The 55104-nt window shown below is 53.2% G+C and carries 55 protein-coding genes and 21 pseudogenes (1 of these 76 only partly in view); 22 read left to right on the top strand and 54 right to left on the bottom strand.

The features are described from left to right. From traB to traM, 8 genes are all read right to left on the bottom strand, one after another. On the bottom strand, positions 1-1334 hold the 5' portion of the coding sequence (gene traB, locus ACLHV9_RS27160) for an F-type conjugal transfer pilus assembly protein TraB (RefSeq protein ID WP_000146675.1). 118 nt of this gene lie to the left of the window's left edge; only the first 1334 of its 1452 coding nucleotides appear in the window; the start codon lies at positions 1332-1334; its stop codon lies beyond the left edge, outside the window. Beyond that, on the bottom strand, positions 1334-2062 hold the full coding sequence (gene traK / locus ACLHV9_RS27155; protein WP_001230772.1) for a type-F conjugative transfer system secretin TraK: 729 nt from the start codon (positions 2060-2062) through the stop codon (positions 1334-1336). The genes traB and traK overlap by 1 nt, the downstream gene beginning before the upstream one ends. Next, positions 2049-2615, bottom strand: a complete 567-nt coding sequence (traE, locus tag ACLHV9_RS27150; RefSeq protein WP_000399780.1) for a type IV conjugative transfer system protein TraE — start codon at positions 2613-2615, stop codon at positions 2049-2051. The genes traK and traE overlap by 14 nt, the downstream gene beginning before the upstream one ends. 21 nt (positions 2616-2636) lie before the next feature. After that, positions 2637-2948: a type IV conjugative transfer system protein TraL gene (gene traL, locus ACLHV9_RS27145; RefSeq protein WP_000012113.1), complete on the bottom strand. Its 312-nt coding sequence runs from the start codon at positions 2946-2948 to the stop codon at positions 2637-2639. A 14-nt stretch (positions 2949-2962) separates the two neighbouring features. Next, entirely contained in the window at positions 2963-3322 is a 360-nt protein-coding gene (gene traA, locus ACLHV9_RS27140; protein ID WP_001098992.1) for a type IV conjugative transfer system pilin TraA, read from the bottom strand. Positions 3323-3354: 32 nt separating this feature from the next. Further along, a complete protein-coding gene (gene traY / locus ACLHV9_RS27135; RefSeq protein WP_000089263.1) occupies positions 3355-3582 on the bottom strand; it encodes a conjugal transfer relaxosome protein TraY in 228 nt (75 codons plus the stop codon). A 136-nt stretch (positions 3583-3718) separates the two neighbouring features. Further along, positions 3719-4390 (bottom strand): conjugal transfer transcriptional regulator TraJ, encoded by a 672-nt coding sequence (traJ, locus tag ACLHV9_RS27130; protein ID WP_000283561.1) that lies wholly within the window; start codon positions 4388-4390, stop codon positions 3719-3721. Positions 4391-4583: 193 nt separating this feature from the next. Further along, a complete protein-coding gene (traM, locus tag ACLHV9_RS27125; protein WP_001354030.1) occupies positions 4584-4967 on the bottom strand; it encodes a conjugal transfer relaxosome DNA-binding protein TraM in 384 nt (127 codons plus the stop codon). A 322-nt stretch (positions 4968-5289) separates the two neighbouring features. Here traM and ACLHV9_RS27120 point away from each other — a divergent pair, with 322 nt between their 5' ends. Further along, a complete protein-coding gene (locus tag ACLHV9_RS27120; protein ID WP_000243713.1) occupies positions 5290-5892 on the top strand; it encodes a transglycosylase SLT domain-containing protein in 603 nt (200 codons plus the stop codon). A 296-nt stretch (positions 5893-6188) separates the two neighbouring features. Here ACLHV9_RS27120 and ACLHV9_RS27115 read toward each other — a convergent pair whose 3' ends face one another. The 3 genes and pseudogenes from ACLHV9_RS27115 to ACLHV9_RS27105 all read right to left on the bottom strand — a co-directional run bounded on the left by ACLHV9_RS27115 (position 6189) and on the right by ACLHV9_RS27105 (position 7646). Next, positions 6189-7010: a DUF932 domain-containing protein gene (locus ACLHV9_RS27115; RefSeq protein WP_001234445.1), complete on the bottom strand. Its 822-nt coding sequence runs from the start codon at positions 7008-7010 to the stop codon at positions 6189-6191. Between the two features lie 110 nt (positions 7011-7120). Next, entirely contained in the window at positions 7121-7417 is a 297-nt protein-coding gene (locus ACLHV9_RS27110; protein ID WP_001272251.1) for a hypothetical protein, read from the bottom strand. 23 nt (positions 7418-7440) lie between these two features. Continuing rightward, positions 7441-7646, bottom strand: a pseudogene (locus ACLHV9_RS27105) (single-stranded DNA-binding protein). Between the two features lie 70 nt (positions 7647-7716). On the opposite strand from ACLHV9_RS27105, the pseudogene ACLHV9_RS27100 reads away from it, so the two are divergent. Beyond that, positions 7717-8055, top strand: a pseudogene (locus ACLHV9_RS27100) (hypothetical protein); the annotation flags it as partial. Between the two features lie 42 nt (positions 8056-8097). Here the strand turns inward: ACLHV9_RS27100 and ACLHV9_RS27095 are convergent. The 11 genes and pseudogenes from ACLHV9_RS27095 to ACLHV9_RS27045 all read right to left on the bottom strand — a co-directional run bounded on the left by ACLHV9_RS27095 (position 8098) and on the right by ACLHV9_RS27045 (position 15662). After that, entirely contained in the window at positions 8098-9711 is a 1614-nt protein-coding gene (locus ACLHV9_RS27095; RefSeq protein ID WP_000080200.1) for an IS66-like element ISEc23 family transposase, read from the bottom strand. A gap of 30 nt (positions 9712-9741) precedes the next feature. After that, the gene (gene tnpB, locus ACLHV9_RS27090; protein ID WP_000624722.1) at positions 9742-10092 is read right to left on the bottom strand and encodes an IS66 family insertion sequence element accessory protein TnpB; all 351 of its coding nucleotides are present in this window, start codon (positions 10090-10092) and stop codon (positions 9742-9744) included. Further along, positions 10089-10514, bottom strand: coding sequence for an IS66-like element accessory protein TnpA (gene tnpA, locus ACLHV9_RS27085; RefSeq protein ID WP_000422741.1), 426 nt, complete (start codon positions 10512-10514; stop codon positions 10089-10091). Before tnpA ends, tnpB begins: the two co-directional genes overlap by 4 nt. Positions 10515-10871: 357 nt before the next feature. Continuing rightward, complete coding sequence (locus tag ACLHV9_RS27080) at positions 10872-10997, bottom strand: type I toxin-antitoxin system Hok family toxin (RefSeq protein WP_001372321.1); 126 nt, start codon at positions 10995-10997, stop codon at positions 10872-10874. Further along, a pseudogene (mok, locus tag ACLHV9_RS27075) lies at positions 10939-11088 on the bottom strand (plasmid maintenance protein Mok); the annotation flags it as partial. The gene ACLHV9_RS27080 and the pseudogene mok, both read right to left, overlap by 59 nt. Positions 11089-11309: 221 nt before the next feature. Continuing rightward, positions 11310-12029 carry a plasmid SOS inhibition protein A gene (locus ACLHV9_RS27070; RefSeq protein WP_001276217.1) on the bottom strand — a complete coding sequence of 240 codons (720 nt, stop codon included), beginning with the start codon at positions 12027-12029 and terminating at the stop codon, positions 11310-11312. Continuing rightward, entirely contained in the window at positions 12026-12460 is a 435-nt protein-coding gene (gene psiB / locus ACLHV9_RS27065; protein WP_000845953.1) for a conjugation system SOS inhibitor PsiB, read from the bottom strand. The genes ACLHV9_RS27070 and psiB overlap by 4 nt, the downstream gene beginning before the upstream one ends. Before the next feature lie 68 nt (positions 12461-12528). After that, positions 12529-14552 (bottom strand): annotated as a pseudogene (locus ACLHV9_RS27060) (ParB/RepB/Spo0J family partition protein). A 60-nt stretch (positions 14553-14612) separates the two neighbouring features. Continuing rightward, positions 14613-14846 carry a DUF905 family protein gene (locus ACLHV9_RS27055; RefSeq protein ID WP_000006003.1) on the bottom strand — a complete coding sequence of 78 codons (234 nt, stop codon included), beginning with the start codon at positions 14844-14846 and terminating at the stop codon, positions 14613-14615. 57 nt (positions 14847-14903) lie between these two features. After that, positions 14904-15431, bottom strand: coding sequence for a single-stranded DNA-binding protein (locus ACLHV9_RS27050; protein ID WP_000290834.1), 528 nt, complete (start codon positions 15429-15431; stop codon positions 14904-14906). 25 nt (positions 15432-15456) lie between these two features. Beyond that, positions 15457-15662 (bottom strand): annotated as a pseudogene (locus tag ACLHV9_RS27045) (single-stranded DNA-binding protein). Between the two features lie 70 nt (positions 15663-15732). Here ACLHV9_RS27045 and ACLHV9_RS27040 point away from each other — a divergent pair. Next, positions 15733-16194: pseudogene (locus tag ACLHV9_RS27040) on the top strand (hypothetical protein). Positions 16195-16279: 85 nt separating this feature from the next. On the opposite strand, the gene ACLHV9_RS27035 reads toward ACLHV9_RS27040, so the two are convergent. The 11 genes from ACLHV9_RS27035 to ACLHV9_RS26985 form a co-directional block, all read right to left on the bottom strand. Then, entirely contained in the window at positions 16280-16843 is a 564-nt protein-coding gene (locus tag ACLHV9_RS27035) for a class I SAM-dependent methyltransferase (RefSeq protein WP_001298559.1), read from the bottom strand. A 46-nt stretch (positions 16844-16889) separates the two neighbouring features. Continuing rightward, positions 16890-18251, bottom strand: a complete 1362-nt coding sequence (locus ACLHV9_RS27030; protein WP_000170695.1) for a DUF3560 domain-containing protein — start codon at positions 18249-18251, stop codon at positions 16890-16892. Between the two features lie 51 nt (positions 18252-18302). Then, positions 18303-18533: a hypothetical protein gene (locus ACLHV9_RS27025; protein ID WP_000218642.1), complete on the bottom strand. Its 231-nt coding sequence runs from the start codon at positions 18531-18533 to the stop codon at positions 18303-18305. Positions 18534-19570: 1037 nt separating this feature from the next. Beyond that, on the bottom strand, positions 19571-19762 hold the full coding sequence (locus ACLHV9_RS27020; protein ID WP_001027493.1) for a hypothetical protein: 192 nt from the start codon (positions 19760-19762) through the stop codon (positions 19571-19573). Next, positions 19759-20181, bottom strand: a complete 423-nt coding sequence (locus ACLHV9_RS27015) for a DUF1380 family protein (RefSeq protein WP_001763816.1) — start codon at positions 20179-20181, stop codon at positions 19759-19761. Before ACLHV9_RS27015 ends, ACLHV9_RS27020 begins: the two co-directional genes overlap by 4 nt. Before the next feature lie 46 nt (positions 20182-20227). After that, positions 20228-20653 (bottom strand): antirestriction protein, encoded by a 426-nt coding sequence (locus ACLHV9_RS27010; RefSeq protein WP_001198928.1) that lies wholly within the window; start codon positions 20651-20653, stop codon positions 20228-20230. 417 nt (positions 20654-21070) lie between these two features. After that, the gene (locus ACLHV9_RS27005) at positions 21071-21847 is read right to left on the bottom strand and encodes a hypothetical protein (RefSeq protein WP_001383963.1); all 777 of its coding nucleotides are present in this window, start codon (positions 21845-21847) and stop codon (positions 21071-21073) included. 50 nt (positions 21848-21897) lie between these two features. Beyond that, complete coding sequence (locus ACLHV9_RS27000; protein ID WP_000274503.1) at positions 21898-22332, bottom strand: DUF1380 family protein; 435 nt, start codon at positions 22330-22332, stop codon at positions 21898-21900. A 13-nt stretch (positions 22333-22345) separates the two neighbouring features. Beyond that, positions 22346-22567: a hypothetical protein gene (locus ACLHV9_RS26995; RefSeq protein WP_001104881.1), complete on the bottom strand. Its 222-nt coding sequence runs from the start codon at positions 22565-22567 to the stop codon at positions 22346-22348. Beyond that, complete coding sequence (locus ACLHV9_RS26990) at positions 22568-23251, bottom strand: DNA methylase (protein WP_000085883.1); 684 nt, start codon at positions 23249-23251, stop codon at positions 22568-22570. Positions 23252-23327: 76 nt separating this feature from the next. After that, entirely contained in the window at positions 23328-23555 is a 228-nt protein-coding gene (locus tag ACLHV9_RS26985) for a hypothetical protein (RefSeq protein ID WP_170942586.1), read from the bottom strand. Between ACLHV9_RS26985 and ACLHV9_RS26980 the strand changes: the two genes are divergently transcribed. The 3 genes and pseudogenes from ACLHV9_RS26980 (at position 23456) to ACLHV9_RS26970 (ending at position 25079) form a co-directional block, all read left to right on the top strand. Further along, a complete protein-coding gene (locus ACLHV9_RS26980; RefSeq protein ID WP_306173356.1) occupies positions 23456-23662 on the top strand; it encodes a hypothetical protein in 207 nt (68 codons plus the stop codon). The genes ACLHV9_RS26985 and ACLHV9_RS26980 overlap by 100 nt on opposite strands. A 105-nt stretch (positions 23663-23767) precedes the next feature. Then, positions 23768-24727: pseudogene (gene parM, locus ACLHV9_RS26975) on the top strand (plasmid segregation protein ParM). Positions 24728-24729: 2 nt separating this feature from the next. Further along, positions 24730-25079 (top strand): annotated as a pseudogene (locus tag ACLHV9_RS26970) (plasmid partitioning/stability family protein). A gap of 122 nt (positions 25080-25201) precedes the next feature. On the opposite strand, the gene ACLHV9_RS26965 reads toward ACLHV9_RS26970, so the two are convergent. The 4 genes and pseudogenes from ACLHV9_RS26965 to ACLHV9_RS26950 form a co-directional block, all read right to left on the bottom strand. Continuing rightward, positions 25202-25483 carry a hypothetical protein gene (locus tag ACLHV9_RS26965; protein WP_001333089.1) on the bottom strand — a complete coding sequence of 94 codons (282 nt, stop codon included), beginning with the start codon at positions 25481-25483 and terminating at the stop codon, positions 25202-25204. Between the two features lie 127 nt (positions 25484-25610). Beyond that, positions 25611-25845, bottom strand: a pseudogene (locus ACLHV9_RS26960) (type II toxin-antitoxin system RelE/ParE family toxin). 935 nt (positions 25846-26780) lie between these two features. Next, positions 26781-27224 (bottom strand): hypothetical protein, encoded by a 444-nt coding sequence (locus ACLHV9_RS26955; protein ID WP_370726574.1) that lies wholly within the window; start codon positions 27222-27224, stop codon positions 26781-26783. A 69-nt stretch (positions 27225-27293) separates the two neighbouring features. Continuing rightward, positions 27294-27359, bottom strand: a pseudogene (locus ACLHV9_RS26950) (IS1 family transposase); the annotation flags it as partial. Between the two features lie 65 nt (positions 27360-27424). On the opposite strand from ACLHV9_RS26950, the pseudogene ACLHV9_RS26945 reads away from it, so the two are divergent. After that, a pseudogene (locus ACLHV9_RS26945) lies at positions 27425-28127 on the top strand (IS6-like element IS26 family transposase). Positions 28128-28436: 309 nt separating this feature from the next. Further along, entirely contained in the window at positions 28437-29312 is an 876-nt protein-coding gene (locus ACLHV9_RS26940) for an extended-spectrum class A beta-lactamase CTX-M-15 (RefSeq protein WP_000239590.1), read from the top strand. A gap of 46 nt (positions 29313-29358) precedes the next feature. Here ACLHV9_RS26940 and ACLHV9_RS26935 read toward each other — a convergent pair. After that, positions 29359-29703 (bottom strand): annotated as a pseudogene (locus ACLHV9_RS26935) (WbuC family cupin fold metalloprotein); the annotation flags it as partial. 1 nt (position 29704) lies between these two features. Between ACLHV9_RS26935 and ACLHV9_RS26930 the strand changes: the two are divergent. From ACLHV9_RS26930 to ACLHV9_RS26920, 3 pseudogenes are all read left to right on the top strand, one after another. Next, a pseudogene (locus tag ACLHV9_RS26930) lies at positions 29705-30656 on the top strand (DUF4158 domain-containing protein); the annotation flags it as partial. A gap of 50 nt (positions 30657-30706) precedes the next feature. Then, a pseudogene (locus tag ACLHV9_RS26925) lies at positions 30707-31415 on the top strand (IS6-like element IS26 family transposase). A gap of 36 nt (positions 31416-31451) precedes the next feature. Further along, positions 31452-31886 (top strand): annotated as a pseudogene (locus ACLHV9_RS26920) (recombinase family protein); the annotation flags it as partial. A 318-nt stretch (positions 31887-32204) separates the two neighbouring features. Here ACLHV9_RS26920 and ACLHV9_RS26915 read toward each other — a convergent pair. Beyond that, positions 32205-32861 (bottom strand): quinolone resistance pentapeptide repeat protein QnrS1, encoded by a 657-nt coding sequence (locus ACLHV9_RS26915; RefSeq protein ID WP_001516695.1) that lies wholly within the window; start codon positions 32859-32861, stop codon positions 32205-32207. A 394-nt stretch (positions 32862-33255) separates the two neighbouring features. Here ACLHV9_RS26915 and ACLHV9_RS26910 point away from each other — a divergent pair. Then, a pseudogene (locus tag ACLHV9_RS26910) lies at positions 33256-33414 on the top strand (transposase); the annotation flags it as partial. Positions 33415-33466: 52 nt separating this feature from the next. On the opposite strand, the gene ACLHV9_RS26905 reads toward ACLHV9_RS26910, so the two are convergent. Continuing rightward, complete coding sequence (locus ACLHV9_RS26905; RefSeq protein WP_001067855.1) at positions 33467-34171, bottom strand: IS6-like element IS26 family transposase; 705 nt, start codon at positions 34169-34171, stop codon at positions 33467-33469. Positions 34172-34253: 82 nt separating this feature from the next. Here ACLHV9_RS26905 and ACLHV9_RS26900 point away from each other — a divergent pair. Further along, positions 34254-34982, top strand: a pseudogene (locus ACLHV9_RS26900) (Tn3 family transposase); the annotation flags it as partial. A gap of 67 nt (positions 34983-35049) precedes the next feature. Further along, complete coding sequence (locus tag ACLHV9_RS26895) at positions 35050-35754, top strand: IS6-like element IS26 family transposase (RefSeq protein WP_001067855.1); 705 nt, start codon at positions 35050-35052, stop codon at positions 35752-35754. A 53-nt stretch (positions 35755-35807) separates the two neighbouring features. On the opposite strand, the pseudogene ACLHV9_RS26890 reads toward ACLHV9_RS26895, so the two are convergent. From ACLHV9_RS26890 to ACLHV9_RS26875, 4 genes and pseudogenes are all read right to left on the bottom strand, one after another. After that, positions 35808-36248: pseudogene (locus ACLHV9_RS26890) on the bottom strand (CatB-related O-acetyltransferase); the annotation flags it as partial. Between the two features lie 137 nt (positions 36249-36385). Next, the gene (locus ACLHV9_RS26885) at positions 36386-37216 is read right to left on the bottom strand and encodes an oxacillin-hydrolyzing class D beta-lactamase OXA-1 (protein ID WP_001334766.1); all 831 of its coding nucleotides are present in this window, start codon (positions 37214-37216) and stop codon (positions 36386-36388) included. Positions 37217-37346: 130 nt separating this feature from the next. Next, positions 37347-37901: a fluoroquinolone-acetylating aminoglycoside 6'-N-acetyltransferase AAC(6')-Ib-cr5 gene (locus ACLHV9_RS26880; RefSeq protein ID WP_063840321.1), complete on the bottom strand. Its 555-nt coding sequence runs from the start codon at positions 37899-37901 to the stop codon at positions 37347-37349. 143 nt (positions 37902-38044) lie between these two features. Then, the gene (locus tag ACLHV9_RS26875; RefSeq protein ID WP_001067855.1) at positions 38045-38749 is read right to left on the bottom strand and encodes an IS6-like element IS26 family transposase; all 705 of its coding nucleotides are present in this window, start codon (positions 38747-38749) and stop codon (positions 38045-38047) included. 106 nt (positions 38750-38855) lie between these two features. Here ACLHV9_RS26875 and aac(3)-IIe point away from each other — a divergent pair, with 106 nt between their 5' ends. From aac(3)-IIe to ACLHV9_RS26860, 3 genes are all read left to right on the top strand, one after another. Next, on the top strand, positions 38856-39716 hold the full coding sequence (gene aac(3)-IIe, locus ACLHV9_RS26870) for an aminoglycoside N-acetyltransferase AAC(3)-IIe (protein WP_000557452.1): 861 nt from the start codon (positions 38856-38858) through the stop codon (positions 39714-39716). Between the two features lie 12 nt (positions 39717-39728). Further along, positions 39729-40271, top strand: a complete 543-nt coding sequence (locus ACLHV9_RS26865) for an AAA family ATPase (protein ID WP_002063889.1) — start codon at positions 39729-39731, stop codon at positions 40269-40271. 91 nt (positions 40272-40362) lie between these two features. After that, positions 40363-41519 (top strand): IS3 family transposase gene (locus ACLHV9_RS26860; protein ID WP_369700724.1). Its coding sequence is split into 2 segments (ribosomal slippage): positions 40363-40630 and positions 40630-41519, totalling 1158 coding nucleotides; the frame shifts between segments, so codons are not numbered across the junction. Here ACLHV9_RS26860 and ACLHV9_RS26855 read toward each other — a convergent pair. Continuing rightward, the gene (locus tag ACLHV9_RS26855) at positions 41465-42169 is read right to left on the bottom strand and encodes an IS6-like element IS26 family transposase (protein ID WP_001067855.1); all 705 of its coding nucleotides are present in this window, start codon (positions 42167-42169) and stop codon (positions 41465-41467) included. The two genes, ACLHV9_RS26860 and ACLHV9_RS26855, sit on opposite strands and share 55 nt — an antisense overlap. 65 nt (positions 42170-42234) lie before the next feature. Between ACLHV9_RS26855 and ACLHV9_RS26850 the strand changes: the two are divergent. Then, a pseudogene (locus tag ACLHV9_RS26850) lies at positions 42235-43749 on the top strand (Tn3-like element TnAs1 family transposase); the annotation flags it as partial. Positions 43750-43790: 41 nt separating this feature from the next. Further along, a complete protein-coding gene (locus tag ACLHV9_RS26845; protein ID WP_032140899.1) occupies positions 43791-44033 on the top strand; it encodes a hypothetical protein in 243 nt (80 codons plus the stop codon). Positions 44034-44064: 31 nt separating this feature from the next. Here the strand turns inward: ACLHV9_RS26845 and tetR(A) are convergent, their stop codons facing one another. Next, positions 44065-44715, bottom strand: a complete 651-nt coding sequence (gene tetR(A), locus ACLHV9_RS26840; RefSeq protein WP_000164043.1) for a tetracycline resistance transcriptional repressor TetR(A) — start codon at positions 44713-44715, stop codon at positions 44065-44067. Positions 44716-44818: 103 nt separating this feature from the next. Here tetR(A) and tet(A) point away from each other — a divergent pair, with 103 nt between their 5' ends. After that, the gene (gene tet(A) / locus ACLHV9_RS26835) at positions 44819-46018 is read left to right on the top strand and encodes a tetracycline efflux MFS transporter Tet(A) (protein ID WP_000804064.1); all 1200 of its coding nucleotides are present in this window, start codon (positions 44819-44821) and stop codon (positions 46016-46018) included. A gap of 31 nt (positions 46019-46049) precedes the next feature. Here tet(A) and ACLHV9_RS26830 read toward each other — a convergent pair. Both ACLHV9_RS26830 and ACLHV9_RS26825 read right to left on the bottom strand, forming a co-directional pair. Continuing rightward, positions 46050-46932, bottom strand: a pseudogene (locus ACLHV9_RS26830) (EamA family transporter). Positions 46933-47069: 137 nt separating this feature from the next. Continuing rightward, positions 47070-47462: a cysteine hydrolase family protein gene (locus ACLHV9_RS26825; RefSeq protein WP_001351729.1), complete on the bottom strand. Its 393-nt coding sequence runs from the start codon at positions 47460-47462 to the stop codon at positions 47070-47072. Positions 47463-47465: 3 nt separating this feature from the next. On the opposite strand from ACLHV9_RS26825, the pseudogene ACLHV9_RS26820 reads away from it, so the two are divergent. Next, positions 47466-48206 (top strand): annotated as a pseudogene (locus ACLHV9_RS26820) (Tn3 family transposase); the annotation flags it as partial. A gap of 32 nt (positions 48207-48238) precedes the next feature. On the opposite strand, the gene ACLHV9_RS26815 reads toward ACLHV9_RS26820, so the two are convergent. Next, complete coding sequence (locus ACLHV9_RS26815; RefSeq protein ID WP_000509965.1) at positions 48239-48844, bottom strand: recombinase family protein; 606 nt, start codon at positions 48842-48844, stop codon at positions 48239-48241. A gap of 94 nt (positions 48845-48938) precedes the next feature. Between ACLHV9_RS26815 and ACLHV9_RS26810 the strand changes: the two genes are divergently transcribed. Beyond that, positions 48939-51836 (top strand): Tn3-like element Tn5403 family transposase, encoded by a 2898-nt coding sequence (locus ACLHV9_RS26810; RefSeq protein ID WP_001553819.1) that lies wholly within the window; start codon positions 48939-48941, stop codon positions 51834-51836. A gap of 136 nt (positions 51837-51972) precedes the next feature. Here the strand turns inward: ACLHV9_RS26810 and pemK-mt are convergent, their stop codons facing one another. The 5 genes from pemK-mt to repA form a co-directional block, all read right to left on the bottom strand. Then, on the bottom strand, positions 51973-52305 hold the full coding sequence (gene pemK-mt, locus ACLHV9_RS26805) for a type II toxin-antitoxin system toxin endoribonuclease PemK-mt (RefSeq protein ID WP_000439434.1): 333 nt from the start codon (positions 52303-52305) through the stop codon (positions 51973-51975). Between the two features lies 1 nt (position 52306). Beyond that, positions 52307-52564, bottom strand: coding sequence for a type II toxin-antitoxin system antitoxin PemI (gene pemI, locus ACLHV9_RS26800; protein WP_000557619.1), 258 nt, complete (start codon positions 52562-52564; stop codon positions 52307-52309). 92 nt (positions 52565-52656) lie between these two features. Beyond that, positions 52657-53310 carry a CPBP family intramembrane glutamic endopeptidase gene (locus ACLHV9_RS26795; RefSeq protein WP_000616807.1) on the bottom strand — a complete coding sequence of 218 codons (654 nt, stop codon included), beginning with the start codon at positions 53308-53310 and terminating at the stop codon, positions 52657-52659. A 97-nt stretch (positions 53311-53407) separates the two neighbouring features. Next, on the bottom strand, positions 53408-53548 hold the full coding sequence (locus tag ACLHV9_RS26790; protein ID WP_001333237.1) for a hypothetical protein: 141 nt from the start codon (positions 53546-53548) through the stop codon (positions 53408-53410). A gap of 698 nt (positions 53549-54246) precedes the next feature. Then, positions 54247-55104 (bottom strand): incFII family plasmid replication initiator RepA (repA, locus tag ACLHV9_RS26785; protein ID WP_206766603.1); only part of this gene is annotated, 858 nt, incomplete at its 5' end.

Below are 55104 nucleotides of genomic sequence, written 5' to 3'. Positions count from 1 at the left end.
CCGTTCAGGTGGCTTTCTGCCGAGGGAGGATTCGGCACCGGGCTTTCCGGGTTACCCTCTTCCGCTGTACTCTGTGACTGCTCCAGTGCCATTTCCTCCACGGTTTTCAGCTGGAAGCCGTCCTGGAACACCACGGTCACTTCGTTGCCCGCACCAATCGGTATCACCGGGTGATACTGTTCGGCACGTTTGATGTAGTAGTCACTGAGCGTCTGTGCGGCTTTCGATGCGCCGCCACCGATACCCATTTTCAGGACATCACCAGCCCCGTAAGCGGCTGTGGCACCCAGCCCGACAGCCGGTTGGGAGGCGCGCTCCATTCCCTGACCGATACCGTCAACAAATCCCGCGCCCCATGCCCAGCCGAGGATTTTGCCGTTACGCATCACCACTTCGCCCTTGATACCGTTTTTACCCCGGAAGCTGACATGCCCCTTAATCGGCATATCAATAGTTTTGCCGTCCTTCAGGCAACTGATATTGCGGGTGCGTACAATGGCACGTTCACTGGACACATCCCCCCAGGCTTCCAGCCCCACAAAACATCCCGTTGCGTCATACGTCTTGCTGTTCGGCATTTCCACCAGGCCGGTGATACGCAACTGCATCGGCACCGTGGATTCATTACCGGTGACTGAGGCATTGGCATCCGCCCCTTCAATCAGCATGGCTTTCGCAAAACTTCCTGACGGAATGTACGGCAGCGATGGTCCCTGTTTTCCCTCATTACGGGTAAACACCTTACGCTGTATCCGGTTAGGCACCGGCACAGACTGGTACGTCACCTGTGGTGGTGGCGTGACACCATTCCCGGGATAAAACGCCGTCGGCGGTGGAACAGCAACGCTGCCCTGCGGCGGGAAGGATACGGGGGTGTTTCCTGGCTGTGGTTCGCCTTCCGGGCCGGGCGGTGGGGCAGGCATCTGCGGTACAGGCTCACCGGTCGCCGTGACGGGATTAGCACCCAGGGCTTTTACCTGCTCTGCCAGGGCGGCATTGTCCTGTCCCAGCTTTTCAATACGACGCTGGTCATCACCGCGCTGTTTGTTCAGAACATCCAGCTCACGACGGATTTCCTCATACTGCTTCTGCATCTGCGCTGCCGTCACCTGCATCTCTGTGGTGGCATGCTGACGCACCTTGTCATCAAAGGTCGTATCCACCACACCGGTCATATCCGGCACAGGCTCCTGTTCAGCCACGGTTTCACCGTTACCGGACATGTCCACATCAGACAGATACAGTGCCCCACCAATCGCGGAGGCTGTACCGACAACCACAATCCCCAGCCACAGGTACTGCTTGCGTTTCACAATGGTATTGATACTGGCCATCAGTTGCCCTCCCCGTCACGGATGACATACACATCCATGCGCGCACCTGCCAGTAACTGGCTGGCAGGCTGGCTGAACATCACGGCACGGGTTCCCGGCTGCCAGAAATCACTTTCCCGGATATTCAGGGCAGACAGCGTTTTATTTTCCACGACAAAGCGGACCATCTTCAGGTGATTCCCCGTCCATACGGAATCTGCCACTGAAGACAGCCCCGCCGGGGCCTGCAGGGTTTCCTTTGTCACAGGAACCTGATACCAGCCTGCAGGTAATTTTCCGCCACGGACAGCCTGGCTGATGGTCACAAGCAGGGATTCGTAAGGCGTGGACGTTTCCCACGCTCCGGCTTCTTCTCCGGTTCCGCGCAGGTCACTGACCAGCTGAATGGTACGCCCCGCGCCTTCACGGGGAACAGCCTGAATGGAAAGGTTCAGACCACGCTCTGTTTCCAGAATGAACGTAAAGGGCTTTTTGTTGACGGTGGCCACCACCACACCGCCGGAGGCGGTCTGCTCATTATTGGTCAGGGCACCATCCAGACTGTTCACGGCGATAATCCGGTCACCGGGAACGGTAAACAGATTCGGGCTGGTATTGCTGATGGCAATACTGGCCTGACCACCGTTCACCATTGGCACCACAGTGGGGGCCAGCGTACCGTTTGCGGCCATCACGCTGCAGGAAAAAAACAGGCCGCCGAATATTATTGCCGTATTATTTTTTCTCATCGTCTGTTTCCCCGAAATTATCCAGCCAGGTCACCCCGTTTTCCCGCTTCAGAATAAGGATGTAATGTTTGATATCAGTAAAAGGTTCGGAGTTACCAATCCATGTTTTCCGAATTCCACGGATTTCCACACGACCATACTGAGGCCAGACACGGACACTGGTCTGGAAAAAAGCAGAATTCACGTTATCTTTTTTAATGAGTTTCGCTTCTTCAGCCAGAATAACTTTCATCTGGTTCTGTGCACCCGGGCGGATATATTGCAGAAGCGCCTGATGTGAAGCATCGACGATTTCCGGTGAGACATTCAGACGGAGGGCAATAAATGACAGCGCCATCTGCTGCAAATAAGAGGCATCGGCACTGTTCTGTGACACGGCAAAGGGCACATTAAATCCCATTGGGGTCACGGCAGTGCGTTGCTCATTCTGAAGACGGTAGTTATTCACCCCCTGAATGAGGTTAACAGAGAGGCTGAGAACAATAAGCACTGACATAAATATAAAGGCGATGGCCATTACACGACTGGTACTTAAACGGGCACCGTGTTCCATATAACAATCCTGGTATCAGTTCTATTTAATCCACTGCCGGAAACACGAATCGGGAACATTATGAAAAATACCGCGCAGCAGGGCTGTTGGCATATACCAGTAAATCAGGTCACGTAACCAGGAACTGCCCCGCCCTTTTTTCAGTTTTTTAATCCCGAAATAAACCAGAACCGCTGCACCAATACCGAACAGATATTTCGATGTTGTGATACCCCAGCCAACACAGATTGCTGCGGGGATCAGTTCATCCAGTGGCAGGCCAAACCAGCGGCTCTGGTTGGTCAGTGTTTCCGGGAAACGATATTTCTTAAGTTTATTCTCGTCTCCCGACATCGTTTTATTTCCTGTCAGAGGCCAACGACGCTCATACCCACAGCAATAAATACAGAGATGATGGCAAAGCCGACCAGGAACTTGACGTTTTTGGTCATCATGTACATGACCGCACCGACCAGCACCTCAGCCAGAACAACCCATTTAACGATACTGGAGTCCTTACCGAAGGTCGCCTTAACCGTATCGTTACCTTTAGCCATCAGGTCGCCTTTACCAGCAGCCATAGCTAACTCAGGGAACAACATCATCAGAACAGCAACCGGGATCACTGCACGAACCAGGCGAAGCATATTCAGACGAGTGAATTTAGAAAAAAACGATTTCTTTTCAACGGGCGCAGAAGCACCCTGAACACTTAAAACAGTATTCATAAGTTACCTCTATTGTGGATAGATTAATAAACCTAAAGATCTTTAATTATCGAATCAGTTTCCTCTGCTCCCTCCTTTATTGCATCCAGATTATAAAAGTCAGGAAAACGGTTCAGATGATCACGTAACCTGACTAGCACCTCATTAGTTTTTGTTCTCCCACTACGTTCCCGGGCACCTAAGAGCTTGTGATTAGTAGCATCGTCCAATACCAGTAAAACTTTATTGCCCGGAGCAGGCCTTATTATATTTCTGCTCAAGTCTCCTCCTCAGCCACTTAGATAATTAAATATAATTATACGAATCCATAAAAATAGAAACGAAAATAGAGTAAATTACATTAACAAAACAAGGTGACATAATGTCACCTTGTTTTTAACAAAAACGAAACATCAACTATTCAGCACATTTTAAAATAAAAAACAATTCATCAAAGAATAAACTATGCATCCTGCTTGTATGAAAAATCATTAACAAATCATGTTTTGAATGTATACCGAAAAACTTATACACTTCTGAAATTGCATTCCGGGAAGAACCATTAGTAATAGACAAAAGAGATGCTATCGATTCATGACAAAAACCAAATGAATAAAGAATAAAAACTTTCCATTGGATTTCCGTTGATTTGTTTTTAAATTCAAGCATTCTGTCATTTGTTATATTTGTACGTAATCCTCTACAATAATCCACTATCACATTAGAATTTTTGCAGAAAAAAAGCCATAAAACATTAACCACCTCCCCATATATTAATGGTATAAATTGTACCAGCCAGAGTTTATCACCTATAGCCACGCTCTGTATTTTATTCATGGACGAAGGCAAAGACATAGCATCCAGTTCTTCTCTTAAGAACGATGTAGCTACTTGTACAGGAAGGGAGTAAAACCACTCTTTGATATCAAGACTACCTATAAATTCTTTAGAGAATTTTTCATTGTAGCCGATAAAATCTCCATTAGTATTTCGAACACAAGCAGGGATTGAAAAAACATCGACAAAAAACTGTTTATCCAAATATATTTGACGTTCAGTATTAAGTTGTCTAGGATCCGTCGGATACATAGGAACCTCCTCTCAAAGGATTCTATGGACAGTCGATGCGGGGAGGTCGCTCTCCCTGCATCGGCGATTTTTAATATCTGTTTTAACGTGGCATTAACCACATAATTAATATAACCTTTATGTGGTTAATTGTCATCAAATTGAACCAGATCAAAATCCTGTTATTTGAAGTAAATCAACTTTTAATTCTTTTTTATTCCTCATCATTTTTTGGAAAAAATCGTTCCATCTCAGATGACACCTTCTCACGAATATCTTCAACCATATTGGCATATTCAAACTTTGGATTCCCGGAGACATGGGGACTTAGAGACTCAATACCCAAAATTTTCGCTACTGATGACTGTGTTTTTACAACACATTCAAGAAGAAGTTTATTAAACTCTGTCTGATTAAACGCAGACTCTTTACGCTCCATCTGAGCCTCATATACACGAAGCCCCAGTTCAAGAAGCATTGAAGCTGTTCCCGAAACACTTATATCTTTATCTCTTGCCCCCTCCTGACGACGCTGTTCAACTATCGCATTTACTTTATCATAGACATCATTACTGATATACAAAATTACTCTGGCCATAAGATAAAACCTTTCATTATTAAGCAATGAACTTTTCACTATAAATATGCATATAGTGTTTACAAGTAAGAAAGACACTCCTAGCAGCGCCTCTAGGATCATCCTATAAAAAAATGCGATCCGGCGCTAGGGGCGTCCCTAATATATATCAATGTTTTTCATGAAAATTGTCAGTACTGATCCTAATAAGAGTCGCTATAGGGTCGTAACAGGATCGCCAACGACTCTCTATTTAATAATTCAGAATTATTAAATATAAATAGCGTTTGTTAATTACATGATTTAAAACGTAAATCAGCAAAAACTTGTTTTTGCGTAGTGTGTGGTGCTTTTGGTGGTGAGAACCACCAACCTGTTGAGCCTTTTTGTGGAGTGGGTTAAATTATTTACGGATAAAGTCACCAGAGGTGGAAAAATGAAAAAATGGATGTTAGCAATCTGCCTGATGTTTATAAATGGGATCTGCGAAGCCGCCGATTGCTTTGATCTTGCAGGTCGGGATTACAAAATAGACCCGGATTTACTGAGAGCGATATCATGGAAAGAATCCCGTTACCGGGTTAATGCCATCGGTATTAATCCGGTAACGGGATATGGCAGCGGACTGATGCAGGTAGATTCCCAGCATTTTAACGAACTGGCCCGCTATGGAATTAAGCCGGAACATCTGACAACAGATCCCTGTATGAACATTTATACCGGTGCTTATTATCTGGCAATAGCCTTTAAAAAATGGGGCGTCTCCTGGGAGGCCGTTGGTGCATACAATGCCGGATTCAGGAAGACCGAACGCCAGAACCAGAGACGTCTTGCCTACGCATCAGAGGTTTACCGGATTTATACCTGGATAAAGAGCAGTAAAGGCATCCGGGTTCCGACCACGAAGAAATCACTTTCCCAAATTAACAGTGTGCAGAAAAATTAATATTGTATACATTGTCAAATACCGGTTATGCCGCGACAGCGGCATGGAAGGCCACACACAAAAATATCATATGAGTGATAATGCTGACTGGCCGAAGCCCCGCAAAGCGGGATCCCATCTTATATATATCCGGTAACTGCGCAGCCTCCTGCCAGACCATTTTTCGCGGGCACAATATTTACAGACTACCGAAAAGCCAGTTGATGAAATTGAGGCATATCAGACGACACAGCAATGCCGCAGGATGATAATATAAGTAAAGCCCCGAAAAATTTTTCGGGGCTTTACTTATATTATCATGACTTCCACTCCCTGAACTGTTCGGCAATCATCCATAATGCTTTGTTGATTCGGATATCACCGTCAATGCCTGTAATGGCTCTTGTTCTGGTATTTTTACCGGAGGCACTTCGCCCCGATAATCCACCTTTTATCATATTCTCCTGAACCCGCTGCCAGGTTGTCCAGAGATCGTTCTGTTTATCCTCCCAACGGCGGGGAGTAATTATTTGTTCTGGCGTCACTGGCGTTTTATTTTCATCTTCGTACCTGGCCATCAATGCAGCTCTGCCAAATAAATGTTGTTCGTCACTGTTAAGATGTATCTCTTTCATTGTCTCCATATTTTCAGTGACTTTATCAAAGACACCGAGCACTTCATACGCTCCCTCAATAACCTGCCCGACAATATCACCTTTATGTGGAACGCGGATTTCGCCAAAATTATTCCCACACACCAGGCCATTTGTGCAGACAAAACGAAAAATTCCTGGGATCATCTGATAACTGGATGAACCATCATGTGAATTAAGCAGGATAATTTCAGGAACTTCTTTCCCGTTAATATGCCCTTCCCTGCGAAGACGTAACATATGTTTACTGTATTCGCGGCGTCCCAAATCACGAACCCGACTCTGACAGGCAAAGAATGGCTGGAAACCTTCATCACGTAACTTATTGATGATATTGATGGTTGGGATATATGTATAACGCTCACTCCGGGATTCATGTTTATCACCAGAAAAGACAGATGGAACAAACTGCATTAATTCGTCATCCGTTAACGGGCGCTCACGGCGAATAGAATTATATCGACCAAAACGGGAAGCTAATCGCATAACAGTAACTCCTTTATGAAGGCATAAAATTAATAAAAGTTTTTTCGCTTAATATCATCCCCCCTCGGTTATCGTTAACAAAAAGACAACAATTCCGAGGGGAAGGACCATCAAATCAGGTCAGTTCGGGACTGACCAACCTGCCGAGTGAAAAGCAGTAACAGCGCGATCAACTCATCAGCGTTTTTTCTGACAAGAGGAGTATGATTCTCCAGGCTATCCAGTAAGTCATGCAGCTCATTATTGACCTGGTGGAGCACCTTAAAGAGTGCACCAGAATCCCGGCAGCTCTGATATGCAAGATTTGCCTGAACAGCACGATTCTGCATGATCCCGATTTGTGCGATTGCGTCTTTCTGCTGATCGCCTGTTGGCTGATAAGTGGTGTTAAAAGAAAATGCGCTCATAATTCCTCCTGTATCTGATGTTTTCAGCCCCCATCATCTGTTGAGTTTCGGGAGCCGCGGTTTTGACGTTTTGCGGGGACCTGCCTTTTGTTCCCTCCGGTATTCACCATCACCTGTTTGAGAACCTTCGCCGCAAGGGGCATCACTGCCACGGCCTGACGCACCTGTCCTGGGCAGAACGCAAAATTTTTTACCGGGTTTTGGGTAAAAAATTTTGTGGGCTGTTCATTTACCCTGGACAGTCAGTGCGGCAGGTTGTGGCTGTCTATGCCCCCGGCGACAGGGGCTTAAACAGGTGAATGGCACCGGACAGAACAACGGGCAGGGACCCGCCGCAACGACGTGAAGCGCGGTTTGCGAAACGGCGTTGCTCCTTACATCCCGGCGTCTTTTGCCGGGATGCCGGGAGCGCAGGCCACGGCGCGACAAGGGTGGCGCGACCGTTCCGGTCGCTGCAAACCCGGGTTTTTGCGTCAGGGATGGAAGCCCGCCAGGGCGGAGACAGCTTCGCTGGCTCCGTTCACGACAGCCCGCCCCGCCAGGGGGACGCCCGGAAAAGGCATAAGCAGGAGAACAACAAAACAGACAATAATCAGGGCAGCAGTAATCAGAGTCAGAGCAGTAATCAGAGTCAGAGCAGGAGGAAAAAGGTAAGCGTCAACGGAGCACCGTATTGACGCTTATTTATTGGTGAGTACTACGTTCCATGGCAGGAGTTCATCAACTCGGTTGGAAGGCCATTCCGGCAGTACGCTCAGGATATGGCGCAGATACGCTTCCGGATCGATACCGTTCAGACGGCAGGTGCCGATCAGCCCGTACAACAGTGCTCCACGCTCGCCGCCGTGATCGCTGCCAAAGAACATAAAGTTTTTCTTTCCGAGACAGACTGCACGAAGCGCTCTTTCCGCAGCATTATTATCCGCCTCCGCCAGACCGTCATCACTGTAATAACAGAGGGCATCCCACTGATTCAGTACATAGCTGAACGCTTCGCCCAGTCTGGATTTTTTCGACAGCGTACCATTCTTCTCCACCATCCATTCATGCAGCGACGTCAGTAACACTTTGCTTCGCTGCTGCCTGACGGCAAGACGCTCTGACTCCGGTAATCCCCGTATTTCATCCTCGATGGCGTACAGTTCACTGATTCGCTTCAGTGCTTCTTCTGCCGTCGCACTTTTGCTGCTGATGTATACATCGTGGATTTTTCGCCGGGCATGGGCCCAGCACGCAACTTCTGTCAGTGCACCACCTTCACGTTCTGCACTGAACAACCTGTCGTAACCTGTGAACGCATCCGCCTGCAGGATACCCCGGAAGGGGCGGAGGTGTTGCTCCGGGTGTTTCCCCTGCCGGTTCGGCGAGTACGCGAACCAGACCGCTGGAGGAGATGACGAACCCACATTGCGATCATCCCGGACATACGTCCAGATACGCCCTGTTTTCGCCTTTTTCTGACCCGGTGCCAGTACCTTTACCGGTGTGTCATCAGTGTGAATCTTGCGGGTGTTCATTACATAACGGTACAGGGCATCATTCACCGGTGTCATTAACTGGCAGCACGCGTCAACCCAGTTGGAGAGTAAGGCCCGGCTCAGTTCGACACCCTGGCGGGCAAAGATTTCACTCTGACGATACAGTGGCAGATGTTCGCAGTATTTTCCCGTTAACACGCGGGCAAGTAATCCGGGGCCCGCGATACCACGCTCTATCGGGCGGGACGGCGCCGGTGCTTCAACAATACAGTCACATTTTGTACAGGCTTTTTTTACCCGTTCTGTGCGGATCACTTTCAGGGCACTGCTCACCAGTTCCAGCTGTTCAGCGCTGACTTCCCCCAGATAATCCAGCTTACCGCCACACTCCGGGCAACAGCTTTCTTCTGGCTCCAGGCGGTGTATTTCACGGGGAAGGTGTGCCGGTAACGGACGACGATGGCGCGACTGTCGCAACTGGCGGGGAACCTGAGGATCGTCTTCCCGCCCACTGTAACGATCGCTGTCCTGTTCACGTTGTTTCAGCAGAGCCTCAGCCAGTTCAACTTCACGACGCAGTTTTTCAGAACGGGTACCGAACAGCATCCGGCGCAGTTTTTCTATCTGAGCCCGCAGATGTTCTATTTCCCGTTCATCTTCTTCGATCTTTTCTTCGGCACGTGTCAGTGCAGAGCGCAGGAAGGCTTCCGTCTCTTCAACCAGACTCAGTTGCTGGTCTTTCTGACGGAGGGCTTCAGCCTGCTCAGAGAGCAACCTTTCCAGCTCTGCGATGCGAATGAGGTATTTCTGACTCATGACCGTTTTTATAATGCGGTCAGGAGTTTTTTACAACATTGTCAGTGAGTTACGGCTGGATGTTTTTGGCTGACGCCAGTCCAGCTTATCGAGGAGCATTGCCAGTTGCGAGCGGGTAATGGATACCTTGCCGTCACGTACCGCAGGCCAGATAAACTGGCCTTCCTCCAGGCGTTTGGTGAACAGGCACAGACCATCAGCATCAGCCCAAAGAATTTTGACGGTGTCACCCCGTCGGCCACGGAAGATAAACAGGTGACCGGAGAAGGGATTATCATTCAGCACATGTTGTACCTGTTCTCCCAGTCCGTTGAAGGATTTACGCATATCGGTAACGCCGGCAACGAGCCAGATACGGGTACCTGATGGGAGTGAGATCATCTTCCCCTCCCGGTCAGTTCACGGATCAACACTGTGAGCAGCTCTGGCGATGGATTTTCCAGCGTCATGTTACCGTGACGGAATTCCACCTTGCAGGAACTGGCACTGACTCTGGTCTGAGTGGAAGTGGATAAAGACGGCGCAATGGCCGCCACAGGTTCTTTCTGCTCATCCGGCGTTATTTCTACAGGTAATAATTCAACGCCAGTGTCAGAAGAGGTCGTTACCGGAAGACGCCGCGAAACACGCCCTTCGTTCTGCCAGAGCCTGAGCCATTTGAAAATAACATTATCATTGACGCCATTTTCACGTGCAATCTGTGCAACACAAGCTCCAGGTTGTGATGCCAGTTCCACCATACGAAGTTTGAATTCATTCGAATAGTTTTTACGAGGTTCTTTTCGCCAGTCCTGTAATTCCATACTTAGATGTCCGTCTATATCAGATGGGCGTCTAAGTTACCAATTCTCGTCTGATGGCTACATACGGCGGTCAGTTTACGCTTACGGAAAAAGAGAATAATCAAAGGGAAGGTGATGTGATTTCTGGTAAGTCATAAACAGAGAAGGCGGGGGAAAAGAACGGGCGCCGCAGGCGCACGTTCATCCCCGTTCCCGGAGGGAAACGGCCTTCCTGGCAGTCTGGTTGTTCATGCCCGTACAATGCCAGCAAGGAGAAAGGGGCCACCGGCGAACCAGCAGCCCCTTTATAAAGGCGCTTCAGTGCAGTCAGACCAGCATCAGCCCTGAAAAGGCGGGCCTGCGCCCGCCTCCAGGTTGCTACTTACCGGATTCGTAAGCCATGAAAGCCGCCACCTCCCTGTGTCCGTCTCTGTAACGAATCTCGCACAGCGATTTTCGTGTCAGATAAGTGAATATCAACAGTGTGAGACACACGATCAACACACACCAGACAAGGGAACTTCGTGGTAGTTTCATGGCCTTCTTCTCCTTGCGCAAAGCGCGGTAAGAGGCTATCCTGATGTGGACTAGACATAGGGATGCCTCGTGGTGGTTAATGAAAATTAACTTACTACGGGGCTATCTTCTTTCTGCCACACAACACGGTAACAAACCACCTTCACGTCATGAGGCAGAAAGCCTCAAGCGCCGGGCACATCATAGCCCATATACCTGCACGCTGACCACACTCACTTTTCCTGAAAATAACCCGCTCATTCAGGCTGTTTACGGGTAATCTGTGTGATTGTTGCCGCATCACGCCGCCTCCCGGAGTTTGTTCGGCACCATCCACCGCTCCATCTCACGGACAGCGTGACCGGCCTCTCTTGCTGCAAGACTGGCTTCCGCAATAACCTGCCAGAACGGCATATCCTGCCACTGCCAGCGTTCCATTCCGGCCAGTGACGGAAAACGCTCACCCCACTGCCAGAACAGGGTTTCCAGGTCATGCTCTGCCACCCGGTCACTCCAGCGTGCATGCCAGCTTCCGACTGTTTCCGGCGAATGGAATGCCAGTTCGATTTCAGCCTGAGCGACCAGCGCCTGGTACGCACGGGCTTTCTGCTCTGCCTCCCTCGCCTGCTGGCGGCTGTACTTTTGCATGACCAGTGCGGATTTGTGGCGACTGCGCTCCCTGACACGGAACCGCACCGACGGGAACAGCCGCTCTGCTGCATCGCCGGGAAGGGGAAGAAGGCAGACCTCGCCCTGAGTTTCAATCAGCACATCGACGGCATACAGCCACTGAGAACGGTTGCCGCGCAGTTCTTCTGCGGTCAGGGACGGCATGAAAAATCGCAGGTCAGACAGCGATATCCTGCGGCTTCCGTTCAGACAGCGGAAAAACGCCCCCGCATACGGATATTCCGCCAGCGTGTTTCCCTGGTGGCGGCGTTTTTCTGTCTCCGCCACCGCCCGCCATGCGGCCTGTTGCTCTGCGCTGAGGGGAACCAGTGCCTGTGAACGTGCGCTCATGCCTGACCTCCTTCCGCCATCAGGATATGGATGATGTCACTGACGCTGTACCCCTGCGCGTCCAGTGACGCCGCCAGTGCCAGTGAATGGCTGACGGCTTCCGGTGCAAACCGCCGCTGTACCTGAACCACCGCAAACGGCTCACCACCGGCATTCACCAGAACCAGCACCCAGACCTGAGAGACATCGCCCGGTGAACATAACGCCAGGTGAAAACGTTCGTGGGCAGGCGTGAAACGGACCTGGACGGGGAAAAAGCCGCCGAACTCGCTGCCATACTCGCCGTTCATCGTCCAGTTATCCGGCGCATCCAGCTCCCGCATCACGGCATGTGTGAGTTCACGACGTTCATCACTTCCGGCAGCCCGGATATCTTCATATTCCTGTGCGCTCATGGTCTGTAATACATTCAGGGTCAGTTCAGTTTTCATCACGGTATCTCCCTTGCTGCCGCCCCGTCTCCGGCAGGGCGGCGTGATAAATGGTTTATGACTGGCGGTCAGGCGGCTTCTGCCTGGTCGTCACGGTACTCCGTGGTTTCCGTCTCTGCCTGTGGACGTGGTGTACACATCCAGCCAGGCACCCAGCGGTTGTCTTTCATGTGGAACTCTGCATGTTCAGCGGCATCGCCTTTCTTCATTTTCTCCGCGTCCCGCGCAGCACCGGACAGTCCGGCATCATTCAGGGCATCGATAATCTGCGGCTTTTGCAGGTGTCCGAAGAAGTTTGCTTTCGTCGGCTGCCACCAGTCGCGCATGTGGAATCCGATAGCGCTCTCCAGCGAGTCCAGCGGACTGCGTGACGTGTGACCATGCTCGCGGGTCTGAACGCCGTGGATGCTGCACGCGGTGCAGAAACTGAGCAGGGATAACAGTACCTCCTGGCTGAGTGACAGGAATGTCGTCATATCCCGTGACCATCCCTCCGGTAACAGGGCTGCAAGACGGGCTTTTTCTGCCATCAGCGCCAGGAATGCGGCACCGTCCTTCCCCGATGGCGCATCGCTGGTCAGCGAATAATGTTTACATTCCAGGCTGATTTGTGCTGGTTTACTGTACGCTCCGCTGCCAAACACATTCAGGCAGAGCGCTGATGAATCCCCTAATGATTTTGGTAAAAATCATTAGGGGATTCATCAGGGCAGAGCGTCCATGCCAGCAGTGCCAGAGATTTGTCCGGTTGCTGCATCAGTGCTGCCTGGACTGCCAGCGTGCGTTCGGAAGACATTTTCGTCAGCAGTGGCAGACTGATTTCCTCCACGGGCGCTTTCTCCTGCACCTGTTCCGTGCGGTCAGCGTCGTCAGCCGCATCATCCTCGCTGCGCAACTGCACACCACGCTGGACACACACGTTGCCATAACGCCAGGACACCACCACACCGCTTCCGGCACGCATCTCCGGCGTCCACGCCCTGACCTTCGCCATGCAGCGCATCAGCTTCATTTCTGCTTCCAGCAGGTCAGATTCCTCACACTGGTTTTCCAGCGCGTCGTAACGCGTCATCAGTTCGTTCAGACGTTCTTCTTCCGCCTCCGTCAGCACCGCTTCCGGCTCCGGCAGACAGCGGTATGTTCCGGCATCCTCACGGCACTCACCGACAGGCTCCATGCGTCCGGCGCACCATCCCCAGCCTTCGGCTTCCCGAAGGTGTTCAGCAACAGCCTGGAGTTTTTCCAGCAGGGCGGCATCGAGCGCCACGCAGTCCACATAGCCACCCTCGTCGTCGCTGAACAGGTCAGTGCGCAGTTCATCTGGCGAGAAGGCATCAGCCCCCACGAAGCGGAATTTACTGTTCCCTGCCACCGCCACTTCACTTTCGGTCACCAGACGACGAATGGTCTGTACTTCCGGTTTACCGCCCCATCCCGACTGACAGGCGGCTTCAAACACCTGCACCTGACGCGCGGTGTCGTTCTCCAGCGCCAGCGCCTGACAGTGCTCGGTGGTGATGAGGTCTTCTGCCAGCGCATCGAGGATGACAGGCGCAAGGTCAGCCAGTTTCAGCATTCGCTGAACGTGGCGGGGTGAATAGCCCAGCAAATCACCGATTTGTGCAGGTGTTTTGCCTTCCTGCGCCATTGCACAGAATCCGGCAATCTGTTCGGCTGGGTGCATATCCCGACGATGACCGTTCTCGGTCATCGATGCGGCCGTCGCCAGTTCCTGCGAAATAATTTTCACGCGGACAGGCCAGTCAGCCGGAATGATGCCACGCTCTGCCAGCATGTTGAGTGCTGCCAGTCGGCGACCACCTGCGGCGACACCGTGGCGGTCACCTGGCAGGGCATGAACAACCAGATTCTGCAGCAGGCCGACCCCCTTAATGGAATCAGCCAGTTCGCTGACGGACTCCGCAGAATACGGCACCGTGCGCACATTCAGTGGTGACTTAATCAGCGAGGCCAGCGGCACGCTCACTTCCTCCGTCTGCGCCAGCAGGGCAGACAGGACAGTTTCCTGCGTTTTTGCAGGTTTACGGCTTGCTTTACGGGTAGATTTTGGTTCAGACTTTGTTACTGACATGACTATCCCCTTATTGTGTAGTTAATGTCTGCCGGACGTGATCCCCGTCCGGCACCTCTCTTACTTAAGGATCCCGAAATCACGGATGACATGGTTCATCCAGTACCCGGCACCGTCCTCAAAATTCCAGGTACGCCAGACCATTGTTCCGTTATTACGGACAACCAGGCGAAACTGTTCGCCGTGGTCATCCTCGATAAAGACGTTCCGGTACTGTGCGGCAACGGCTTCGGCCTGTTTGCGGGTAAAAGGACCGTCAGGCAGTCCCTGAAGTATTCTGAAATATTCGCTCATCCTCATATCTCCGGTGATGCCCCGCGCAGGACGGGGCGGTTATCACAGTCAGGCCAGTCAGAACGGGATATCGTCTGAAAACCCGTAATCCTCCCCCTCCGGTGGTTGCGGCTGAGGCTCCGGCTGCGCAGCCTTACGTCCACGGCCTTTCGTTTTCGCGCTCCCTTTTTTCGTCGCGTCAGCACTCTGTGACTGACCATTCTGCTGAGGCTGCGGTTGCACCTGAGCGTTCTGCTGTGGTGCACTCCCCAGCATCTGCATGGTGCCCGTGGTTTTAACAAGGATTTCGGTGACGTAACGGGTAATACCGTTATCTTCCCAGCTACGGGTGCGAAGCTGGCCTTCAATGTAGACCTGCGCCCCCTTACGCAGATATTCACCTGCCACTTCCGCGAGCTTGCCGAACAGCACCACGCGGTGCCATTCCGTCTGCTCCTTCATTTCCCCCGTCTGTTTGTCGCGCCAGGTTTCTGACGTGGCCACCTGCAGGTTTGCCACTGCGCCCCCGTTGGGGATGTAACGGACTTCCGGATCTTTTCCCAGACGACCGACAAGAATGACCTTGTTAATGCCACGAACTGCCATGATGTGTCTCCTTCTGTTGATGTTTTCAGCCCCCATCATCTGTTGAGTTTCGGGAGCCGCGGTTTTGACGTTTTGCGGGGACCTGCCTTTTGTTCCCTCCGGTATTCACCATCACCTGTTTGAGAACCTTCGCCGCAAGGGGCATCACTGCCACGGCCTGACGCACCTGTCCTGGGCAGAACGCAAAATTTTTTACCGGGTTTTGGGTAAAAAATTTTGTGGGCTGTTCATTTACCCTGGACAGTCAGTGCGGCAGGTTGTGGCTGTCTATGCCCCCGGCGACAGGGGCTTAAACAGGTGAATGGCACCGGACAGAACAACGGGCAGGGACCCGCCGCAACGACGTGAAGCGCGGTTTGCGAAACGGCGTTGCTCCTTACATCCCGGCGTCTTTTGCCGGGATGCCGGGAGCGCAGGCCACGGCGCGACAAGGGTGGCGCGACCGTTCCGGTCGCTGCAAACCCGGGTTTTTGCGTCAGGGATGGAAGCCCGCCAGGGCGGAGACAGCTTCGCTGGCTCCGTTCACGACAGCCCGCCCCGCCAGGGGGACGCCCGGAAAAGGCATAAGCAGGAGAACAACAAAACAGACAATAATCAGGGCAGTAGAAAAAAGAAGAACAGTAGCAGTAGCAGTAGCAGTAGCAGTAGCAGTAGCAGTAGCAGTAGCAGGAACAACAACATCATCAGTAACAGACAAATGACAGGTCTGAAAAGACAGAAGCCCCCATCAGAACGTCCGCGTAATGAAAGGGGCGGCGCGTGAGCGCGGCCCCTTTCAGCGCCACCGGCGCGCGGTTTTTTCCCGGCGCGGACAGACGGGCATTTATCCTCCCGCCAGCCCTGTGTCATCAGGCACGCAAACGAATAATCATCGTCGGGACATCGGTATAAGCAAACGTGCCGCGCGGCAGCTCCTCGCGGACGTCAGAAAACGGTAACAGCTTCTCCTGCTGGCGTGGCCCGTTGAGACAGACGGCAACCAGAACGCCCCCCGGACGCAACAGGGAAAAAGCCCGCAGGATATGCCGGATATCCTGCCCGTGACTGAACGGCGGATTCATAATGATCCGGCTGTAATACTGCACCGACTGCCATTCCATGAAGTCGCCACACTGTACCCTGACACCGTTAAAATTTTCCCGCAGATACCGGACCAGCCCGCTGTTAATCTCCACCGCATCACACATGGCCTCCGGCGCGGTATCCCGAATCGCCCGCAGTATGGCCCCGGTGCCGGCAGAGGGTTCCAGAATGTGATCACGGTTGCTGATTTCCGCCAGCGTCACCAGGCGATCACAGATCGGGGCAGGACTCACAAAAAGCTGAGATTCAGCCCGGATTTCAGCAACCGGCGCGGCGTTATCCAGCCTTGCGCGCATCAGCCGGATACGTTCTCTTAACTGACTGTGCATATCATTATCTCCGTCATCCCCCGGGGATTTCCCGGGGGGATATACCTTATTTCTGTGGGATTTCCGTGATTTTCATGTCGGTGATATACACATTCACCAGACGGAAATTATTGTCCATTGTGCGGCGGTAGCGGTATGCCCCGTGGTCTTCTGCTTCTTCCACACTGCGCACGGCCTTACAGTCCCGGGGCAGGGCGGCCCACTGCGCCTTTGTCATTTCCCGGAAACCTTCCCCCGGATAGTTGACTACCGGCGGACGCTTCGCGGCCTGACTGGCGACGGCAGCCTCTTCTGCCGATGGTGCTTTGTAGTCCGTGATGCGATCGGGCGTCACTTTCATCGTGCCGCTGTACCCGAGAAAACTGTAATTTGGCGTTGTGACTGAACTCACCGCCCCGTTGCTTTTGTTCACGCGGATGATAGTCAGCCACTCGCCCCGGCTGAAAACCTGTCCGCCCGGCTCAAAATCCTGTGTCCGGGTAACCACGCCGCCGCTTTCGTCCAGCATGGCACGCTCATAGATCAGGCGGTTCTGATAGTGGTTAACCCAGCGTTGCTGATGCTGAATCTGCCGTTCATGACAGCGGATCGCAATTTCGCGGGCCTGCTCCGTGGTGATGATGTCATCATCCAGGGCCGACCATAACGACCGGCTCCCTTCATACTGGCTTTTTTCTGCCGGGCGCGGATACGTATCCAGCGGGAAACAGGCGCTGATATGGTCATGACTGCTGATGAGTTTTGCCATATTCAGATCCAGCGATTCAGCCCGCCACATCGTCAGATATTTCTGCGACTGTGCGATGGTCTTTTCAGCCTTGCGCAAATCAGCTTCGATTTTTTTGATACGACGCCAGCGAACGTCCGGGCGTTCTTTATACTTCGCGTGAAGCAGTGCCGACCGCGCCCGTTCTTCCCAGTATTCCGCACGTTCAAAGAGCATCACGGCACGTTTCATGCCGTTTTCAATACGCTGCGCATCACGACGGGCGCGGCGTTCGCTGTGATGCCCCACAAGAATGGGCTGACCGGGCGGGATCATCGCGGCCAGTCTTTCCACTTCATCAAGTGCCTGTGCGGATTCACTGGCCCGCTTTCCGCTGTATCCGGTAAACCGCTCCGCCCGTGCTTCCTGACGTTCAGCGAGCGTGCTGTCTTCATCCTCAATCTCTCCGGCAAGTGAGAGGAGCACGTCTTCCCGGCCCGGTGTCCAGGCTGGCGCGACAAACAGCGCCTGTCTGGGTGCCCAGCGGAAACCGGCATCATGCACTTTTTTATACGTCTCCGGGTCAAGACGTGACGCGGCATACAGGCGCAGTTTGTTGTCATCCGGTGAGTAGGTCGCGCGGTACATCTGCACAGGGCTGGCGGCTTCCGGGGCGGTCATGGTGATTGCAGCTAATGTCATAAAATGTTCTCCTTCCGTCTGTTGCCGCCCCTCGCGGGGCGGCTCACCTCATCAGTTAAAAGCGCGTTTCAGTTCGAGTGTGCGGAGCACCTGCCCGAAAGCCGTATTTTTCATGGCGGGGATGTGTACACCACGTCCCCGGTGAAAACTCCGGGCAATGTGTCGCCCGAAGGCTTTCAGCACGGGGTCAATTTCCGGCGCGGGGATGTCTTCGCGTCTGAAACGGGGATGACGGCGGGGCTTTACAGCCGCTGCGGAAGGTGAAACAATACTTACCGTCATAAATGAAACTCCTTATGACTGTTGAATGGAACCGCAGAAACTGCTCGAACAGTTTTTGCGGTGTGGATTAAGCAGGTCCTCCCCGGCCTGCTTTTTTCATATCTGCGTCTGACGTTCTCCGGTGTTTTCCTCCTTCTGTTCCTGCGTTCTCATTACCTGCCAGCCGGATGACTGACAGAACAAATAAATGCGTATTGCCGGAGCCTGAAATAAATCCTGATTTTTAAAGAACATCACCCGTTGAGTTTCGGGAGCCGCGGTTTTGACGTTTCGCGGGAACCTGCTGCTGTATTCCCTGTGGTATGAACTTCACCCGTTTGAGAACCTTCGCCGCAAGGGGCATCACTGCCACGGCCTGACGCACCTGTCCTGGGCAGAACGCAAAATTTTTTACCGGTTTTTGGGTAAAAAATTTTGTGGGCTGTTCATTTACCCTGGACAGTCAGTGCGGCAGGTTGTGGCTGTCTATGCCCCCGGCGACAGGGACTCATACGGGTGTGTGGCACCCGGCAGGCAATGAGCAGGGGCCCGCCGCAACGACGGAGAGCGCGTGCGCGAAACGGCGTTGCCCCTTACATCCCGGCGGCCTTTTGCCGGGATGCCGGGAGCGCAGGCCACGGCGCGACAGAGGCGGCGCGACCGGAACGGTCGCTGCAAGCCAGGGGTTTTCACGCATCGGACCGTAGCGGCAGCCCGAAACCGCGCCAGCGGGTTCGGCGGAGACTGGCAGGTGCGCCAGCAGCTGCCTGTCGGAGTCGGGCCTGACGACCGGATGCCGCCAGGCAGCCGGGAGCCGAAGGTGCGCCCGGCAGACAGAACAACACTGCAGTAGTCAGAATCAGAGCAGCAGATAAAGGAACAACAACATCAGGAACAGTTCCATAACATAAGAAAGAAACACTCCTGAGTCAGACACATCACAGACGGGAAGGGTAACGGGCGACGCGCCAGCGTGGCCCGCTTCCCTTCCGGCAGGCGTCAGCCTGCCAGGGGTTTTCGCGCGGGCTGACAGGCGGCCTCCACCGCCTGCCCCTGTATCACCTGTTTATGCTGCCCTGAAGGATGTAGTGACCGCCGAGGAATACAGCCTGCTGATTCGCCACAAAATCGCAGATTTCATCAACAATCTGCGCAGTGGTGAGCGGTTTCTGCCCCATTTCACGACGCCGCGCATTAATCACGGCTTTGTAATTGCGCAGAATTTCGCGGGTTTCTGTGCTGATATTCATGACATGTGCTCCCCGTCCAGCGCCTGTAACACAACGTCCATTGCTTCGCGTTCTTCCCTGACGAATGCGTCACCGTCGCCCCCGTTCTCGCTCCCGACGGCATACAGGCGCTTCATTTCACTGCCTGCCAGCGCCATCACTTTTTCCAGCATCACCGCCGGAACTGTCACCTGACGGCTGGCGCGCTTTTCTTCCATCAGCTCACGAACAACGTCGTGAACAATGCTGACATCCGCACCATGCGCAAAGGCATCGTCCAGTCGCTGCATGACGGTTTCCAGCTCATCGTCTGTCAGACTCCAGTCCTGGGCTATGTGACGCACATCCCCACGGGTCAGCACCACGGCAAAAACGCATTCACTGTCCGGCACGTCTGTATCCAGCACTTCGCGGATAATTTCTTTAACAGTACAGTACATGTTCTCGTCTCCTTTACAGGGGCGGCATTGCCGCCCCGTCCGTTAATCAGTCCAGTGCCGCGTAAATCGCGTTGCATTCGGGGTGAAATTCGATGTGACGCCACAACTGCGCATCGCGCATCCGGTAAAGCTGGGTCAGTCCTGCATCCCCGCTGTCGTGGTACAGCCACAACTGGCGGTTAATCACAAGGGAAGTCAGAATGATGCCTGCGGCATCAGCACTCACGGTACGGTCAAACCAGTTTGCACCGTTCACCATGTGGAAACGGTCGCCATCCGGCATCATGTAACCGCCACCGTCCGGCAGGCGGATGAAGTGCCAGAAGCCTCCCTGATATTCCGGCATCATTTTTTGCGCCAGCGCGTACACATACGCCTCGGCATACAGAAAATCGTTGCCAAACAGATACGGTAGAAAGGAGAGACGGTCGCACTCTTCAACGTTCAGAGTGACAGGTTTCGCATATTGCATGATGTTTTCCTCCGTTGTTCACATATTCCGCGACACCGGGCGGTGCCGTGCCTCCATAAAAGCCGGGCGATAAGGCGGGGATGCACAGGGCGCAAGGGAAGCCGCAGCCTGACGCACACGGCTGGCGGGAGTTGGAGGGTGAGACCGCGAAATCTGAGCGGGTGAACGACCGGAAAATCACGGCAGACGGGAAGGAGGGACCGGGTGACCGCAGCGGCGAAGCGTACCCTTGCATCCCTGCCAGCCCGGCTACGATGGAGGCACGGCACAGCCCGCACACGACGCTGAGGCCACATAACTGAAAACCCACAAGGCCATGCCCCGCATGGCCGGGTAAAGCGGAGCCGGCGGCGACTTCCTTTGTGCTCTGTCCGGGGACCGGCAGGAAAAAGGCGGGGATTTACCCCGCCAACGTCATCATTTCCGGATTTTTGCCAGGGCATCCGCCATGCTGCGGATTTCGGCCCGGGCTTCCCGGACCACCTCCCGCAGAACACCACGGTCAAACCAGCGGCGGGGCGGTTCATCCGGTATACGCAGCACATCGCAGGCCAGCCCACTGGACAGGATATGCTCAATACAATCGCTGACCAGGTACATTTCCACCGACGAAAAACGTGCTCCCCGGTTCACGATGGCATCGAGCACCACGGGCAGGTTTTCGTCATCTTCATCGAGCCAGCAGGGGTGATCGCTTTCCTTCACAACCAGACGAAAGCGGCGCGTCTGGCGAGTCAGCAACGTCTGACCGGTGGTGGTCAGCGCCGCCCGGATACGCCGCGCATCTTCTGCCACCCGGCAACTGACACTGCGTACCGCATCGCGCACCGCCGCAAGTACAGCCCTGATTTCGTCTTCGGTCAGCCATTCTCCGGCATACGGGAAAGACACCTGCGTTCCGTCTGCCGGAAGTACCGGCAGCGACTGCCACTGACTGCCGGACAGTACCAGTTCCGCCCCGGTTCCGGTCAGTTTCTGAATGGCGGAGGCCAGGAGCGGCGGCAGTACGCCGCCGTGACGGTTGATAAGTAACGTCGCCAGCCGGGGCGCATCCAGCAGAACATAAATGCTGATCCAGCCCGGATACTTCGGGTTACGCTGGTCAACATCCGTCTCTTCCGGCCAGCCCTGCGCCAGCAGCAGGTTGCGGGCGTGACGACAAATCAGTGCGTTCAGCGTGCTGTTTTCGTTCATGATTAAGCGTTCTCCCTGTATCGCCGCCCGCAGGGCAGGCGGCGATAACATCAGTCGTTTTCGTGTGTGTTGTTTTTCAGCAGGGTGCGGGCCTGATTAACCACCTCCTGACGGCGGGTGACGCATTCCGGGACGGCGAGGCCATGATCCCGGGCGGCCCATTCACGTTTCCACAATGCCTGTTCAGCGGTCTGAATCAGGGACGCCAGCAGTTCAGCAGGGACGGTCACCAGGCGGTTTTCGCTCTCGTTGCGGATAATCTCCATCACCGCAGCGGAAGAAATACCGGACTCAATCCGCTGGTCTTCCGGGATGTCCTCCAGGCGTGCCAGGACGGTCCTGATTTCATGACCGGTCAGAGAAATTTCCATACCGTCAGCCAGTGCCTGAATCTCTTCCGGGGACCAGATAACCAGCATCAGCGGCATGTCTCCCGGATACTTTACTGCCAGCTCCCGGCATAGCGTTTCGCATGTTCCGTACATTCTCGTCTCCTTCTCAATCTTTAAAGCACGCTTCCAGTTCCAGAATTTCGGTATATGCCTCCATCAGGAGGCGGTTTGCGCGAAACAGCGTCTGACGCACCAGACGTTCCGGCAGGGTGTCGGCATTAAAGCTGTACCGCTGCTCCATCTCATTCATGGTTGTACGCAGGTCGCACATGGCATTGGCCACCTCCGCCACTTCGGCGCGCAGTTTTTCGTGTCCTGCATAGTTCATTTACGCAGCCTCCGGCATAAACCAGTCATCATTCGCGGCCCCCTGCTGCATGGCCCGTTGCACGGCGGCAAGGCGTTGCTGCCCGGCACGGTGATACTGCTCAAGCAGCTCGATACCGATATACCGGCGTCCGGACTGGAGGGCGGCGACGCAGGTTGAGCCGCTGCCTGCAAACGGGTCCAGCACAATTGCGTTCGGGTGTGTGAAGCTCTCAATCAGCGGTTGCAGGCTGGTAACGGGCTTTTCCGTCGGGTGATGGCGATTGCCCGAATATTTCCAGCCCAGCACGTCCGGCAGCGGGTTTTGTGGCAGACGTGGACGGCCTTTTGCCAGGATGTAGGCACATTCGTGGCGATAGCCCACATATGCGGCCTTCGATGTGTAGTTTTTGGTGAAGACCAGGTGACCAACAACGCTGAATCCCGCATTTTTCCAGGCGGCCATAAAGCGATCGACGCGGTTCCAGCCATAGAAGCTCACCATTAACGCGTCTTTTTTGAGTACGCGGTACATTTCATTACAGGCTGGTTGCAGCCATTCATCGGTTTTATCGCCGGCGATGGTGCGCCCGGAACGGTCACGGAAACCGACGAGATACGGCGGGTCGGTGAGGATGAAATCGACAGCATTGCCCGGAAACGTGGCCATAACACGCACGCAGTCACCCAGGATAAAACGGGACATAACAGCACTCCTTCTCTTACAGAGGGCACCGGGAGGGCACCCCTGTGGTGCCCGTTCCCCGCTGCCTGTGGGCTGTTCACCGCGTCCGGTAACGGGTCAGGCCGACCGTGGAATACCGCAGCCGTCGTCTTTTTGACGGCGAGGATATGCCGCGAAAGCGGCTTGAAGGGCGTTCATCAGAAAAGGGCGACGGGCTGGCGTACACTGTCACCAACGCCAGCCGGGAGCGGTAAAAGCGCCCGTCCCGTGCCCGGCCGGACGCGGGACACTGACCACAGGCAGCGTTCCTGCCGCGCCGCGTCAGCCGGCGCAGTAAAAAGAGGAGCCCGGCGACATCTTTTGTTACCCGCCAAACAAAACCCAAAAACAACCCATACCCAACCCAATAAAACACCAAAACAAGACAAATAATCATTGATTGATGGTTGAAATGGGGTAAACTTGACAAACAAACCCACTTAAAACCCAAAACATACCCAAACACACACCAAAAAAACACCATAAGGAGTTTTATAAATGTTGGTATTCATTGATGACGGTTCAACAAACATCAAACTACAGTGGCAGGAAAGCGACGGAACAATTAAACAGCACATTAGCCCGAACAGCTTCAAACGCGAGTGGGCAGTCTCTTTTGGTGATAAAAAGGTCTTTAACTACACACTGAACGGCGAACAGTATTCATTTGATCCAATCAGCCCGGATGCTGTAGTCACAACCAATATCGCATGGCAATACAGCGACGTTAATGTCGTTGCAGTGCATCACGCCTTACTGACCAGTGGTCTGCCGGTAAGCGAAGTGGATATTGTTTGCACACTTCCTCTGACAGAGTATTACGACAGAAATAACCAACCCAATACGGAAAATATTGAGCGTAAGAAAGCAAACTTCCGGAAAAAATTACATTAAATGGCGGGGATACATTCACAATAAAAGATGTAAAAGTCATGCCTGAATCTATACCGGCAGGTTATGAAGTTCTACAAGAACTGGATGAGTTAGATTCTTTATTAATTATAGATCTCGGGGCACCACATTAGATATTTCTCAGGTAATGGGGAAATTATCGGGGATCAGTAAAATATACGGAGACTCATCTCTTGGTGTCTCTCTGGTTACATCTGCAGTAAAGATGCCCTTTCTCTTGCGAGAACAAAAGGAAGTAGCTATCTTGCTGACGATATAATCATTCACAGAAAAGATAATAACTATCTGAAGCAACGAATTAATGATGAGAACAAAATATCAATAGTCACCGAAGCAATGAATGAAGCACTTCGTAAACTTGAGCAACGTGTATTAAATACGCTCAATGAATTTTCTGGTTATACTCATGTTATGGTTATAGGCGGTGGCGCAGAATTAATATGCGATGCAGTAAAAAAACACACACAGATTCGTGATGAACGTTTTTTCAAAACCAATAACTCTCAATATGATTTAGTTAACGGTATGTATCTCATAGGTAATTAATGATGGACAAGCGCAGAACCATTGCCTTCAAACTAAATCCAGATGTAAATCAAACAGATAAAATTGTTTGTGATACACTGGACAGTATCCCGCAAGGGGAACGAAGCCGCCTTAACCGGGCCGCACTGACGGCAGGTCTGGCCTTATACAGACAAGATCCCCGGACCCCTTTCCTTTTATGTGAGCTGCTGACGAAAGAAACCACATTTTCAGATATCGTGAATATATTGAGATCGCTATTTCCAAAAGAGATGGCCGATTTTAATTCTTCAATAGTCACTCAATCCTCTTCACAACAAGAGCAAAAAAGTGATGAAGAGACCAAAAAAATGCGATGAAGCTAATAAATTAATTCAATTATTATTGAGTTCCCTTTATCCACTATCAGGCTGGATAAAGGGAACTCAATCAAGTTATTTTCTTACCAGTCATTACATAATCGTTATTATGAAATAATCGTTTGCACTGTCTCTGTTATTCAGGCAATTTCAATAAAGGCACTTGCTCACGCTCTGTCATTTTCTGAAACTCTTCATGCTGCATTTCGATTTTTCTTCTAAAATCATAACTTGCATACCTGTTCTTTTTATGTATATCCAGATCTATTTTTGTGACGAGTTCAAACCACAATGATAGCACTCCCCATGCAGCGTTATGAAACATTTCCGCAACAGATTTAGAGTCTGTATTAACCGCTTCAGTCATGTAGTCGCTAATACGTTCTGCAGTGATTTTCGTTATTTCATCGTAATTCATTTTATCCCCTACAAGACTATTTAATGGAATGAAAAATATTTGGTCTGATAACAATGCTCCTGAATTAACACCTGCAGGCTATGTTAAAGTTGCCCTCACACACAATCTACCTGTTTTCTCGTGTGTGTCACAGGCGCAATACATAAATAGTCTGGCCATTAAGTTCGTAACGGATTTCGTACTCGCCAGCAAAAATCCGTCTGACATCCCTGGTTTCAAACTGAAACAACTGTTCATCCCATACGTGGATGAGTTAACAGAATGACCGGCGCCTGTGTCAGGGACTACACCGTTTTGGCTGCAGCTGGTTTACTGACCAACGCCAGAAAATCATATAACTGCGTCAATGTCAGCGTATCCAGCGCGACTGTATTATTTTTCTCTGCAACCAGAATATTGCATTAGGTTATTACCAGGTGTTCTAATGTACAGGTAAAGACGTTCTTTATAATCTGAAATCTCTACTTTTAATCCCTCAGACTTTGCCTGCTGAAAGCCCTCGTCAAGGTGCGCTTTTATTAGGTTAATGTCTGGATGTCTTGTATCGGGGGCAATTCTGTATTGGTGTAACGATGGGGTGGATGTTCCCTGCAATAAGACCTCCAGATAGAGATTGGCACAACCATTCCCATTATTTCTAATAGTTTATTGGTAATCACAAACTGTATATTTAGCCATTATATTGAATCCTGTGAAGTAAACGGCGACGGCTCAAAATTTTATCAAACCTAAGATAATTCTACCATCAAAGTTAATAATTTGAATTTATATGACGGCTCTATGGGGGGGTAAAAATCCCCGTGCAGAGAGGCGATTTTCAGAGTTGAAAACGTCGTCGTTAAGAACACCAAAGTCAGTACCACCAACCCGGAAAGTAGCTTCATGCACCGGGACAACAGCAGTTTTGGTGTCCGAAATCGTACAATTCTGTACATCTACGCAAGGAAATGTACGGAAGTAAGCCAAATGGTTATCGGACGGTCGGAACATTTCGTACAGCCTTTACGTTCAGTGAGTTAGCTGGCCTAGATGTAACCACTCGTTCAACTCAATTCTCTTAGCGTGGGAAAATTTCCGTTTTCCAAGCGGCCCCCTCAAGCGGACCCCTTATAGTACAATAATTTTCGATATCCAAACTGCCCCCAATTACATCTCCAGTCTCTGGCAGCAGAGATCATATATTTCCATTGCCGCCGTAGCCACGATATTCTGGCTATTCACAAAAACAATTTAGCCCCAAAGCGCAGTAAAAAAGTACACTATGAAGGTGTATGATACCTTCATAGTGCTTAAGTAATTATGAGTAATATAATCTGTGTAAACTACTAATTGCTTCACCGTCAGTGATTAAATGCGTAGCTGTTCCTTGTCTTATATAATACCTATTTTCAAAATGACAGACTTCTCCGACACTTTTTATTTCGATTTTTAAAACATGCAGTCCTTCATATGAACATAATGAAATATCTTTTAGTATTTGTTGTTTCAAAGCCTCATTAAAATTAAATGATTCTATTTTTTGTTTTATGAACAGAAAGTAATTATCTATGTTTTTTGATTGAATTACAGCTTCATGATCAATTCCATTGATATAATAGCCATTGCACTCAATAGGGGTAACACCATATAAAGTCTTAACTCTGTCTGCCGTAGCTTTGGTATCGGAAACACCAACTAAAATATAACCATTAGATTCTCTACCGATGTTATTTATGGCGACAGCCGTTTGGACTATATTAATGAAACATTCTTCGTCTATTTTATTCTCGCCTGAGAGAATAAATAATCCCTGTTTGGTAATGACTCCAACTTATTGATAGTGTTTTATGTTCAGATAATGCCCGATGACTTTGTCATGCAGCTCCACCGATTTTGAGAGGCACTGTTGCAAATAGTCGGTGGTGATAAACTTATCATCCCCTTTTGCTGATGGAGCTGCACATGAACCCATTCAAAGGCCGGCATTTTCAGCGTGACATCATTCTGTGGGCCGTACGCTGGTACTGCAAATACGGCATCAGTTACCGTGAGCTGCAGGAGATGCTGGCTGAACGCGGAGTGAATGTCGATCACTCCACGATTTACCGCTGGGTTCAGCGTTATGCGCCTGAAATGGAAAAACGGCTGCGCTGGTACTGGCGTAACCCTTCCGATCTTTGCCCGTGGCACATGGATGAAACCTACGTGAAGGTCAATGGCCGCTGGGCGTATCTGTACCGGGCCGTCGACAGCCGGGGCCGCACTGTCGATTTTTATCTCTCCTCCCGTCGTAACAGCAAAGCTGCATACCGGTTTCTGGGTAAAATCCTCAACAACGAAGAAGTGGCAGATCCCACGATTCATCAACACGGATAAAGCGCCCGCCTATGGTCGCGCGCTTGCTCTGCTCAAACGCGAAGGCCGGTGCCCGTCTGACGTTGAACACCGACAGATTAAGTACCGGAACAACGTGATTGAATGCGATCATGGCAAACTGAAACGGATAATCAACGCCACGCTGGGATTTAAATCCATGAAGACGGCTTACGCCACCATCAAAGGTATTGAGGTGATGCGTGCACTACGCAAAGGCCAGGCCTCAGCATTTTATTATGGTGATCCCCTGGGCGAAATGCGCCTGGTAAGCAGAGTTTTTGAAATGTAAGGCCTTTGAATAAGACAAAAGGCTGCCTCATCGCTAACTTTGCAACAGTGCCAATAAGAATATCATCAATAAAATTGAGTGTTGCTCTGTGGATAACTTGCAGAGTTTATTAAGTATCATTGCAGCAAAGATGAAATCAATGATTTATCAAAAATGATTGAAAGGTGGTTGTAAATAATGTTACAATGTGTGAGAAGCAGTCTAAATTCTTCGTGAAATAGTGATTTTTGAAGCTAATAAAAAACACACGTGGAATTTAGGGACTATTCATGTTGTTGTTATTTCGTATCTTCCAGAATAAGGAATCCCATGGTTAAAAAATCACTGCGCCAGTTCACGCTGATGGCGACGGCAACCGTCACGCTGTTGTTAGGAAGTGTGCCGCTGTATGCGCAAACGGCGGACGTACAGCAAAAACTTGCCGAATTAGAGCGGCAGTCGGGAGGCAGACTGGGTGTGGCATTGATTAACACAGCAGATAATTCGCAAATACTTTATCGTGCTGATGAGCGCTTTGCGATGTGCAGCACCAGTAAAGTGATGGCCGCGGCCGCGGTGCTGAAGAAAAGTGAAAGCGAACCGAATCTGTTAAATCAGCGAGTTGAGATCAAAAAATCTGACCTTGTTAACTATAATCCGATTGCGGAAAAGCACGTCAATGGGACGATGTCACTGGCTGAGCTTAGCGCGGCCGCGCTACAGTACAGCGATAACGTGGCGATGAATAAGCTGATTGCTCACGTTGGCGGCCCGGCTAGCGTCACCGCGTTCGCCCGACAGCTGGGAGACGAAACGTTCCGTCTCGACCGTACCGAGCCGACGTTAAACACCGCCATTCCGGGCGATCCGCGTGATACCACTTCACCTCGGGCAATGGCGCAAACTCTGCGGAATCTGACGCTGGGTAAAGCATTGGGCGACAGCCAACGGGCGCAGCTGGTGACATGGATGAAAGGCAATACCACCGGTGCAGCGAGCATTCAGGCTGGACTGCCTGCTTCCTGGGTTGTGGGGGATAAAACCGGCAGCGGTGGCTATGGCACCACCAACGATATCGCGGTGATCTGGCCAAAAGATCGTGCGCCGCTGATTCTGGTCACTTACTTCACCCAGCCTCAACCTAAGGCAGAAAGCCGTCGCGATGTATTAGCGTCGGCGGCTAAAATCGTCACCGACGGTTTGTAATAGCGGAAACGGAATGGGGAAACTCATTCCGTTTTTGTTTATCGCCTTAGACGGCAAAAGTGCTGTCGCCCACCTGCGCTTGCGCATACCAGGCCATAAGCTCCGTGGTTCCTGGTTCTCCTTCCGCTGGAGCCCAGTGCGCATAGTCATCGGCAGCCACGGGTTGATAGCCACCGTGTTTTACTTCAAAAATTATGCCACCGGTATCCAGCGACAGCACGGCATGCCAGGTTCCTGCGGCCATCTCCAGCACCGTACAGGTTTCCCCCAATATCGCCCGATGGGTGACGGTACCCCGATCGTCAAAATTCAGCACCACGAAACGACCCCTTAATGGCAACAGTAGCTCGAAGGTGTGAGGGTGTCGGTGCGGGCGCACGTAGGTCCCAGGTCATATTCCTTCCGGCGTCCGGCATTTTACCGCCAGACAGCTCGGGATTCGTGATATCACCGTTCTTGCAGAATACGGTCAGAGGGAAAATACCCGCCGTGAGCATGCAGCGCTGATACGTCAGCACTATCAGTATCGTGAATTGCCTGGCCCTGGACATTTCGCCTTACCCGTCTTTTATATACCCGGAGCTGGATAAGCAACGAACGTCCTGGCCTGCTTTTCGATCTGGCGACAGGGTGGCTTATGCAACATCGTATTATTCTCCCCGGAGCCACTACGCTGACCCGGTTGATTTCAGAGGTAAGGGAAAAGGCGACGTTGCGCCTGTGGAACAAACTGGCACTGATACCGTCAGCCGAACAGCGTTCACAGCTGGAGATGCTGCTGGGGCCAACTGATTGCAGCCGCCTGTCTTTACTGGAATCACTGAAAAAGGGCCCTGTGACCATCAGTGGTCCGGCGTTTAATGAAGCAATTGAACGCTGGAAAACTCTGAACGATTTTGGCCTGCATGCTGAAAACCTGAGTACACTCCCGGCTGTGCGCCTGAAAAATCTCGCACGTTATGCTGGTATGACTTCGGTGTTCAATATTGCCAGGATGTCACCGCAGAAAAGGATGGCGGTTCTGGTTGCCTTTGTCCTTGCATGGAAACGCTGGCGCTGGATGATGCATTGGACGTTCTGGACGCCATGCTGGCCGTTATCATCCGTGACGCCAGAAAGATTGGGCAGAAAAAACGGCTCCGCTCGCTGAAGGATCTGGATAAATCTGCATTGGCGCTCGCCAGCGCATGTTCGTACCTGCTGAAAGAAGAAACACCGGACGAATCGATTCGTGCTGAGGTGTTCAGCTACATCCCAAGGCAAAAGCTGGCTGAAATCATCACGCTTGTCCGTGAAATTGCCCGGCCCTCAGACGATAATTTTCATGAAGAGGCACTGTTGCAAATAGTCGGTGGTGATAAACTTATCATCCCCTTTTGCTGATGGAGCTGCACATGAACCCATTCAAAGGCCGGCATTTTCAGCGTGACATCATTCTGTGGGCCGTACGCTGGTACTGCAAATACGGCATCAGTTACCGTGAGCTGCAGGAGATGCTGGCTGAACGCGGAGTGAATGTCGATCGATCACTCCACGATTTACCGCTGGGTTCAGCGTTATGCGCCTGAAATGGAAAAACGGCTGCGCTGGTACTGGCGTAACCCTTCCGATCTTTGCCCGTGGCACATGGATGAAACCTACGTGAAGGTCAATGGCCGCTGGGCGTATCTGTACCGGGCCGTCGACAGCCGGGGCCGCACTGTCGATTTTTATCTCTCCTCCCGTCGTAACAGCAAAGCTGCATACCGGTTTCTGGGTAAAATCCTCAACAACGTGAAGAAGTGGCAGATCCCACGATTCATCAACACGGATAAAGCGCCCGCCTATGGTCGCGCGCTTGCTCTGCTCAAACGCGAAGGCCGGTGCCCGTCTGACGTTGAACACCGACAGATTAAGTACCGGAACAACGTGATTGAATGCGATCATGGCAAACTGAAACGGATAATCAACGCCACGCTGGGATTTAAATCCATGAAGACGGCTTACGCCACCATCAAAGGTATTGAGGTGATGCGTGCACTACGCAAAGGCCAGGCCTCAGCATTTTATTATGGTGATCCCCTGGGCGAAATGCGCCTGGTAAGCAGAGTTTTTGAAATGTAAGGCCTTTGAATAAGACAAAAGGCTGCCTCATCGCTAACTTTGCAACAGTGCCAGCTGGACCGCCTCGGTCGTGATCTTCGTCATCTCATTAATACAGTGCACGACCTGACCGCGAGGGGGACCGGTCTGAAAGTGCTGACCGGTCACGGGGCGACTATCGACACAACAACGGCCGCTGGCAAGCTTGTCTTCGGTATCTTTGCCGCACTGGCGGAGTTTGAGCGCGAACTGATTGCTGAAAGAACGACTGCAGGTCTGGCATCAGCAAGAGCCCGTGGGCGGAACGGCGGCCGACCTTATAAAATGACGCCAGTCAAACTGCGACTGGCAATGGCATCAATGGGACAATCAGAAACAAAGGTCAGTACGCTATGCCAGGAACTTGGGATAACCCGGCAAACTTTGTACAGGCATATTTCCCCTGTTGGTCAACTGCGGGCGGACGGGATCAAGCTGTTCAACCGTGGATAATTTGAACGGACGGAAAAATCTGGGGTTCCGGCGTAGTACCCCTATCACCTCCACATTTTTGCAACAGTGCCTTATAAATGGCAGCCTTATGTTTACTTGCCAAGATGGGCTACCATATGATGTTTTATACTGAGCAATATTAATATTATCTTTAATGGAAAAATTAAGCCCACTAAGTGACCCACTGCTATATGGCTCTATTGTGAAGACGCCTGAGGGTAAAAATTTATACATGGTTGTCCCTATGTCTATTATTGCAAGGTTGACAATATTATTCGTTTTATAAATTTGAGCGTTTAAAATCACACATCAAAGCAATTAGTCAGGATAAACAACAATACCCAGTGCTTCGAGAATCAGTTCTTGCTGCCAGGCTGCAATTTTGATACCTGATGTATCGACTTTGCGGGGATCTAAACCGTCGAGTTCGGCGTGGCATAAATTGGCACCCTGTAGGCTAAATTGCCCCCAGACATCTTCGGAAAAAACACCTCGACTTAAGTCTGACTCTTTCAGTGATGCACCCGCTAGGTTCGTTCCTATCCAGCGATTTTCAAACAACTCACATTTTTCTAAACAAACCCTCTCCATATTGGCATAGGAAAGATTACATCCAGAAATAAATGCTGAGCAAAAGTACATACGATTACTCACTTGATGGGCAAAGTTTGTTCGGGAAAAGTTGGCACCTTTTAAATCACACGCACGGAACTCTATACCGTAGCAATTGGCATTACTGAAGTTTGCCATCGCAAGTTGGCATTGTTGGAAACTTGCATCACGAAGATCTGCGACATCAAAGTGGCAGCCTTCGATATCACCCTGTTCAATGAACTTGCAGTTGACGAATGTCGTATCACGCAAGTTAGCACGTCGAAAGTCGCTGCGAATGAATGTGCAAGCGGTGAAGGTGAGATCACTTAAGTCTTTATGTGAAAAGTTGTGGTGCCGATATGTATGATTGTAGGTTTCCATGAGTACTCCTTGTTGAAAGGAGGGCTAGACTACCATTATACATATGCCAAGACATTAAAATAAAAGCCTGTTACATCAACACATTACAACCCCTCAATTTACCTGTTTTAAGTGGTCAAATTGGCGCGTAGAGCGCCTATCGCTCTTGCATTGGCACGCGGCCCTGTTGAAAAAAGTTATTCGCTTTAGATAGGGTTAGGAGAGCCGTGCTTCGCCGGTAAAAAATCGGACTATCCGACGCAGGGCGGACTCATCGGCGGAGAAGCAAACTTTGACTATATCTCCCTACACTTGGAAGAGGGCTAGACTGGCCCCATAGATCACCAGACACTTCGACTCTCTTAAAATAAGAGGTAGTCTTGGAACTATGTTTAATACCAGTCAGAACGATAAGATGGTTGAAGTGTTATCAGGACCTGAGCGGCGTCGGCGTCGTACACCGCAGGAAAAAATTGCCATTATTCAGCAGACTATGGAGCCCGGTATGACCGTGTCTCATGTCGCGCGCCTGCATGGCATCAATGCAAACCAGATATTCAAATGGCGCAAGCAAGGCACTGTTGCAAAGTTAGCGATGAGGCAGCCTTTTGTCTCATTCAAAGGCCTTACATTTCAAAAACTCTGCTTACCAGGCGCATTTCGCCCAGGGGATCACCATAATAAAATGCTGAGGCCTGGCCTTTGCGTAGTGCACGCATCACCTCAATACCTTTGATGGTGGCGTAAGCCGTCTTCATGGATTTAAATCCCAGCGTGGCGCCGATTATCCGTTTCAGTTTGCCATGATCGCATTCAATCACGTTGTTCCGGTACTTAATCTGTCGGTGTTCAACGTCAGACGGGCACCGGCCTTCGCGTTTGAGCAGAGCAAGCGCGCGACCATAGGCGGGCGCTTTATCCGTGTTGATGAATCGCGGGATCTGCCACTTCTTCACGTTGTTGAGGATTTTACCCAGAAACCGGTATGCAGCTTTGCTGTTACGACGGGAGGAGAGATAAAAATCGACAGTGCGGCCCCGGCTGTCGACGGCCCGGTACAGATACGCCCAGCGGCCATTGACCTTCACGTAGGTTTCATCCATGTGCCACGGGCAAAGATCGGAAGGGTTACGCCAGTACCAGCGCAGCCGTTTTTCCATTTCAGGCGCATAACGCTGAACCCAGCGGTAAATCGTGGAGTGATCGACATTCACTCCGCGTTCAGCCAGCATCTCCTGCAGCTCACGGTAACTGATGCCGTATTTGCAGTACCAGCGTACGGCCCACAGAATGATGTCACGCTGAAAATGCCGGCCTTTGAATGGGTTCATGTGCAGCTCCATCAGCAAAAGGGGATGATAAGTTTATCACCACCGACTATTTGCAACAGTGCCGAAACGACTGAGCAAAATGATCAGTGATCTACTCCCTCCGGTGGATTTAACGGAGTTGCTGCTCGAAATTAACGCCCATACCGGATTTGCTGATGAGTTTTTCCATGCTAGTGAAGCCAGTGCCAGAGTTGATGATCTGCCCGTCAGCATCAGCGCCGTGCTGATGGCTGAAGCCTGCAATATCGGTCTGGAACCACTGATCAGATCAAATGTTCCTGCACTGACCCGACACCGGCTGAACTGGACAAAAGCGAACTATCTGCGGGCTGAAACTATCACCAGCGCTAATGCCAGACTGGTTGATTTTCAGGCAACGCTGCCACTGGCACAGATATGGGGTGGAGGAGAAGTGGCATCTGCAGATGGAATGCGCTTTGTTACGCCAGTCAGAACAATCAATGCCGGACCGAACCGCAAATACTTTGGTAATAACAGAGGGATCACCTGGTACAACTTTGTGTCCGATCAGTATTCCGGCTTTCATGGCATCGTTATACCGGGGACGCTGAGGGACTCTATCTTTGTGCTGGAAGGTCTTCTGGAACAGGAGACCGGGCTGAATCCAACCGAAATTATGACCGATACAGCAGGTGCCAGCGAACTTGTCTTTGGCCTTTTCTGGCTGCTGGGATACCAGTTTTCTCCACGCCTGGCTGATGCCGGTGCTTCGGTTTTCTGGCGAATGGACCATGATGCCGACTATGGCGTGCTGAATGATATTGCCAGAGGGCAATCAGATCCCCGAAAAATAGGGCACTGTTGCAAATAGTCGGTGGTGATAAACTTATCATCCCCTTTTGCTGATGGAGCTGCACATGAACCCATTCAAAGGCCGGCATTTTCAGCGTGACATCATTCTGTGGGCCGTACGCTGGTACTGCAAATACGGCATCAGTTACCGTGAGCTGCAGGAGATGCTGGCTGAACGCGGAGTGAATGTCGATCACTCCACGATTTACCGCTGGGTTCAGCGTTATGCGCCTGAAATGGAAAAACGGCTGCGCTGGTACTGGCGTAACCCTTCCGATCTTTGCCCGTGGCACATGGATGAAACCTACGTGAAGGTCAATGGCCGCTGGGCGTATCTGTACCGGGCCGTCGACAGCCGGGGCCGCACTGTCGATTTTTATCTCTCCTCCCGTCGTAACAGCAAAGCTGCATACCGGTTTCTGGGTAAAATCCTCAACAACGTGAAGAAGTGGCAGATCCCGCGATTCATCAACACGGATAAAGCGCCCGCCTATGGTCGCGCGCTTGCTCTGCTCAAACGCGAAGGCCGGTGCCCGTCTGACGTTGAACACCGACAGATTAAGTACCGGAACAACGTGATTGAATGCGATCATGGCAAACTGAAACGGATAATCGGCGCCACGCTGGGATTTAAATCCATGAAGACGGCTTACGCCACCATCAAAGGTATTGAGGTGATGCGTGCACTACGCAAAGGCCAGGCCTCAGCATTTTATTATGGTGATCCCCTGGGCGAAATGCGCCTGGTAAGCAGAGTTTTTGAAATGTAAGGCCTTTGAATAAGACAAAAGGCTGCCTCATCGCTAACTTTGCAACAGTGCCCCACATCTTTTGTCACCAACGAGCGGCTGCCTATCACCGCACCGTGCCCGATCTTGATTCCGGGCATGACCATTGCCTCAGAGCCGATCCAAACGTCATTGCCAATGACAGTATTACCTGCTTTTTGGAAGGCATCGAGTGCGCTTGAGAATGCAGGTTCTTCCTGCATATAAAAGAACGGGAAAGATGATGCCCAGTCGTACCGATGCCCCTGATTGCCAGCCATGATAAAGGAAGCCCCACTCCCGATAGAGCAGAAACTACCGATGATCAACTTATCAACGTCATCACGGTCCGGAAACAGATACCGTGCGCAGTCATCGAATGAGTGCCCATGATAGTAGCCAGAGTAATAGCTGTACCGCCCAACTTTGATATTGGGGTTCTTCACTTGCTCAGAAAGCAGCTTGCCTTTGAAGGGGCTATCAAAGTAGTTGGTCATAAGAGATCCCGCGGTCTGTGACTTTGCCGTCTAACGTTTGAAATAAGGGGCGCCGAGCGCCAGCGAGGGGAGCCAAAAGCTTGCTTTTGGCCGTCCCGACTTGATTGAAGGGTTGGGCGATTTTGCCATTAGATTTTTTATAAATTTAGTGTGTTTAGAATGGTGATCGCATTTTTCTTGGCTTTTATGCTTGATGTTAAATTCGACCCCAAGTTTCCTGTAAGTGCGGACACAAAAACATATTTATGTCCTGATTTGCTTATAATAAACCCTTCAAACCATCCGTTTTGTAAGGTTCTATTTGCTGTGAATCCTGCACCAGTTTTCCCATACAGTTTTGTACTATTATCCAGATCTTGTAGATACATGTTCTCTATGGTGTTTTCTATGGCTGAGTTTTTAACTGGGAGATTGTGATTAATAATTTTACGCAGGAATTGAATTTGTTCTTCTGGTGAAATTTTTAAGCTACTTTCGAGCCATGCTTCTGTTAATCCGTTGTTTCTTTCTTTATCTCCAGAGAAGTCTTGATTTCCATAATCAAAATCTTTGAGATAATTCTTGATTTTATTTAATCCAATTTTTTGGGTTATTTCTTGCGAAACCCAAACAACAGAAAATTGCATCCACGTCTTTGGTGTATGATTGCTGTTCCAGATCTCCATTCCTTTGGGGGTTTTATCCCATTTGAATATGGTTTTCTGATCTATTATTTCCGCATCAAATGCCATAAGTGATAATGCGATCTTGAAAGTTGAATCTGGTGCCATTTGCGTTGCACACTTTGCTTTATTGAATTGAGCAATTTCAGCGTTTGTGGATGCATCGTAAAGTAAAAAACAACCTTCAGTTCCTTCAAATAATGGAGATGCAACAGTAGAGATATCTGTTGATGCACTGGCGCTGCTGTAGATAATATTTGCAATTATTAAAAAAATAGCGAAGTTGATATGTATTGTGTTTTTCATAATAAGTATTGGTTTGGTAAAGGGCTTAATTTTAACGGCTAACAATTAATGAGGCTCCGGGTTCGCCCAACGTTTGACATGAGGGGCGGCCAAGGGCGCCAGCCCTTGGACGTCCCCCTCGATGGAAGGGTTAGGCATCACTGCGTGTTCGCTCGAATGCCTGGCGTGTTTGAACCATGTACACGGCTGGACCATATGGGGTGGTTACGGTACCTTGCCTCTCAAACCCCGCTTTCTCGTAGCATCGGATCGCTCGCAAGTTGCTCGGCGACGGGTCCGTTTGGATCTTGGTGACCTCGGGATCATTGAACAGCAACTCAACCAGAGCTCGAACCAGCTTGGTTCCCAAGCCTTTGCCCAGTTGTGATGCATTCGCCAGTAACTGGTCTATTCCGCGTACTCCTGGATCGGTTTCTTCTTCCCACCGTCCGTCCCCGCTTCCAAGAGCAACGTACGACTGGGCATACCCAATCGGCTCTCCATTCAGCATTGCAATGTATGGAGTGACGGACTCTTGCGCTAAAACGCTTGGCAAGTACTGTTCCTGTACGTCAGCAAGTGTCGGGCGTGCTTCTTCTCCGCCCCACCACTCGACGATATGAGATCGATTTAGCCACTCATAGAGCATCGCAAGGTCATGCTCAGTCATGAGGCGCAGTGTGACGGAATCGTTGCTGTTGGTCACGATGCTGTACTTTGTGATGCCTAACTTTGTTTTTGCGTTGCTCATGATGTCTAACTCCCAATTTGTGTAGGGCTTATTATGCACGCTTAAAGGCACTGTTGCAAAGTTAGCGATGAGGCAGCCTTTTGTCTTATTCAAAGGCCTTACATTTCAAAAACTCTGCTTACCAGGCGCATTTCGCCCAGGGGATCACCATAATAAAATGCTGAGGCCTGGCCTTTGCGTAGTGCACGCATCACCTCAATACCTTTGATGGTGGCGTAAGCCGTCTTCATGGATTTAAATCCCAGCGTGGCGCCGATTATCCGTTTCAGTTTGCCATGATCGCATTCAATCACGTTGTTCCGGTACTTAATCTGTCGGTGTTCAACGTCAGACGGGCACCGGCCTTCGCGTTTGAGCAGAGCAAGCGCGCGACCATAGGCGGGCGCTTTATCCGTGTTGATGAATCGCGGGATCTGCCACTTCTTCACGTTGTTGAGGATTTTACCCAGAAACCGGTATGCAGCTTTGCTGTTACGACGGGAGGAGAGATAAAAATCGACAGTGCGGCCCCGGCTGTCGACGGCCCGGTACAGATACGCCCAGCGGCCATTGACCTTCACGTAGGTTTCATCCATGTGCCACGGGCAAAGATCGGAAGGGTTACGCCAGTACCAGCGCAGCCGTTTTTCCATTTCAGGCGCATAACGCTGAACCCAGCGGTAAATCGTGGAGTGATCGACATTCACTCCGCGTTCAGCCAGCATCTCCTGCAGCTCACGGTAACTGATGCCGTATTTGCAGTACCAGCGTACGGCCCACAGAATGATGTCACGCTGAAAATGCCGGCCTTTGAATGGGTTCATGTGCAGCTCCATCAGCAAAAGGGGATGATAAGTTTATCACCACCGACTATTTGCAACAGTGCCTCTCGATAGGTATAGTGTTTTGCAGTTTAGAGGAGATATCGCGATGCATACGCGGAAGGCAATAACGGAGGCAATTCGAAAATTAGGAGTCCAAACCGGTGACCTGTTGATGGTGCATGCCTCACTTAAAGCGATTGGTCCGGTCGAAGGAGGAGCGGAGACGGTCGTTGCCGCGTTACGCTCCGCGGTTGGGCCGACTGGCACTGTGATGGGATACGCGTCGTGGGACCGATCACCCTACGAGGAGACTCTGAATGGCGCTCGGTTGGATGACAAAGCCCGCCGTACCTGGCCGCCGTTCGATCCCGCAACGGCCGGGACTTACCGTGGGTTCGGCCTGCTGAATCAATTTCTGGTTCAAGCCCCCGGCGCGCGGCGCAGCGCGCACCCCGATGCATCGATGGTCGCGGTTGGTCCGCTAGCTGAAACGCTGACGGAGCCTCACGAACTCGGTCACGCCTTGGGGGAAGGGTCGCCCGTCGAGCGGTTCGTCCGCCTTGGCGGGAAGGCCCTGCTGTTGGGTGCGCCGCTAAACTCCGTTACCGCATTGCACTACGCCGAGGCGGTTGCGGATATCCCCAACAAACGATGGGTGACGTATGAGATGCCGATGCTTGGAAGAAACGGTGAAGTCGCCTGGAAAACGGCATCAGAATACGATTCAAACGGCATTCTCGATTGCTTTGCTATCGAAGGAAAGCCGGATGCGGTCGAAACTATAGCAAATGCTTACGTGAAGCTCGGTCGCCATCGAGAAGGTGTCGTGGGCTTTGCTCAGTGCTACCTGTTCGACGCGCAGGACATCGTGACGTTCGGCGTCACCTATCTTGAGAAGCACTTCGGAGCCACTCCGATCGTGCCAGCACACGAAGCCGCCCAGCGCTCTTGCGAGCCTTCCGGTTAGAGGCCGTCGACAATGATAATCTGGATCAACGGACCTTTCGGCGCCGGAAAGACGACTCTCGCTGAGCGGCTGCGCGATCGGCGTCCGAAATCGCTGATCTTTGACCCTGAGGAAATCGGGTTCGTGGTGAAAGAAACGGTCCCCATACCAGCGAGCGGAGACTATCAGGATCTCCCCTTGTGGAGGGGACTTACGATCGCTGCGGTCAGCGAGATTCGCAGGAATTACTCGCAGGACATCATCATCCCAATGACGCTCGTGCACCCGGACTATCTGACTGAGATACTCGACGGGTTAAGGCAGATCGACGATCAGCTGCTGCACATCTTTCTGATGCTTAACGAGGACCTATTGCGTCACCGGATCTCGAACCAGACCATGCATCCTGACCCGAATCGGAATGCGGAGATTCGAGAGTGGCGATTAGCGAATGTCGCCCGATGCTTGGCCGCAAGGGAACGGCTTCCGTCCACAACCCGTGTTCTCGATAGTGGTGCACACACCAGCGATGAACTTGCAGCGATGGTGCTCGACAGACTCGATCAGCGCACCTGATCGCCTTAGAGCTGGCTCGGGAAATCTGCACAGCGGGGATAAGTGGAGTTTCTGCCTGACTTCGGCTTAGATGCCGGGAACAGGAGAGACCATGACGAGACGACCGCGCCGGAACCATAGCCCGGCTTTCAAGGCGAAGGTGGCACTTGCCGCCATCCGAGGTGAGCAGACGCTGGTGGAGTTGTCCCAGCAGTTCGATGTGCACGCCAACCAGATCAAGCAATGGAAAGACCAGCTCCTTGAGGGGGCGACAGGTGTGTTCGGCGATGAAACGAAAGCGGAGCCGTCGGGTCCGACCATCGATGTCAAAACGCTGCACGCGAAAATCGGCGAACTGACACTGGAGAACGATTTTTTATCCGGTGCGCTCGGCAAGGCGGGATTGCTGGGCGGAAAGAAATGATCGACCGCGAGCACAAGCTATCCGTCGTGCGCCAGGCGAAGCTTCTCGGCTTCAGCCGTGGCAGCGTCTACTATCTGCCTCGTCCGGTGTCTGACGGCGATCTGGCCCTTATGCGCCGGATTGACGAATTGCATCTCGACTACCCCTTTGCCGGAAGTCGGATGTTGCAAGGGCTCTTGAGAGGAGAAGGTCTGGAGACCGGGCGGCGACACGTCGCCACGCTGATGAAGAAGATGGGCATCAAGGCGATCTACCGCCGCCCGAACACCTCGAAACCAGCGCCAGGGCACATACGAAAGCTGGCAGTCACCCGGCCCAATCAGGTGTGGGCAATGGACCTGACCTACATCCCCATGGCGCGGGGATTTGTCTATCTGTGCGCCGTCGTGGACTGGTTCAGCCGGAAGGTCTTGTCATGGCGGTTGTCGATCACGATGGAAGCAGCCTTCTGCATCGAGGCGGTGGAGGAGGCACTTGCCCGTCATGGCAGGCCGGAAATCTTCAATACCGACCAGGGATCGCAGTTCACCTCCATCGACTTCACCGCCGTGCTGAAGAGGTCACAGATTGCCATCTCGATGGATGGCAAGGGTGCGTGGCGAGACAATGTCTTCGTCGAGCGGCTCTGGCGTTCGATCAAATACGAGGAAGTCTACCTCCATGCCTACAAGACTGTGTCCGAGGCACGCGCTGGCATCGCCCGATATCTGAACTTCTACAACACCAGACGCCCACATTGGCACTGTTGCAAAGTTAGCGATGAGGCAGCCTTTTGTCTTATTCAAAGGCCTTACATTTCAAAAACTCTGCTTACCAGGCGCATTTCGCCCAGGGGATCACCATAATAAAATGCTGAGGCCTGGCCTTTGCGTAGTGCACGCATCACCTCAATACCTTTGATGGTGGCGTAAGCCGTCTTCATGGATTTAAATCCCAGCGTGGCGCCGATTATCCGTTTCAGTTTGCCATGATCGCATTCAATCACGTTGTTCCGGTACTTAATCTGTCGGTGTTCAACGTCAGACGGGCACCGGCCTTCGCGTTTGAGCAGAGCAAGCGCGCGACCATAGGCGGGCGCTTTATCCGTGTTGATGAATCGCGGGATCTGCCACTTCTTCACGTTGTTGAGGATTTTACCCAGAAACCGGTATGCAGCTTTGCTGTTACGACGGGAGGAGAGATAAAAATCGACAGTGCGGCCCCGGCTGTCGACGGCCCGGTACAGATACGCCCAGCGGCCATTGACCTTCACGTAGGTTTCATCCATGTGCCACGGGCAAAGATCGGAAGGGTTACGCCAGTACCAGCGCAGCCGTTTTTCCATTTCAGGCGCATAACGCTGAACCCAGCGGTAAATCGTGGAGTGATCGACATTCACTCCGCGTTCAGCCAGCATCTCCTGCAGCTCACGGTAACTGATGCCGTATTTGCAGTACCAGCGTACGGCCCACAGAATGATGTCACGCTGAAAATGCCGGCCTTTGAATGGGTTCATGTGCAGCTCCATCAGCAAAAGGGGATGATAAGTTTATCACCACCGACTATTTGCAACAGTGCCACTTCGACGACTACCTGCTGCCGGCCGAGAAGTTCGCCGCACTCAAGCGCGAGCAGGCCCTGCCCCTGGCGATCAACCCGAACAGCGACCAGTACCTGGAAGAGCGTTTGCAGCTGCTGGACGAGCAGTTGGCCACCGTCACCCGCCTGGCCAAGGACAACGAGCTGCCCGATGCCATCCTCACCGAGTCAGGGCTGAAAATCACCCCGCTGGATGCGGCGGTGCCGGATCGGGCGCAGGCGCTGATCGACCAAACCAGCCAGTTACTGCCGCGCATCAAGATCACCGAACTGCTGATGGACGTGGACGACTGGACGGGCTTCAGCCGCCACTTCACCCACTTGAAGGACGGGGCCGAGGCCAAAGACAGGACGTTGCTGCTGTCCGCAATCCTCGGTGATGCGATCAACCTCGGGCTGACCAAGATGGCCGAGTCGAGCCCCGGCCTGACCTACGCCAAGCTGTCCTGGCTGCAAGCCTGGCACATCCGCGACGAAACCTATTCGGCGGCCTTGGCCGAGCTGGTCAACCACCAGTATCGCCACGCCTTTGCCGCCCACTGGGGCGACGGCACGACCTCATCCTCCGATGGCCAGCGCTTCCGCGCGGGTGGCCGGGGCGAGAGCACCGGGCACGTCAACCCGAAGTACGGTAGCGAGCCGGGACGGCTGTTCTATACCCATATCTCCGACCAGTACGCGCCGTTCAGCACCCGCGTGGTGAATGTCGGCGTCCGCGATTCCACCTATGTGCTCGACGGCCTGCTGTACCACGAGTCCGACCTGCGGATCGAGGAGCACTACACCGACACGGCCGGCTTCACCGATCACGTCTTTGCCCTGATGCACCTGCTAGGCTTCCGCTTCGCGCCGCGCATCCGCGACCTCGGCGAAACCAAGCTGTACGTGCCGCAGGGCGTGCAAGCCTACCCGACGTTGCGCCCGCTGATCGGCGGCACCCTGAACATCAAGCACGTGCGTGCCCACTGGGACGACATCCTGCGCCTGGCCAGCTCGATCAAGCAGGGCACCGTCACCGCCTCGCTGATGCTGCGCAAGCTCGGCAGCTACCCGCGCCAGAACGGACTGGCCGTGGCCCTGCGCGAGCTGGGCCGGATCGAGCGCACGCTGTTCATCCTGGACTGGCTGCAAAGTGTTGAACTGCGCCGCCGCGTGCATGCCGGCCTGAACAAAGGTGAGGCGCGCAACTCGCTGGCCAGGGCGGTGTTCTTCAACCGCCTTGGGGAAATCAGGGATCGGAGCTTCGAGCAGCAGCGCTACCGGGCCAGCGGCCTCAACCTGGTGACGGCGGCTATCGTGCTGTGGAACACGGTGTACCTGGAACGCGCCACCCAGGGGTTGGTCGAGGCCGGCAAGCCGGTGGACGGCGAGCTGCTGCAATTCCTGTCGCCGCTGGGCTGGGAGCACATCAACCTAACCGGCGATTACGTCTGGCGGCAGAGCCGCAGACTGGAAGACGGGAAGTTTCGGCCCTTACGGATGCCCGGAAAACCTTAGCGTACGATTTTTTCCGAATTCTGCGGGCTCCCCTATCTCATCTGCGCAAGGCAGAACGTGAAGACGGCCGCGAGCGCCAGGCGCACGAGGCCGGCGCGCGGACCCGCGCCACGGCCCACGAGCGGACGCCGCAGCAGGAGCGCCAGAAGGCCGCCAGAGAGGCCGAGCGCGGCCGTGAGGCTTGGACGCTAGGGCAGGGCATGAAAAAGCCCGTAGCGGGCTGCTACGGGCGTCTGACGCGGTGGAAAGGGGGAGGGGATGTTGTCTACATGGCTCTGCTGTAGTGAGTGGGTTGCGCTCCGGCAGCGGTCCTGATCAATCGTCACCCTTTCTCGGTCCTTCAACGTTCCTGACAACGAGCCTCCTTTTCGCCAATCCATCGACAATCACCGCGAGTCCCTGCTCGAACGCTGCGTCCGGACCGGCTTCGTCGAAGGCGTCTATCGCGGCCCGCAACAGCGGCGAGAGCGGAGCCTGTTCAACGGTGCCGCCGCGCTCGCCGGCATCGCTGTCGCCGGCCTGCTCCTCAAGCACGGCCCCAACAGTGAAGTAGCTGATTGTCATCAGCGCATTGACGGCGTCCCCGGCCGAAAAACCCGCCTCGCAGAGGAAGCGAAGCTGCGCGTCGGCCGTTTCCATCTGCGGTGCGCCCGGTCGCGTGCCGGCATGGATGCGCGCGCCATCGCGGTAGGCGAGCAGCGCCTGCCTGAAGCTGCGGGCATTCCCGATCAGAAATGAGCGCCAGTCGTCGTCGGCTCTCGGCACCGAATGCGTATGATTCTCCGCCAGCATGGCTTCGGCCAGTGCGTCGAGCAGCGCCCGCTTGTTCCTGAAGTGCCAGTAAAGCGCCGGCTGCTGAACCCCCAACCGTTCCGCCAGTTTGCGTGTCGTCAGACCGTCTACGCCGACCTCGTTCAACAGGTCCAGGGCGGCACGGATCACTGTATTCGGCTGCAACTTTGTCATGCTTGACACTTTATCACTGATAAACATAATATGTCCACCAACTTATCAGTGATAAAGAATCCGCGTTCAATCGGACCAGCGGAGGCTGGTCCGGAGGCCAGACGTGAAACCCAACAGACCCCTGATCGTAATTCTGAGCACTGTCGCGCTCGACGCTGTCGGCATCGGCCTGATTATGCCGGTGCTGCCGGGCCTCCTGCGCGATCTGGTTCACTCGAACGACGTCACCGCCCACTATGGCATTCTGCTGGCGCTGTATGCGTTGATGCAATTTGCCTGCGCACCTGTGCTGGGCGCGCTGTCGGATCGTTTCGGGCGGCGGCCGGTCTTGCTCGTCTCGCTGGCCGGCGCTGCTGTCGACTACGCCATCATGGCGACGGCGCCTTTCCTTTGGGTTCTCTATATCGGGCGGATCGTGGCCGGCATCACCGGGGCGACTGGGGCGGTAGCCGGCGCTTATATTGCCGATATCACTGATGGCGATGAGCGCGCGCGGCACTTCGGCTTCATGAGCGCCTGTTTCGGGTTCGGGATGGTCGCGGGACCTGTGCTCGGTGGGCTGATGGGCGGTTTCTCCCCCCACGCTCCGTTCTTCGCCGCGGCAGCCTTGAACGGCCTCAATTTCCTGACGGGCTGTTTCCTTTTGCCGGAGTCGCACAAAGGCGAACGCCGGCCGTTACGCCGGGAGGCTCTCAACCCGCTCGCTTCGTTCCGGTGGGCCCGGGGCATGACCGTCGTCGCCGCCCTGATGGCGGTCTTCTTCATCATGCAACTTGTCGGACAGGTGCCGGCCGCGCTTTGGGTCATTTTCGGCGAGGATCGCTTTCACTGGGACGCGACCACGATCGGCATTTCGCTTGCCGCATTTGGCATTCTGCATTCACTCGCCCAGGCAATGATCACCGGCCCTGTAGCCGCCCGGCTCGGCGAAAGGCGGGCACTCATGCTCGGAATGATTGCCGACGGCACAGGCTACATCCTGCTTGCCTTCGCGACACGGGGATGGATGGCGTTCCCGATCATGGTCCTGCTTGCTTCGGGTGGCATCGGAATGCCGGCGCTGCAAGCAATGTTGTCCAGGCAGGTGGATGAGGAACGTCAGGGGCAGCTGCAAGGCTCACTGGCGGCGCTCACCAGCCTGACCTCGATCGTCGGACCCCTCCTCTTCACGGCGATCTATGCGGCTTCTATAACAACGTGGAACGGGTGGGCATGGATTGCAGGCGCTGCCCTCTACTTGCTCTGCCTGCCGGCGCTGCGTCGCGGGCTTTGGAGCGGCGCAGGGCAACGAGCCGATCGCTGATCGTGGAAACGATAGGCCTATGCCATGCGGGTCAAGGCGACTTCCGGCAAGCTATACGCGCCCTAGGAGTGCGGTTGGAACGTTGGCCCAGCCAGATACTCCCGATCACGAGCAGGACGCCGATGATTTGAAGCGCACTCAGCGTCTGATCCAAGAACAACCATCCTAGCAACAGGCGGTCCCCGGGCTGAGAAAGCCCAGTAAGGAAACAACTGTAGGTTCGAGTCGCGAGATCCCCGGAACCAAAGGAAGTAGGTTAAACCCGCTCCGATCAGGCCGAGCCACGCCAGGCCGAGAACATTGGTTCCTGTAGGCATCGGGATTGGCGGATCAAACACTAAAGCTACTGGAACGAGCAGAAGTCCTCCGGCCGCCAGTTGCCAGGCGGTAAAGGTGAGCAGAGGCACGGGAGGTTGCCACTTGCGGGTCAGCACGGTTCCGAACGCCATGGAAACCGCCCCCGCCAGGCCCGCTGCGACGCCGACAGGATCTAGCGCTGCGTTTGGTGTCAACACCAACAGCGCCACGCCCGCAGTTCCGCAAATAGCCCCCAGGACCGCCATCAATCGTATCGGGCTACCTAGCAGAGCGGCAGAGATGAACACGACCATCAGCGGCTGCACAGCGCCTACCGTCGCCGCGACCCCGCCCGGCAGGCGGTAGACCGAAATAAACAACAAGCTCCAGAATAGCGAAATATTAAGTGCGCCGAGGATGAAGATGCGCATCCACCAGATTCCCGTTGGAATCTGTCGGACGATCATCACGAGCAATAAACCCGCCGGCAACGCCCGCAGCATCGCGACCGTCATCGGTGAGAAGTTCGGCAGGTATTGGGTGGTGACAATGTAGGTGCTGCCCCAAATGGCAGGTGCTATCGCTGTGAACAATAAATCGGGCGTGCGTAATGACATGCGATTACAAGACCTCCGCTACGGCGATGGGTTTTTGAGAGTTGCAGGCGCCGCGATGACCGCACCCTGACTTGGACTGGCCCTGCCTCGCACCAATCCACCTGCGGCTATGGCCGCGATCATGCGAGGCCCGAAAATTACACGACCTGTACACGTCCGCCGAACCCGGAACGCAACAGAGCTTCGTGGGCATCCCGATCCGGGTCGTAGCAGCAGTCCTGGACCAAACGCACGTCGTAGTCCGCATCACTAGCCCAGGCGACGCTTGAAAGAACAACGCCGGTGGTGCTTATCCCGGCCATGACAAGCGTGCTTACGCCGCGCGTCCGAAGGTCGGCGTCGAGCGCCGTGCCATAAAAGACGCTGGCTCGCGGACATGCATAGAAAAGGTCGCCCCGTTCGATCGCAAGCCCTTCGACGGGCAGACCGGTGCGAAATCGTCCGCTCGGGAGATACGGTGAGATTTGGCGATTCGTCGCCGGCGGCGCATGTTCATACTCTTCGCCGAGCGAAAAGTTGGGGAACAGCACGGGCCGGCCGCGCAAGGCGTGCTGGCAGCCGTGCAGACCCTGCGTGAGATGAACGCCGACAACCTGCGCAAGGTGCCGGCCGATGCACCCACGGCCTTCATCAAGCCGCGCTGGAAGCCGCTGGTGATCACCCCGGAAGGCCTCGACCGGAAATTCTACGAAATCTGCGCCCTGTCCGAGCTGAAGAACGCCCTGCGCTCCGGCGACATCTGGGTCAAGGGCTCGCGGCAGTTCCGCGACTTCGACGACTACCTGCTGCCGGCCGAGAAGTTCGCCGCACTCAAGCGCGAGCAGGCCCTGCCCCTGGCGATCAACCCGAACAGCGACCAGTACCTGGAAGAGCGTTTGCAGCTGCTGGACGAGCAGTTGGCCACCGTCACCCGCCTGGCCAAGGACAACGAGCTGCCCGATGCCATCCTCACCGAGTCAGGGCTGAAAATCACCCCGCTGGATGCGGCGGTGCCGGATCGGGCGCAGGCGCTGATCGACCAAACCAGCCAGTTACTGCCGCGCATCAAGATCACCGAACTGCTGATGGACGTGGACGACTGGACGGGCTTCAGCCGCCACTTCACCCACTTGAAGGACGGGGCCGAGGCCAAAGACAGGACGTTGCTGCTGTCCGCAATCCTCGGTGATGCGATCAACCTCGGGCTGACCAAGATGGCCGAGTCGAGCCCCGGCCTGACCTACGCCAAGCTGTCCTGGCTGCAAGCCTGGCACATCCGCGACGAAACCTATTCGGGGTCGGTTCCGGCTGAGGGCGAAATGACACCCTAAGCGTTAGCTCTGTGTCGTTGCACGATGTCAGCGACGGTATTCTTGCTGATACCGAGCTCGCGTGCGATCCAGCGATAGCTGCGTCCCTCGGCCCTCATCGCAACCACCTTAGGCAAAAGTCGGTCTGATTTTGGTCGCACTCCGGCCTGACGACCAAGCCTCTTACCACGTGCCTTCGCAACAGCAAGGCCTGACTTGACCCGCTCGCTGATGAGATCCCGCTCAAACTCCGCAATGCCGGAAAGAAACGTCGCCAGCATTCGTCCATACGGCGACGAAAGATCGAACGCCATTCCATTCATGGCTATCACGGAAACCTTCCAGTTCTCCAGTTCACGTAGCGTATTGAGCAGATCGAGCGTCGAGCGCCCCCACCGGGAAAGCTCAGTGACCAGGATTGCATCAATTTGTCTGGACTGGGCAAGCGCCAGGACTTTCTTTCGCTCGGCCCGGTCGAGTTTAGTTCCTGAACCTGTTTCCTTAAATATTCCCACCACGTCGTAGCCGGCACAGCCGGCGAAGGCTCGCAGATCAAATTCCTGGCGTTCACAAGACTGATCCGCTGTTGAAACCCGGCAGTAAATGGCGGCACGATGTCCCAATTGAACCCTCCTGGATTTTTGTATCGGAACGCCCTGATTTATATGGGCTGGCTGTTGTCCAAAACAGACTATACTTCAAAAGGGACGAATTTGTATGTCACGACGCCATATTTTCACCGAACGGCAGCGAGCAGCGCTGTTCGATCTGCCCACGGACGAACTGTCGCTACTGAAGTTCTACACGCTGGGCGATGATGACCTGGAAAACATTAGGCAGCGCCGCAGACCGGAAAACAGGATTGGCTTTGCCCTGCAACTTTGTGCCTTACGATATCCGGGCCGTGCACTGGCTCCTGGTGAGATGATCCCGCGTGAAGTCCTTTCCTTCGTCGGTGCTCAGCTTGGAGTTCCGGCTGATGCGCTTCTCACTTATGCCACACGGCGCCAAACCCGTCAGCAGCACATGGACACGCTGCGCGAAATTTACGGCTACAAGACCTTCACGGGCCGTGGTGCCCGTGATCTGCGGGAGTGGACTTTCGGCCAGGCCGAAGATGCCAGATCAAACGAGGATCTTGCTCATCGTTTTATTGTGCGGTGTCGGGAAACTTCCACCATTCTGCCCGCAGTATCGACAATCGAGCGCTTGTGCGCGGATGCTCTGGTCGCCGCTGAGCGGCGGATTGAAACGCGGATTGCGGAAAATTTAACAGCGGATGTTCGCGATCACCTGGACAAACTTCTGAGTGAAATGCTCGCCGGCAATATCAGTCGTTTCATCTGGCTTCGCAACTTCGAGGTTGGTAACAACTCGGCTGCTGCTAACCGTTTGCTCGACAGGCTCGAATTTCTGCGTACCCTGAATATCAATCATAGTGCTTTGGCCAGCATACCTGCCCATCGCATTGCCCGGCTGCGTCGGCAGGGTGAACGCTACTTCACCGACGGTTTGCGTGACATCACTTCGGACCGCCGCTGGGCGATCCTTGCCGTCTGTGTTGTGGAGTGGGAAGCGGCGATTGCTGATGCCATAGTCGAAACCCATGACAGGATCGTAGGAAAAACCTGGCGGGAAGCGAAGCGCCAGCATGACGAAACAATTTCCGGCTCTAAAGCCACACTCACGGATACGATCCGTACCTTCACCGCGCTGGGAGCTTCGTTGCTTGAGGCCCGCAGTGACGGAACCCCGCTGGAGATGGCTGTCGCCAGTTCGGTTGCATGGGACCGGCTCGCTCAACTGGTAGCGACAGGGACTCAACTCAGCAACACGCTAGCCGATGAGCCTCTTGCATATGTCGGGCAGGGATACCATCGCTTTCGTCGTTATGCGCCCCGCATGTTGCGCTGTCTGAAGCTCGAAGCCGCGCCGGTCGCCGGACCATTGGTAGCAGCAGCTTTGTCGATCGGAGAGATGAAAGGTGTTGCATCGCCAGAAAGGCGTTTCCTGCGGCCCAGCTCCAAATGGAACCGTCATTTACGAGCTCAGGAAAAAGGAGATACCCGTCTTTGGGAAGTGGCGGTACTCTTTCACCTCCGGGATGCTTTTCGTTCCGGAGATGTCTGGCTCGCTCATTCGCGCCGCTATGGTGACCTCAAGCAGGTACTGGTGCCGATGATCGCGGCGCAGGAAAATGCAAAACTGGCCGTGCCTTCCAACCCACAGGATTGGCTGGCAGACAGAAAGGCGCGACTCACGATCGCTCTTAAGCGGCTGGCCCGGGCTGCCCGTAACGGCACTATTCCGCACGGTAGCATAGAAGATGGAACGTTGCGGATCGACAGGTTGACAGCAGACGTGCCGGATGGTGCCGAGGCACTCATACTGGATCTGTATCGCCGAATGCCGTCCGTTCGGATTACCGACATGCTGCTTGAAGTTGATGCAGCCCTTGGTTTCACAGATGCGTTTACCCATCTGAGAACCGGGGCTCCATGTCGCGACCGGATCGGTCTGCTCAACGTCCTGCTCGCTGAAGGGCTCAATCTGGGCCTGCGTAAGATGGCGGAAGCTACAAACACGCATGATTACTGGCAGCTCTCACGCCTTGCCCGCTGGCATGTTGAAAGCGAAGCCATGAACCAGGCATTGGCAATTGTGGTGGCCGCGCAGGGTAAACTGCCGATGTCACGCGTCTGGGGGATGGGCACGTCAGCATCGAGCGATGGTCAGTTTTTCCCGACAGCGCGGCATGGCGAAGCCATGAACATGGTCAATGCCAAATATGGTTCTGTTCCCGGCCTCAAAGCGTATACTCACGTAAGCGACCAGTTCGCGCCATTCGCTTGTCAGTCGATCCCGGCGACCGTGAGCGAGGCACCGTATATTCTCGATGGACTACTGATGAACGAGGTCGGTCGCCATGTTCGCGAACAGTATGCCGATACAGCAGGATTCACCGACCATTTGTTCGGAGCCAGTAGCCTGCTCGGCTACAATCTCGTTCTGCGAATCAGGGATCTGCCATCGAAGCGGTTGTACGTATTTAATCCCGATACGACCCCCAGGGAGTTACGCAAGTTGGTAGGTGGAAAAGCCCGGGAGGATCTTATCGTTGCGAACTGGCCTGATATTTTCCGTTGTGCCGCGACGATGACCGCTGGCAAAATCAGGCCCAGCCAACTCCTGCGCAAGCTCGCTTCTTACCCACGACAAAACAACCTTGCAGTTGCGCTTCGTGAAGTTGGTCGTATTGAACGGACCCTTTTCATTATTGAGTGGATCCTGGATACGGACATGCAGCGGCGTGCTCAGATCGGTCTTAACAAGGGAGAGGCCCACCATGCGCTCAAAAATGCGCTCCGTATCGGGAGGCAGGGGGAAATTCGCGATCGCACGACAGAGGGGCAGCACTACCGAATCGCTGGGCTCAATTTATTGACTGCGGTGATCATTTACTGGAATACCGTCCATCTTGGTCATGCCGTCACGGAGCGGCGGAACGAAGGGTTGGATGTTCCCCCTGAATTTCTTCCCCACATATCCCCATTGGGCTGGGCGCACATTCTACTGACTGGCGAATATCTTTGGCCCAAGGAACCGAAAGCTTAGGGTGTCATTTCGCCCTCAGCCGGAACCGACCCCTTTTAGCCAAATAACGTTTGGGAATCACCAGAATGGTGGGACAACAGCGGTTTTAGTGCCCTAAATCGTACGTTTTCATCCAGTTGCCCCTCAAACCCCATGTTCAAGTCAGAATAGTGGACAGGCGGCCAAGAACTTCGTTCATGATAGTCTCCGGAACCCGTTCGAGTCGTTTTCCGCCCCGTGCTTTCATATCAATTGTCCGGGGTTGATCGCAACGTACAACACCTGTGGTACGTATGCCAACACCATCCAACGACACCGCAAAGCCGGCAGTGCGGGCAAAATTGCCTCCGCTGGTTACGGGCACAACAACAGGCAGGCGGGTCACGCGATTAAAGGCCGCCGGTGTGACAATCAGCACCGGCCGCGTTCCCTGCTGCTCATGACCTGCGGTAGGATCAAGCGAGACAAGCCAGATTTCCCCTCTTTCCATGTCAGATTTCCTCCTGACCAGTCGCCGGTGCATCCAGCCATTCTCGTTCTTCAGCTGATATTTCAGCATTCGGATCACACTGTGCCAGTAGCTCAGCCAGTGAATATTGCGGGCGTCTGTACGGCTCAACAATCAGCCGGCCATTATCAATGACCATGCCAACTTCATTATCTGTGCCCAGAGACAGCGCATTCAGCAGTGCCGGTGGGACGGTCAGCATAACTGAGCCGCCAACCCTCTTCAGTCGGGTGGTATGCATTCTTCACCTCCATAAAAGTTATATTTAAATATAACATCCACTAAAAAAACACACCAGGCTTTAACGCACAATGTTTAATAAAAATATAACTTTCAACCAAACAGTAAACCCAGCGTGGTTGCTTCCATATGCAGCAATACCGGCAGCAGCAGGCCACCACTTCTGATCCTGGCCACTGATGTAATCAACCCCACCAGGAACAGTTCTGCCAGTGTCAGCAGGTTCTGATACTGGCTGTGCGCGGCGACGAACAACAACGACGTTATCAGCGCCCCCAGCCACATCGTCCAGCAGTACCGTGAACGGAAGACGTTCAGCATAATCCCCCGGAACAGCGTTTCCTCATTCAACGGGGCAAGGATAAAGATGGTCAGCAACGTCAGGATCACGTCAGGTATGGACTTATCGGCAAAAAGTTTCGTCATAAATGGCTCAGCAGGCAGAGCCAGCGCCTTACCGAGCAGAAATACACCGACATACACCACGGCCATCGCACCGACCAGCCACGGTACGCCAACGTTGCGCAGCTGACCAACGACCGGTAGCGGAGCTATCCAACGGCGGTATACCAGGAAAACACACAGCAGGTACATCAGAACAGTACCATGACTGAAGAACAAATAGTTTTTTCCTGATCCATAAAGCAGAACGGCCTGCTCCATGACAAATCTGGCTCCCCAACTAATGCCCCATGCAGCCAGCATAACCAGCATAAACTGCAGATATTGATTACGTGTTTGAATCATTGCATCGCCTGTAAATTTTTAACTTGTCCTATTTTTGTCATTACCACGTATATACACATGTATAACAATTCAGATATCGTTACCAGGATATGCCGCATCAGCGGCATGGAAGGCGGCACTCTGTTGTTTCATATGATACAGGAGTAAAACCGCCGAAGCCCGGCGTAAGCCGGTACTGATTGATAGATTTCACCTTACCCATCCCCAGCCCTGCCAGACCATACCCGCTTTCAGCCATGAGAGAGCTTCTGTGCGCGGTCGGAGTGGTCCCGACGAGGGTTTACCCGAAGTCGGGGCGTATCTCCGCGTTAGCGGGCCGTGAGGGCCGCTTACGAGCGTGTACTGAGAACTTCCAGCGAGAAGACTGACAGCGATGAAGATGTAGTTACAACATTCATAATTAAAAGCGACTCTGTTCCGGCCCTTTGGGCCGGGGGGGGGCCGCTTTTCAGTTATGAGGGAGGGGCTTTGTGGTTTCAGTTCTGCGCTGGTTCGGGGTTTTTCTGGAGGTTGGTTTTGTGTGTTGTAACTAAAGTGGCTCCGGTCGGGGCCCGCCGCTTGCGGTGGGAGGTGCATATCTGTCTGTCCACAGGACAGGCAGTGAATAGGTTTTCTTTTTAAATGAATGTAATTAAGTAGTTTAAAGGAGATATAAACAGGTGTTTAAAAGATACATTGCACCCTGTAAGACTGGCGGCTGGCGCTTTATGACATGAACGGTTGTAACCTTATGGGGAAGTCCCTTGCAGTTAAATGTGGATAAGCAAAATTCCCCGTCTGTGAGGCGTGTTTTGTATCGAAAACAGGGGGGCCGGATGCACCAGAAGCTGGATGATGAGGTTGTTTTTGTATGTGGTGCTGATTTTTTGTGCGCTGTCGGGCTTCAGACGTGCGGAAGCCTCCGGCGCAGGCCGGATTATTCAGAGGAGGTCACTTTCAGGGGGAAGCTGTGGCCAGCCGGCTGTAATTACGGTTACGTGACAGAATCATGCGCTCCTTCACACGACGCTCAACTTCGCGTTTTACCGCCTCACGATTGGCAGTGAAGCGCCCTTCCGCGATTTCGCGCGTCAGCTGCCGTTTCACCAGGGTGACAATATCCTGACGTTCCCTGTCCGCATCACGACGCGCACGGGCACGCTTTATTCCCCGGGACTTAAGCTCTGTCTGATAACTGCGAAAACGCTCACGAACAAAACGCCAGGCTTTCGCTATCAGTTCATCCATGCCCAGGGTATCCAGCCCCTGCTTTTTGCGTTGTTTGTTTTCCCATACCACACGGCTGCGGCGCGCGGCGGCCACTGCCTCCTCTGATACATCGAGGGCAGCAAACAGTGCAGATGTGAACGTGATATCGGTCGGAATGTAGCACCCGATAAGCGGGTCATATTCCGTCTGGTAGGTAATCAGTCCCAGCTCTGACAGGAACGTCAGGGCCCGGGTGGCACGGGTGATGGAGAGTTTTCCGGCAGCAGACTCCGTCGCCAGTCCGCACTCAATGGCCAGCGTGGTGATGGAGCACTGGACGCGGTTGGCCAGCGGGTCATAGTGGAAACACAGCCCCTGCAGGAGCGCATCAATAGCCCGTCGACGCAGCACTGGTGGCATGCGTCGACGCAGACCACGCGAACGGGCATGCGCCACATGAATGGCGAAATCAAAACGGGAAGTGAAGCCCACCGCCTTTTCCATCAGTTTTTCGCAGAACTTCAGCGTTCCTGCACCTTCACGGGGTGTAAACACCGGATTCGGGTTCTTTACCTGGCGGTAATACGTTTGGTGAAGATCAGTCAC

This window comes from Enterobacter sp. CPE_E890, assembly GCF_046521475.1.
Classification (GTDB): Bacteria; Pseudomonadota; Gammaproteobacteria; order Enterobacterales; family Enterobacteriaceae; genus Enterobacter; species Enterobacter adelaidei.
The sequence above is the reverse complement of the archived record's forward strand: the minus strand, read 5'-3'. Positions and strand labels throughout refer to the sequence as shown.

Bases quoted from the DNA above. Each gene is read 5' to 3' on its own strand.
- ACLHV9_RS26790 (WP_001333237.1), bottom strand. From the start codon at position 53,548: ATGGCTGAAAGCGGGTATGGTCTGGCAGGGCTGGGGATGGGTAAGGTG.
- ACLHV9_RS27000 (WP_000274503.1), bottom strand. From the start codon at position 22,332: ATGTACGGAACATGCGAAACGCTATGCCGGGAGCTGGCAGTAAAGTAT.
- ACLHV9_RS27095 (WP_000080200.1), bottom strand. From the start codon at position 9,711: ATGAGTCAGAAATACCTCATTCGCATCGCAGAGCTGGAAAGGTTGCTC.
- traM (WP_001354030.1), bottom strand. From the start codon at position 4,967: ATGGCCAGAGTAATTTTGTATATCAGTAATGATGTCTATGATAAAGTA.
- ACLHV9_RS26940 (WP_000239590.1), top strand. From the start codon at position 28,437: ATGGTTAAAAAATCACTGCGCCAGTTCACGCTGATGGCGACGGCAACC.
- ACLHV9_RS26905 (WP_001067855.1), bottom strand. From the start codon at position 34,171: ATGAACCCATTCAAAGGCCGGCATTTTCAGCGTGACATCATTCTGTGG.
- ACLHV9_RS27050 (WP_000290834.1), bottom strand. From the start codon at position 15,431: ATGGCAGTTCGTGGCATTAACAAGGTCATTCTTGTCGGTCGTCTGGGA.
- ACLHV9_RS26885 (WP_001334766.1), bottom strand. From the start codon at position 37,216: ATGAAAAACACAATACATATCAACTTCGCTATTTTTTTAATAATTGCA.
- ACLHV9_RS26795 (WP_000616807.1), bottom strand. From the start codon at position 53,310: ATGATTCAAACACGTAATCAATATCTGCAGTTTATGCTGGTTATGCTG.
- ACLHV9_RS27035 (WP_001298559.1), bottom strand. From the start codon at position 16,843: ATGCACAGTCAGTTAAGAGAACGTATCCGGCTGATGCGCGCAAGGCTG.
- pemK-mt (WP_000439434.1), bottom strand. From the start codon at position 52,305: ATGGAAAGAGGGGAAATCTGGCTTGTCTCGCTTGATCCTACCGCAGGT.
- ACLHV9_RS26865 (WP_002063889.1), top strand. From the start codon at position 39,729: ATGATAATCTGGATCAACGGACCTTTCGGCGCCGGAAAGACGACTCTC.
- ACLHV9_RS27005 (WP_001383963.1), bottom strand. From the start codon at position 21,847: ATGAACGAAAACAGCACGCTGAACGCACTGATTTGTCGTCACGCCCGC.
- ACLHV9_RS27015 (WP_001763816.1), bottom strand. From the start codon at position 20,181: ATGTACTGTACTGTTAAAGAAATTATCCGCGAAGTGCTGGATACAGAC.
- traE (WP_000399780.1), bottom strand. From the start codon at position 2,615: ATGGAACACGGTGCCCGTTTAAGTACCAGTCGTGTAATGGCCATCGCC.
- ACLHV9_RS26855 (WP_001067855.1), bottom strand. From the start codon at position 42,169: ATGAACCCATTCAAAGGCCGGCATTTTCAGCGTGACATCATTCTGTGG.
- ACLHV9_RS27070 (WP_001276217.1), bottom strand. From the start codon at position 12,029: ATGAGCGCACGTTCACAGGCACTGGTTCCCCTCAGCGCAGAGCAACAG.
- traK (WP_001230772.1), bottom strand. From the start codon at position 2,062: ATGAGAAAAAATAATACGGCAATAATATTCGGCGGCCTGTTTTTTTCC.
- traL (WP_000012113.1), bottom strand. From the start codon at position 2,948: ATGTCGGGAGACGAGAATAAACTTAAGAAATATCGTTTCCCGGAAACA.
- tnpA (WP_000422741.1), bottom strand. From the start codon at position 10,514: ATGGAATTACAGGACTGGCGAAAAGAACCTCGTAAAAACTATTCGAAT.
- ACLHV9_RS26965 (WP_001333089.1), bottom strand. From the start codon at position 25,483: ATGAATTACGATGAAATAACGAAAATCACTGCAGAACGTATTAGCGAC.
- ACLHV9_RS26915 (WP_001516695.1), bottom strand. From the start codon at position 32,861: ATGGAAACCTACAATCATACATATCGGCACCACAACTTTTCACATAAA.
- ACLHV9_RS27030 (WP_000170695.1), bottom strand. From the start codon at position 18,251: ATGACATTAGCTGCAATCACCATGACCGCCCCGGAAGCCGCCAGCCCT.
- traA (WP_001098992.1), bottom strand. From the start codon at position 3,322: ATGAATACTGTTTTAAGTGTTCAGGGTGCTTCTGCGCCCGTTGAAAAG.
- ACLHV9_RS27010 (WP_001198928.1), bottom strand. From the start codon at position 20,653: ATGCAATATGCGAAACCTGTCACTCTGAACGTTGAAGAGTGCGACCGT.
- ACLHV9_RS26995 (WP_001104881.1), bottom strand. From the start codon at position 22,567: ATGAACTATGCAGGACACGAAAAACTGCGCGCCGAAGTGGCGGAGGTG.
- psiB (WP_000845953.1), bottom strand. From the start codon at position 12,460: ATGAAAACTGAACTGACCCTGAATGTATTACAGACCATGAGCGCACAG.
- ACLHV9_RS27110 (WP_001272251.1), bottom strand. From the start codon at position 7,417: ATGAGCGCATTTTCTTTTAACACCACTTATCAGCCAACAGGCGATCAG.
- ACLHV9_RS26990 (WP_000085883.1), bottom strand. From the start codon at position 23,251: ATGTCCCGTTTTATCCTGGGTGACTGCGTGCGTGTTATGGCCACGTTT.
- tnpB (WP_000624722.1), bottom strand. From the start codon at position 10,092: ATGATCTCACTCCCATCAGGTACCCGTATCTGGCTCGTTGCCGGCGTT.
- ACLHV9_RS26875 (WP_001067855.1), bottom strand. From the start codon at position 38,749: ATGAACCCATTCAAAGGCCGGCATTTTCAGCGTGACATCATTCTGTGG.
- ACLHV9_RS26895 (WP_001067855.1), top strand. From the start codon at position 35,050: ATGAACCCATTCAAAGGCCGGCATTTTCAGCGTGACATCATTCTGTGG.
- traJ (WP_000283561.1), bottom strand. From the start codon at position 4,390: ATGTATCCGACGGATCCTAGACAACTTAATACTGAACGTCAAATATAT.
- ACLHV9_RS27020 (WP_001027493.1), bottom strand. From the start codon at position 19,762: ATGAATATCAGCACAGAAACCCGCGAAATTCTGCGCAATTACAAAGCC.
- ACLHV9_RS27025 (WP_000218642.1), bottom strand. From the start codon at position 18,533: ATGACGGTAAGTATTGTTTCACCTTCCGCAGCGGCTGTAAAGCCCCGC.
- ACLHV9_RS26810 (WP_001553819.1), top strand. From the start codon at position 48,939: ATGTCACGACGCCATATTTTCACCGAACGGCAGCGAGCAGCGCTGTTC.
- pemI (WP_000557619.1), bottom strand. From the start codon at position 52,564: ATGCATACCACCCGACTGAAGAGGGTTGGCGGCTCAGTTATGCTGACC.
- ACLHV9_RS27115 (WP_001234445.1), bottom strand. From the start codon at position 7,010: ATGCGATTAGCTTCCCGTTTTGGTCGATATAATTCTATTCGCCGTGAG.
- ACLHV9_RS27055 (WP_000006003.1), bottom strand. From the start codon at position 14,846: ATGAGCGAATATTTCAGAATACTTCAGGGACTGCCTGACGGTCCTTTT.